General features: G+C 37.6%; 60 protein-coding genes and 2 tRNA genes (2 of these 62 only partly in view). 10 read left to right on the top strand and 52 right to left on the bottom strand.

Going from position 1 to position 57671, the window contains the following annotated elements; genetic code table 11:
- Positions 1-227 carry the final stretch of a transglycosylase domain-containing protein gene (locus tag BCR25_RS01670; protein ID WP_083242555.1) on the top strand. It extends 2251 nt beyond the left edge of the window, so 227 of the gene's 2478 nt are visible here — the last part of the coding sequence; its start codon lies beyond the left edge, outside the window; it ends in the stop codon at positions 225-227.
- A gap of 211 nt (positions 228-438) precedes the next feature.
- Here BCR25_RS01670 and ccpA read toward each other — a convergent pair whose 3' ends face one another.
- Complete coding sequence (gene ccpA / locus BCR25_RS01665) at positions 439-1440, bottom strand: catabolite control protein A (RefSeq protein WP_069661862.1); 1002 nt, start codon at positions 1438-1440, stop codon at positions 439-441.
- Between the two features lie 212 nt (positions 1441-1652).
- Here ccpA and BCR25_RS01660 point away from each other — a divergent pair, with 212 nt between their 5' ends.
- Positions 1653-2753 (top strand): aminopeptidase P family protein, encoded by a 1101-nt coding sequence (locus BCR25_RS01660; protein ID WP_069661861.1) that lies wholly within the window; start codon positions 1653-1655, stop codon positions 2751-2753.
- 100 nt (positions 2754-2853) lie between these two features.
- On the opposite strand, the gene BCR25_RS01655 is transcribed toward BCR25_RS01660, so the two are convergent.
- The 6 genes from BCR25_RS01655 to hprK all read right to left on the bottom strand — a co-directional run bounded on the left by BCR25_RS01655 (position 2854) and on the right by hprK (position 8296).
- Positions 2854-3441 carry a YtxH domain-containing protein gene (locus tag BCR25_RS01655; protein ID WP_069661860.1) on the bottom strand — a complete coding sequence of 196 codons (588 nt, stop codon included), beginning with the start codon at positions 3439-3441 and terminating at the stop codon, positions 2854-2856.
- Between the two features lie 21 nt (positions 3442-3462).
- Positions 3463-3903, bottom strand: coding sequence for a DUF948 domain-containing protein (locus tag BCR25_RS01650; protein ID WP_069661859.1), 441 nt, complete (start codon positions 3901-3903; stop codon positions 3463-3465).
- A gap of 197 nt (positions 3904-4100) precedes the next feature.
- Positions 4101-4997, bottom strand: a complete 897-nt coding sequence (galU, locus tag BCR25_RS01645) for a UTP--glucose-1-phosphate uridylyltransferase GalU (protein ID WP_069661858.1) — start codon at positions 4995-4997, stop codon at positions 4101-4103.
- A 19-nt stretch (positions 4998-5016) separates the two neighbouring features.
- The gene (locus BCR25_RS01640; protein ID WP_069661857.1) at positions 5017-6033 is read right to left on the bottom strand and encodes an NAD(P)H-dependent glycerol-3-phosphate dehydrogenase; all 1017 of its coding nucleotides are present in this window, start codon (positions 6031-6033) and stop codon (positions 5017-5019) included.
- A 365-nt stretch (positions 6034-6398) separates the two neighbouring features.
- Positions 6399-7229, bottom strand: a complete 831-nt coding sequence (lgt, locus tag BCR25_RS01635; RefSeq protein WP_069661856.1) for a prolipoprotein diacylglyceryl transferase — start codon at positions 7227-7229, stop codon at positions 6399-6401.
- A gap of 128 nt (positions 7230-7357) precedes the next feature.
- Entirely contained in the window at positions 7358-8296 is a 939-nt protein-coding gene (hprK, locus tag BCR25_RS01630; protein WP_069661855.1) for an HPr(Ser) kinase/phosphatase, read from the bottom strand.
- Between the two features lie 197 nt (positions 8297-8493).
- Here hprK and BCR25_RS01625 point away from each other — a divergent pair, with 197 nt between their 5' ends.
- Positions 8494-9462 (top strand): GIY-YIG nuclease family protein, encoded by a 969-nt coding sequence (locus tag BCR25_RS01625; protein WP_069661854.1) that lies wholly within the window; start codon positions 8494-8496, stop codon positions 9460-9462.
- A 34-nt stretch (positions 9463-9496) separates the two neighbouring features.
- Here the strand turns inward: BCR25_RS01625 and BCR25_RS01620 are convergent, their stop codons facing one another.
- From BCR25_RS01620 to BCR25_RS01505, 24 genes are all read right to left on the bottom strand, one after another.
- Positions 9497-9862, bottom strand: a complete 366-nt coding sequence (locus BCR25_RS01620) for a phage holin family protein (RefSeq protein ID WP_069661853.1) — start codon at positions 9860-9862, stop codon at positions 9497-9499.
- Positions 9862-10185 carry a PspC domain-containing protein gene (locus BCR25_RS01615; protein ID WP_069661852.1) on the bottom strand — a complete coding sequence of 108 codons (324 nt, stop codon included), beginning with the start codon at positions 10183-10185 and terminating at the stop codon, positions 9862-9864. Before BCR25_RS01615 ends, BCR25_RS01620 begins: the two co-directional genes overlap by 1 nt.
- Positions 10186-10346: 161 nt before the next feature.
- Positions 10347-11945 carry a daptomycin-sensing surface protein LiaX gene (liaX, locus tag BCR25_RS01610; RefSeq protein ID WP_069661851.1) on the bottom strand — a complete coding sequence of 533 codons (1599 nt, stop codon included), beginning with the start codon at positions 11943-11945 and terminating at the stop codon, positions 10347-10349.
- Between the two features lie 277 nt (positions 11946-12222).
- Positions 12223-13524, bottom strand: coding sequence for a pyrimidine-nucleoside phosphorylase (locus tag BCR25_RS01605; protein WP_069661850.1), 1302 nt, complete (start codon positions 13522-13524; stop codon positions 12223-12225).
- 35 nt (positions 13525-13559) lie between these two features.
- Positions 13560-14231 (bottom strand): deoxyribose-phosphate aldolase, encoded by a 672-nt coding sequence (deoC, locus tag BCR25_RS01600; RefSeq protein ID WP_069661849.1) that lies wholly within the window; start codon positions 14229-14231, stop codon positions 13560-13562.
- Positions 14232-14333: 102 nt separating this feature from the next.
- Positions 14334-15272: a DNA-binding transcriptional repressor DeoR gene (deoR, locus tag BCR25_RS01595; RefSeq protein WP_069662121.1), complete on the bottom strand. Its 939-nt coding sequence runs from the start codon at positions 15270-15272 to the stop codon at positions 14334-14336.
- Between the two features lie 70 nt (positions 15273-15342).
- Positions 15343-16104: a tyrosine-protein phosphatase gene (locus tag BCR25_RS01590; RefSeq protein ID WP_069661848.1), complete on the bottom strand. Its 762-nt coding sequence runs from the start codon at positions 16102-16104 to the stop codon at positions 15343-15345.
- 15 nt (positions 16105-16119) lie between these two features.
- Positions 16120-17499 (bottom strand): hexose-6-phosphate:phosphate antiporter UhpT, encoded by a 1380-nt coding sequence (gene uhpT / locus BCR25_RS01585; RefSeq protein WP_069661847.1) that lies wholly within the window; start codon positions 17497-17499, stop codon positions 16120-16122.
- Between the two features lie 323 nt (positions 17500-17822).
- Complete coding sequence (gene phoU / locus BCR25_RS01580; RefSeq protein WP_069661846.1) at positions 17823-18494, bottom strand: phosphate signaling complex protein PhoU; 672 nt, start codon at positions 18492-18494, stop codon at positions 17823-17825.
- A 19-nt stretch (positions 18495-18513) separates the two neighbouring features.
- Positions 18514-19272 (bottom strand): phosphate ABC transporter ATP-binding protein PstB, encoded by a 759-nt coding sequence (gene pstB / locus BCR25_RS01575; RefSeq protein ID WP_069661845.1) that lies wholly within the window; start codon positions 19270-19272, stop codon positions 18514-18516.
- Between the two features lie 10 nt (positions 19273-19282).
- Positions 19283-20083: a phosphate ABC transporter ATP-binding protein PstB gene (gene pstB / locus BCR25_RS01570; protein ID WP_069661844.1), complete on the bottom strand. Its 801-nt coding sequence runs from the start codon at positions 20081-20083 to the stop codon at positions 19283-19285.
- A gap of 16 nt (positions 20084-20099) precedes the next feature.
- Positions 20100-20984 carry a phosphate ABC transporter permease PstA gene (gene pstA / locus BCR25_RS01565; RefSeq protein WP_069661843.1) on the bottom strand — a complete coding sequence of 295 codons (885 nt, stop codon included), beginning with the start codon at positions 20982-20984 and terminating at the stop codon, positions 20100-20102.
- Positions 20984-21904 carry a phosphate ABC transporter permease subunit PstC gene (gene pstC, locus BCR25_RS01560; RefSeq protein ID WP_069661842.1) on the bottom strand — a complete coding sequence of 307 codons (921 nt, stop codon included), beginning with the start codon at positions 21902-21904 and terminating at the stop codon, positions 20984-20986. Before pstC ends, pstA begins: the two co-directional genes overlap by 1 nt.
- Positions 21905-22351: 447 nt before the next feature.
- Positions 22352-23206, bottom strand: coding sequence for a phosphate ABC transporter substrate-binding protein PstS (locus BCR25_RS01555; RefSeq protein ID WP_069661841.1), 855 nt, complete (start codon positions 23204-23206; stop codon positions 22352-22354).
- A gap of 164 nt (positions 23207-23370) precedes the next feature.
- Positions 23371-24819: a cardiolipin synthase gene (gene cls, locus BCR25_RS01550; RefSeq protein ID WP_069661840.1), complete on the bottom strand. Its 1449-nt coding sequence runs from the start codon at positions 24817-24819 to the stop codon at positions 23371-23373.
- A 105-nt stretch (positions 24820-24924) separates the two neighbouring features.
- Positions 24925-25809, bottom strand: a complete 885-nt coding sequence (gene ftsX / locus BCR25_RS01545; RefSeq protein WP_069661839.1) for a permease-like cell division protein FtsX — start codon at positions 25807-25809, stop codon at positions 24925-24927.
- Positions 25802-26488 carry a cell division ATP-binding protein FtsE gene (gene ftsE, locus BCR25_RS01540; protein WP_069661838.1) on the bottom strand — a complete coding sequence of 229 codons (687 nt, stop codon included), beginning with the start codon at positions 26486-26488 and terminating at the stop codon, positions 25802-25804. Before ftsE ends, ftsX begins: the two co-directional genes overlap by 8 nt.
- Positions 26489-26595: 107 nt before the next feature.
- Positions 26596-27697 (bottom strand): peptide chain release factor 2 gene (gene prfB, locus BCR25_RS01535; protein ID WP_139124499.1). Its coding sequence is split into 2 segments (ribosomal slippage): positions 26596-27624 and positions 27626-27697, totalling 1101 coding nucleotides; the frame shifts between segments, so codons are not numbered across the junction.
- A 76-nt stretch (positions 27698-27773) separates the two neighbouring features.
- A complete protein-coding gene (secA, locus tag BCR25_RS01530) occupies positions 27774-30305 on the bottom strand; it encodes a preprotein translocase subunit SecA (protein WP_069661837.1) in 2532 nt (843 codons plus the stop codon).
- Positions 30306-30572: 267 nt separating this feature from the next.
- On the bottom strand, positions 30573-31124 hold the full coding sequence (hpf, locus tag BCR25_RS01525) for a ribosome hibernation-promoting factor, HPF/YfiA family (RefSeq protein WP_069661836.1): 552 nt from the start codon (positions 31122-31124) through the stop codon (positions 30573-30575).
- Positions 31125-31261: 137 nt separating this feature from the next.
- Positions 31262-31948 carry a ComF family protein gene (locus tag BCR25_RS01520; RefSeq protein ID WP_069661835.1) on the bottom strand — a complete coding sequence of 229 codons (687 nt, stop codon included), beginning with the start codon at positions 31946-31948 and terminating at the stop codon, positions 31262-31264.
- Complete coding sequence (locus BCR25_RS01515) at positions 31938-33266, bottom strand: ATP-dependent helicase ComFA (RefSeq protein WP_069661834.1); 1329 nt, start codon at positions 33264-33266, stop codon at positions 31938-31940. Before BCR25_RS01515 ends, BCR25_RS01520 begins: the two co-directional genes overlap by 11 nt.
- 187 nt (positions 33267-33453) lie before the next feature.
- Positions 33454-33777: a PTS sugar transporter subunit IIB gene (locus BCR25_RS01510; protein ID WP_069661833.1), complete on the bottom strand. Its 324-nt coding sequence runs from the start codon at positions 33775-33777 to the stop codon at positions 33454-33456.
- A gap of 107 nt (positions 33778-33884) precedes the next feature.
- Positions 33885-34175 carry a DUF7662 domain-containing protein gene (locus BCR25_RS01505; RefSeq protein WP_069661832.1) on the bottom strand — a complete coding sequence of 97 codons (291 nt, stop codon included), beginning with the start codon at positions 34173-34175 and terminating at the stop codon, positions 33885-33887.
- A 172-nt stretch (positions 34176-34347) separates the two neighbouring features.
- Here BCR25_RS01505 and BCR25_RS01500 point away from each other — a divergent pair, with 172 nt between their 5' ends.
- The 4 genes from BCR25_RS01500 (at position 34348) to BCR25_RS01485 (ending at position 36752) form a co-directional block, all read left to right on the top strand.
- The gene (locus tag BCR25_RS01500) at positions 34348-35007 is read left to right on the top strand and encodes a YigZ family protein (RefSeq protein ID WP_069661831.1); all 660 of its coding nucleotides are present in this window, start codon (positions 34348-34350) and stop codon (positions 35005-35007) included.
- Positions 34997-35233, top strand: coding sequence for a DUF2829 domain-containing protein (locus tag BCR25_RS01495; protein WP_069661830.1), 237 nt, complete (start codon positions 34997-34999; stop codon positions 35231-35233). The genes BCR25_RS01500 and BCR25_RS01495 overlap by 11 nt, the downstream gene beginning before the upstream one ends.
- A gap of 71 nt (positions 35234-35304) precedes the next feature.
- The gene (locus BCR25_RS01490; RefSeq protein ID WP_069661829.1) at positions 35305-36069 is read left to right on the top strand and encodes a 3-oxoacyl-ACP reductase; all 765 of its coding nucleotides are present in this window, start codon (positions 35305-35307) and stop codon (positions 36067-36069) included.
- 176 nt (positions 36070-36245) lie between these two features.
- On the top strand, positions 36246-36752 hold the full coding sequence (locus BCR25_RS01485) for a QueT transporter family protein (protein ID WP_069661828.1): 507 nt from the start codon (positions 36246-36248) through the stop codon (positions 36750-36752).
- 59 nt (positions 36753-36811) lie between these two features.
- Here BCR25_RS01485 and BCR25_RS01480 read toward each other — a convergent pair whose 3' ends face one another.
- Both BCR25_RS01480 and BCR25_RS01475 read right to left on the bottom strand, forming a co-directional pair.
- Positions 36812-37519 carry a GntR family transcriptional regulator gene (locus tag BCR25_RS01480; protein WP_069661827.1) on the bottom strand — a complete coding sequence of 236 codons (708 nt, stop codon included), beginning with the start codon at positions 37517-37519 and terminating at the stop codon, positions 36812-36814.
- Between the two features lie 323 nt (positions 37520-37842).
- Positions 37843-42090: a 2-hydroxyacyl-CoA dehydratase gene (locus BCR25_RS01475; protein WP_069661826.1), complete on the bottom strand. Its 4248-nt coding sequence runs from the start codon at positions 42088-42090 to the stop codon at positions 37843-37845.
- Positions 42091-42283: 193 nt separating this feature from the next.
- Between BCR25_RS01475 and BCR25_RS01470 the strand changes: the two genes are divergently transcribed.
- Positions 42284-42892, top strand: a complete 609-nt coding sequence (locus tag BCR25_RS01470) for a TetR/AcrR family transcriptional regulator (RefSeq protein WP_069661825.1) — start codon at positions 42284-42286, stop codon at positions 42890-42892.
- A gap of 167 nt (positions 42893-43059) precedes the next feature.
- On the opposite strand, the gene BCR25_RS01465 is transcribed toward BCR25_RS01470, so the two are convergent.
- The 15 genes from BCR25_RS01465 to yidD all read right to left on the bottom strand — a co-directional run bounded on the left by BCR25_RS01465 (position 43060) and on the right by yidD (position 53091).
- Positions 43060-43245, bottom strand: coding sequence for a hypothetical protein (locus BCR25_RS01465; RefSeq protein WP_069661824.1), 186 nt, complete (start codon positions 43243-43245; stop codon positions 43060-43062).
- A 115-nt stretch (positions 43246-43360) separates the two neighbouring features.
- Positions 43361-43432 (bottom strand) — tRNA-Gln (locus tag BCR25_RS01460).
- A gap of 9 nt (positions 43433-43441) precedes the next feature.
- Positions 43442-43522, bottom strand: a tRNA-Tyr gene (locus BCR25_RS01455).
- 90 nt (positions 43523-43612) lie between these two features.
- Positions 43613-43846, bottom strand: coding sequence for a DUF2969 domain-containing protein (locus BCR25_RS01450; protein ID WP_069661823.1), 234 nt, complete (start codon positions 43844-43846; stop codon positions 43613-43615).
- An 85-nt stretch (positions 43847-43931) separates the two neighbouring features.
- On the bottom strand, positions 43932-44786 hold the full coding sequence (locus tag BCR25_RS01445; protein ID WP_069661822.1) for a hypothetical protein: 855 nt from the start codon (positions 44784-44786) through the stop codon (positions 43932-43934).
- A gap of 18 nt (positions 44787-44804) precedes the next feature.
- Complete coding sequence (locus BCR25_RS01440; protein ID WP_069661821.1) at positions 44805-45542, bottom strand: class D sortase; 738 nt, start codon at positions 45540-45542, stop codon at positions 44805-44807.
- A 1-nt stretch (position 45543) separates the two neighbouring features.
- Positions 45544-46122, bottom strand: coding sequence for a hypothetical protein (locus BCR25_RS01435; RefSeq protein WP_069661820.1), 579 nt, complete (start codon positions 46120-46122; stop codon positions 45544-45546).
- 229 nt (positions 46123-46351) lie between these two features.
- Complete coding sequence (locus BCR25_RS01430; RefSeq protein WP_069661819.1) at positions 46352-47005, bottom strand: CBS and ACT domain-containing protein; 654 nt, start codon at positions 47003-47005, stop codon at positions 46352-46354.
- 5 nt (positions 47006-47010) lie between these two features.
- Entirely contained in the window at positions 47011-47712 is a 702-nt protein-coding gene (locus tag BCR25_RS01425; protein ID WP_069661818.1) for an ABC transporter ATP-binding protein, read from the bottom strand.
- Entirely contained in the window at positions 47712-48488 is a 777-nt protein-coding gene (locus BCR25_RS01420; RefSeq protein ID WP_069661817.1) for an ABC transporter ATP-binding protein, read from the bottom strand. Before BCR25_RS01420 ends, BCR25_RS01425 begins: the two co-directional genes overlap by 1 nt.
- A complete protein-coding gene (locus tag BCR25_RS01415; RefSeq protein WP_069661816.1) occupies positions 48469-49437 on the bottom strand; it encodes a branched-chain amino acid ABC transporter permease in 969 nt (322 codons plus the stop codon). The genes BCR25_RS01420 and BCR25_RS01415 overlap by 20 nt, the downstream gene beginning before the upstream one ends.
- 10 nt (positions 49438-49447) lie before the next feature.
- Positions 49448-50326 (bottom strand): branched-chain amino acid ABC transporter permease, encoded by an 879-nt coding sequence (locus BCR25_RS01410; RefSeq protein WP_069661815.1) that lies wholly within the window; start codon positions 50324-50326, stop codon positions 49448-49450.
- A gap of 112 nt (positions 50327-50438) precedes the next feature.
- A complete protein-coding gene (locus tag BCR25_RS01405; protein ID WP_069661814.1) occupies positions 50439-51605 on the bottom strand; it encodes an ABC transporter substrate-binding protein in 1167 nt (388 codons plus the stop codon).
- 300 nt (positions 51606-51905) lie between these two features.
- Positions 51906-52784 carry an ROK family protein gene (locus tag BCR25_RS01400; protein WP_069661813.1) on the bottom strand — a complete coding sequence of 293 codons (879 nt, stop codon included), beginning with the start codon at positions 52782-52784 and terminating at the stop codon, positions 51906-51908.
- Between the two features lie 19 nt (positions 52785-52803).
- Positions 52804-53091 (bottom strand): membrane protein insertion efficiency factor YidD, encoded by a 288-nt coding sequence (gene yidD, locus BCR25_RS01395; protein WP_069661812.1) that lies wholly within the window; start codon positions 53089-53091, stop codon positions 52804-52806.
- 189 nt (positions 53092-53280) lie between these two features.
- On the opposite strand from yidD, the gene BCR25_RS20270 reads away from it, so the two are divergent.
- Complete coding sequence (locus tag BCR25_RS20270) at positions 53281-53430, top strand: SPJ_0845 family protein (RefSeq protein WP_169818972.1); 150 nt, start codon at positions 53281-53283, stop codon at positions 53428-53430.
- 39 nt (positions 53431-53469) lie between these two features.
- Here BCR25_RS20270 and yihA read toward each other — a convergent pair whose 3' ends face one another.
- Both yihA and clpX read right to left on the bottom strand, forming a co-directional pair.
- Complete coding sequence (gene yihA, locus BCR25_RS01390; RefSeq protein WP_069661811.1) at positions 53470-54051, bottom strand: ribosome biogenesis GTP-binding protein YihA/YsxC; 582 nt, start codon at positions 54049-54051, stop codon at positions 53470-53472.
- 117 nt (positions 54052-54168) lie between these two features.
- Positions 54169-55419, bottom strand: a complete 1251-nt coding sequence (gene clpX / locus BCR25_RS01385) for an ATP-dependent Clp protease ATP-binding subunit ClpX (protein WP_069661810.1) — start codon at positions 55417-55419, stop codon at positions 54169-54171.
- Between the two features lie 189 nt (positions 55420-55608).
- Between clpX and BCR25_RS01380 the strand changes: the two genes are divergently transcribed.
- A complete protein-coding gene (locus BCR25_RS01380) occupies positions 55609-56637 on the top strand; it encodes a lactonase family protein (protein WP_069661809.1) in 1029 nt (342 codons plus the stop codon).
- A gap of 60 nt (positions 56638-56697) precedes the next feature.
- On the opposite strand, the gene BCR25_RS01375 is transcribed toward BCR25_RS01380, so the two are convergent.
- Together BCR25_RS01375 and anmK are read right to left on the bottom strand one after the other, a co-directional pair.
- Positions 56698-57549, bottom strand: coding sequence for a MurR/RpiR family transcriptional regulator (locus tag BCR25_RS01375; protein ID WP_069661808.1), 852 nt, complete (start codon positions 57547-57549; stop codon positions 56698-56700).
- A 59-nt stretch (positions 57550-57608) separates the two neighbouring features.
- Positions 57609-57671 carry the end of an anhydro-N-acetylmuramic acid kinase AnmK gene (anmK, locus tag BCR25_RS01370; RefSeq protein ID WP_069661807.1) on the bottom strand. Its footprint extends 1065 nt past the window's final position, so 63 of the gene's 1128 nt are visible here — the last part of the coding sequence; its start codon lies off the right edge, out of view; the stop codon is at positions 57609-57611.

The raw sequence follows: 57671 nt of genomic DNA, 5'->3' as shown, positions 1-57671 counted from the left end.
TCTATGCCAAAGATGGTGCTCCAAAGAGCCAATATAAATTCGGTTATGGCGGTACTGATGCTAATTACAGTGCGTACTGGGGACGTTATGCAACATCTAATTCTAGCAACTCCAGAACAACGACTCCATCCTCATCAAATTCAAACACAACAACTACACCTTCCTCTTCTGAAAAGAAGGAAGACGATAAAAAAGAAGATGAGAAAAAAGAAAACGACAATAACTAAAAAAGATGAGATAGAAGAATTTTCTTCTGTCCCTCTTTTTTTGTTATTGCCAAATTAAAGCAATGATGAAGATTAGAGGATACGACAAAATTTAGTATATCTACCAAAATTTATTTCTATAGAAAACAATAAGTTTTTGAAAGAGCATAAAAAAAGACCAATTTTGATCTTACTCATCAAAATTGGTCTCTTTTTATAGATTGTCCTACACTTATTTAGTGGATCCTTTTTGATCCATACCATAAGGTAAAATGACTGTTTTATCTTCGATTTCTTCTTTATTCATCAACTTCGTTAATAAACGCATAGAAACAGCACCGATGTCATAAAGCGGTTGTGTCACACTTGATAGACGCGGGCGAGAAACTTCCGTCAATAATGAATTGTTGCTCGTAATGATTTCAAATTCTTCTGGTACTTTGATTCCTGCATCGATCATACCATCTAATAAACCGATCGCTAACTCATCATCAGTAACATAGGCAGCAGTTGCACCACTATTACGAACACGCTCTGCTAAAGCAATTCCGTCTTTGAACTTATATTCAGATTCAAAAATCAAGCCTTCACTATAAGTCAAACCATTATCAGCTAATGCTTGTTTGTATCCCTTGATACGGTTTTGTCCATTGATTGGATCGATCAGCGCGCCGCTGACAAAAGCAATTTTTTTATTGCCGTTTTTAGCTAACATCGTTGTTGCATCTTTTGTTGCTTCTGTATAATCAATGTTGACACTGCCAACTTGTTCATCTGGATCGATTGAACCAGCTAAAACAACTGGTGTTTTAGAGCGTGAAAATTCACCGCGGATTTCATCAGTAATATGATGACCCATGAAAATAATCCCGTCTACTTGTTTTGCTAAAAGATTGTTTAACACATTGACTTCTTTTTGGTCATTGCCGTCAGAATTCGCCAAGATAATATTATATTTATACATTGTTGCTACATCATCGATTCCTCTAGCTAAAGAAGCAAAAAAGATATTGCTTACATCGGGAATAATAACACCAACAGTTGTGGTCTTTTTACTTGCTAAACCACGAGCAACTGCATTGGGACGGTAGTCTAAGCGGTCAATGACTTCCAAAACTTTTTTCCGAGTAGCAGGCTTGACGTTGGGATTTCCATTCACAACACGCGATACAGTGGCCATGGATACATTGGCTTCACGAGCAACATCATAAATTGTAATTGTTTGTTTTTCCATGATTCTTCTCCTAAATAGTTATGATTTTTTCATTTTCTGAAAACGCTGTTTACATTTCTTACTAAGAATAGCAGACTTTTTTTGTTTTTGCAACCGTTTTAATCTCATTTTCATGAAAATTTACTATATATTTCAAAAAGCGCTTTACGCCATTTCATGGTATGATAAAGATACAATTTCTCCTCATCACTTTTGAAGAAAGAAGGATATTTATGAATCAAGAAAAAATCACCGAACTAAAAAAATGGATGGCCAGCGAACAGATCGATCTTGCTTATATCAGCGATCCGGGGCATATCGCCTATTTTTCTGGCTATAAGAGTGATCCTCATGAACGAGTTTTAGCATTATTTATTTCATTAAATAATGACTCATTTTTATTTACACCTGCTTTAGAGGTTGAAGATGCAGAAAATAGTTCATGGACAGAACCTGTTTATGGCTACCTTGATAGCGAAGATCCCTGGGAAAAGATTGCTCAGTTAATCAAAAAAAATGGTATACCTGCTAAGATTGCTACAGAAAAAGAAGCATTGAGCGTTGCTCGTTTTGAACGATTGAATCATGCTTTCCCATCAAGTGATTTTTCAGCGAGCATTACCCCTATCATCGAAAAGTTACAGTTGCTTAAAACACCTGATGAAGTGACTAAACTTATGGAAGCTGGAGACTGGGCGGATGTTGCTTTAGAAATTGGTTTTAAAGCAATCACTGAAGGAGCTAAGGAACAAGAAATCCTTGCAGAAATTGAATATCAATTAAAACGACAAGGTATTCGTTCGATGAGCTTTGATACATTAGTTTTAACTGGAAAAAATGCAGCAAGTCCTCATGGAAATCCAGGAAGTACGGCTGTTGCTAAACATGAGCTAGTTCTTTTTGATTTAGGGGTTGTTCATAACGGCTATTGCAGTGACGTTACAAGAACTGTAGCTTATAAGGAACCCACAGATTTCCAAAAAGAAATCTACTCAATCGTTTTAGAAGCACAATTAAAAGCGATGGATGCAGTAAAACCAGGAATCACAGCGGGAGAATTAGATGAAGTTGCTCGTGGCGTTATTAGCAGCTATGGGTATGGCGAATATTTCAATCACCGTCTAGGACATGGTATTGGAACAACGGTCCATGAATATCCTTCGTTAGTGACTGGTAATGACCTAGTGATCGAAGAAGGCATGTGTTTTTCAATTGAACCCGGCATCTACATTCCAGGAAAAGTTGGCGTTCGTATCGAAGATTGCCTACATGTAACAAAAACTGGCTGCGAAGCCTTTACTAAAACAACAAAAGAATTACAAATTATTGAGTAATGAGAGGATATTCATATAGGTAGCTGTTTTTTCTACCTCTGCTATCTATGAAAAAGTATCTGAGAGAAACCACATCATGGTTTCCCTCAGATACTTTTTATTATTTTTTGATATCGTCAGCTACTTCTTTCGCAGCTTTTTTCGTATCGTGTTTTGCTTCTGCTACTTTTTCAGGAACATCTTTTGTTGCAACTTTTGCCTCAGTTACGCCTTCTGAAACAGTTTCTTTGGCTTTTTTGGCTGATTCTTTGACATCGATAAAGATATCATCTGAAGCATCTCCTGCGATATCACCTAGTTCATCTACAGAGTCATTAACGTCCTGAGCGGTTTTCTTGAAGCGGTCAGATAATTCACCTGTTTGCTTTTTAAATGACTCCAACACATTATCTGATACGTCTTGTGCCTTATCAAGAGAATCTTTTGTTTTAAGCTTGACGTTACCAGCTAAATCGCCAGCTTGATCACCTAAAATGCTCGCTTTGTCTTTCGCAATAGAAGACAGTTCTGATCCTTTTTGTACTGCATAATCTGTATAATCTGTTGCTTTATCTTTTAAATCATCCGCTTGATTTGCTAAATCTTCACGTAATTCTTTTCCAGATTTTGGTGCTAATAAAAGTGCTGCCACTGCTGCAGCAGTTCCACCAATAATTGCTCCTAAGAAAAATCCGCCTTTTTTTGCCATCGTTATTCCTCCATTATTTTTTTATTTTGTTGTTTCATTTTTCGGTGTTTTTTTAGGACGAAACGCTTTGAACGCTGCTCCTCCTACTTTACTAACAACACCAGCTTTTGCTGTTGTTTTACCAACTGAGCCTACTTTTCCTAATAAATTTCTACTAGAATAGTTCAACTCAGTAACACTTTCGCTTAAATCAGCTACCGCTGTAAACAACGGATCGATCGTTGCCACCTTTTTATTGACATCTTCAATCAACTCGTTACTTTTTACTAAAAGTCCCTCGACTTGTCTTGATAAAATATCAACATCTTTTGTCACAACTTCGATTGTTTTATTTGCTTCATCAACTGTAGTAGAAACCTTCTCTACAGTTTTTCCGATTTTTATTAATACTAAAACAATAAAAACGACTAATACAGCAAACGCTACAGCAGCGATTATAGCTGCCACCTCTCCACCTGTCATACTTCTGCTCCTTTCTGCAATTATTCTATAGATTTAGAATAACACCAACTGATGTATTTCTCAAATTATTCAGTTGCTTTTACTTCCTCAATTATAACAATTTAAAGAGAAACTCTCCATAACACATGTTCATTTCTATTACATAGTCAAAAAAAACAGAACAACTCTGCTCTGTTTTTTTGATTAGATCATTCATTCTATTTCTTTTTTGATGCTTGCTCTTTTGAAAGCTCTTCACCTAATTCAATGATATACTCACGCAAATTATCTTTCACTTCTGGGTGAACTAATCCGTATTCGATGCTTGTTTTCATAAAGCCAAATTTGTCGCCAACATCATAACGTTTACCTGTAAACTCTCTGGCAAAGACACGTTGTGTCTTGTTCAACGTATCGATAGCATCTGTTAATTGAATCTCACCGCCTGCTCCAGGCGCTTGCGTCTCTAGTACATGGAAAATCTCAGGTGTCAGTAGATAACGTCCAATAATCGCTAAATCACTTGGTGCTTCTTCTGGCGTTGGTTTTTCAACAAAGCTGTTAACATTGTATAAACCTTTAGAAACTTCTGCCTCTGGATTGATGATGCCATATTTTGACGTTTCTTCATGCGGAACTTTCATTACTGCGATAGTTGATGCATGGGTTGAATCGTAGTCGTTCATCAATTGTTTAGATAATGGGATCTTATCTTCCATAATATCATCACCAAGCATAACAACAAATGGTTCGTTACCAACAAAAGCTTTTGCTTGTAAAACAGCATGGCCCAAGCCTTTAGGATGAGACTGACGAATAAAATGAAGATTAACATCCGTTGTCTCTTCCACTAATTTTAACAATTCAGTCTTATTCTTTTCACGAAGATTACTTTCCAATTCAAAGTTAGCGTCAAAATGATCTTCGATCGGCCGTTTTGCCTTTCCAGTCACAATCAAAATATCTTCTATACCGGAAGCTAACGCTTCTTCTACGATAAACTGGATCGTAGGTTTATCAACGATCGGCAACATTTCTTTTGCCATTGCTTTTGTTGCTGGTAAAAATCGTGTGCCAAGACCAGCTGCTGGAATAACCGCTTTTCTTACTTTCATTTCATTACTCCTCCTAAAATTATATAGAAAACTCATTTTCTGTTTTACCATCACGCAGCATAATTTCTTTTGCCGCTTGCTTGACTTCTTCACCTTCGTAAAGAACCTTGTAAATCGCTTCTGTAATCGGCATCTCAACATTTAGTTGCTGAGAAAGCTCATACGCTGCTTTGGTCGTAGAAACTCCTTCAACGATCATTCCCATGTTCTCAAGCACCTCATCCAAGCTATGACCTTTGCCAAGAAGATTTCCTGCACGCCAGTTACGAGAATGTACACTTGTACAAGTTACGATCAAATCACCTACACCACTTAGCCCGATAAACGTCAATGGATTGGCTCCCATTGCAACGCCTAAACGGCTGATTTCTGCTAACCCACGAGTCATGATCGCAGCTTTAGCATTATCGCCAAAACCTAAGCCGTGAATTGCACCCGCACCTAATGCGATAATGTTTTTCAAAGCAGCGCCTGTTTCTACGCCAATCACATCGTCATTCGTATAAATTCTAAAATAATCGTTCATAAATAATTGCTGTACATAACTTGCCTGAGCCAAATCCTCACCTGCAGCAGTAATGGTCGTAATATCATGTACAGCCACTTCTTCTGCATGACTTGGTCCAGATAGAACCACAACACCGCGACGCTTTTCAGTCGGAATTTCTTCCATTAAAACTTCAGAAATTCGTTTATGGCTGCCTTGCTCCAATCCTTTACTAGCATGTATGATCAATGGTTGGTTTTTACATTTCGCCGTAAATTCCTGTGCGACTGAGCGAATTGCTTTTGTCGGAACTACGAATAAAACAGCATCAGCCTCTTCGATACATTCTTCTAGTGAAAGTTTTCCTTGAATTGATTCGGGAATAACTAAATCCGGTAAATAATGCTGATTTGTATGGTGAGTATTGATTTCATCAATTTGTTCCTTATTGTTTCCCCAGATACGAACCTCATGGCCGTTCTCTGCTAAAACTTGTGCCAATGCGGTCCCCCACGAACCAGGACCTAAGACAGCAACTTTTTGTTTCATTGGTGAAAATCTCCTTTCAGAATAAGAAAAGCTGGTTGAGCTCATTTAGCTCTGAATGAAAGATAGGGAAAATCAATTGAGTCGTTCTTTGACTCTTTTTATTTTCATCTTCTTTCCGAAGAACTAGCTCAAAAAACTGGATCATTGAAAAGCTGATCAAATCGAATGCTTCCTCGGAAAAGCCAGGAAAAACAATTGAATTATTCTTCGATTCATTTATTTTGTCTTTTTTCCGAGAATTAGATTAAAGAAGCTAGACACCCTTCCTCAGCTTACATTTATTTCAATATACTAACTAAACTACTAATTTTTTTACGTTCATATCCTAGCTATATTTTAACATACAGTAAGCAGAATAGGCAGTTCTAGCCAGCTTTTTTAGCGGTTCCTTTTTCTCGATCATAAAAAGAAAGATTACCTTTTTTACGACGGAATATCACTAATCCGATAGCACCGAAAAATAGAACAAGTGATAATAGCTGCGAAACACGAATACTGCCAAAAGCGTACAAACTATCTGTCCGCATTCCTTCAATAAAGAATCGACCAAATGAATACCAGATAATATACCCTAAAAAGACTTCTCCCTCTTTTAAGAAATGTTTCTTTCTTCTTAAAAGAACTAATACAACAAAACCTAAAACGTTCCAAACTGATTCATATAAAAACGTTGGTTGACGATAGGCACCATCAATATTCATGTTATCGATAATGAATTTAGGTAAATGTAACCCTTCTAAAAAACCACGTGTTGTTTCTGGTCCAAAAGCTTCATGATTCATGAAATTTCCCCAGCGACCGATCGCCTGAGCTAAAATCACACTCGGCGCAGCAATATCTAAAAACGTCCAAGTCGAAATAAACCGATGTCTGGAGAAAAAGAATAATGCCAAACCGCCACCGATCAAGCCACCATAGATCGCTAAACCGCCGTTTCTTGTCCAAAGAATATCTAGCGGATTAGCCACGTAATCTTGCCACTCAAAAATCACAAAATATAAACGGGCACCCACAATCGCACTCGGTAATCCCCATAACATAAAATCAACAACATCATCTTCTTTTAATCCTACTCGAACTGCTTCTTTACTACTTAGCCAAACAGCTAGCACTATTCCTGATACTATAATAACTGCATACCAGTAAACTGCGATCCCAAAAAGATTGAACGCAACTGGATTTACTTGTCCTAACATTCGGCTGCCTCCTCGATATAAATGCCTAACAGACTTGTTAAGCTCTGACAGAAAAAGAAGAAAAAGAATTATGCTGTTTTTTGACCGCCTCTCTTTTTTTCTTTTTTCTGAAAAGCTAGTCTGTGAAATTAACTATTTCCTGAATTTTCTTCAATTAATCGTGTTAAACGTTCTTCAAATGCTTTTGTCGCATCGTAGCCCATTGTTTTGGCGCGGAAATTCATTGCTGCGACTTCAATGATGATCGCTACATTTCGACCTGTTTTTACAGGAATACGAATTTGTGGAACATCCACATTGGCGATTTCGATCATTGCATCGTCTGAACCTAAACGATCATATTTTTTATCTTTTTCCCATGCTTCTAAATAAACAACAAGCTGAACCTGCATAAATCCGCGAACGGCGCTTGCACCAAATAGATTCATTACATCGATGATCCCAATTCCACGGATCTCAATCAAATGCTGTAAAATTTTAGGCGGTTCACCGATCACTGTCAGCTCATCCTGCTGATAGACATCCACTCGATCATCTGCAATCAAACGATGTCCACGCTTGATCAGTTCTAAGGCTGTTTCGCTTTTTCCGATACCACTGTCGCCTTGGATCAATACACCTAACCCATAAACATCGACCAATACACCGTGAATACTACTTCTCACTGCTAAACGGCCATCCAAGTAACTAGAGATTTCGCCTAACAAACGAGAAGTTGAAATAGGTGAACGTAATACCGCTAAGCCTTTCTCCTGCGCAGCCTGGACCATTTCCTTCGGCGCTTCCAGTCCTCTAGATATAATAAAAGCTGGCGTATCCTTTTCACATAAACGACGCATCACCATCAAGCGCTCTTCCGGCATCATTCGCTCAGCGAAGGTAATTTCCTTACTGCCAAACAATTGCAGGCGATTATGCGGATAATAGTTAAAGTACCCCGTTAATTCTAAACCAGGACGTGAAATGTCTCCAGTTGTGATTTCTCTATTTAAACTTTCTTCATTGCCGTAAACGACTTCTAAAGAAAGTTTTTCTACCAGTTGATGAATTTTTACAACTTCTTCCATCTTTGTCATTCCTTCCTATTCTCTACTCGTTCCATTTTATCATTTCAGGTAGGAAGTTTCTAGCTATTAAGAAGATTCTCACCTTTTTGTTTATTGTTTATAAAAACTAGTTTTCATTCACCATTGACTATCAGTGAGAAATTTGTATACTTAATGTGTATTTCCTCAACTAGTTAAACATATGGGATGTGACAGATATGAATACTAACTTAAAAAAACAAGCTAAAGCACTCCCTCTTACACCTGGTGTTTATTTAATGCTAGATAAAAATGAGGAGATCATTTATGTTGGTAAAGCAAAAAAATTGCGTGAACGCGTGAGCAGCTATTTCACCAAAAATAAACAGCACTCACGAAAAACACTTCGCATGATCCAGCAATTAGCTGATTTTCGTACAATTGATGTCCCAACAGAACTTGATGCCCTTTTATTAGAATGCCAACTGATTCAAACACATCGTCCTATCTATAATCGGCAGATGAACTCCTTTGAAAAATATAAATATATCGAAATCAATACCGACAACCAGGAGGTCCAAATCAATATTCTCAGCGTGCCCACAGAAAAAAACTGCTTTGGTCCTTTTTCTATCCAGCGCAAACTCAATTTAGTAAAACAAATTTTAGAAGAGCTTTATGGTCTGAATAAAAATAATTATTGGCGTCAAACCTTTATGGAACAATCTATAGATTCGCTAGATCGTACCCTTATTATAAACGAACTACTAGGTGCATTTCGCTTAAACAACGAGCGACCTCAAGAACGACTTGAAGCCAAAATGCTTTTAGCTTCTGAAAATTTTTCATTTGAAAAAGCGGGAAAATTGCATGAAGAATGGCAATTTCTTACCCATTTTTTTAACCAAAACAAAAAATTAATATTAGCTAGTCAAACTGACTGGCAGTTCCTTTGGTTCCCTTTTCACTCAAAAATAAGCTATTATTTGATCTACCAAGGACAGATTATTAACAGTCGTATGTGTACCAAACAAACATTTAGCAAATATACTGCTGATGAATTAGCTAAAAAAATTCTGCCAAAGATAAAACCAACACCCATCAAGCAATTCTCAAAAAAACAAATCGATTTCGTCAATATTCTCTACAGCTATGTCAATCAGCACAAAGAATGTCATTTGATTGAACTGGATGATCCATTTACATAAAAAAAGGATAAAACTAAACGAAGTCGTTTATGTCTTATCCTTTTTCATTATATTTAGCTAAGTTGCGTTCACTAACGATTGCATTGACTAATGACATGATAACTGCCATTAAAATCGCTGCACCAAAACTTGAAAATCCAAAATTTGATTCTCCTACAAAAGAAGAAGTCATTTTTAAAATTGCCGCATTTACGACAAAACTGAACAAACCGAATGTAAGTAAAGTAAACGGCAGCGACAAAATCGTCAACACAGGCTTTACCAGCATATTCAAGATTGAAAGCACGAAAGCCGCGATAATGGCCATGCCGATACTTCTTACGAAAATCATATTCGGAAACATTACTGAGAGCGACACAAAGGTCAACGTGTTAACAACTAAACGTTGAAAATATGTCATTAGAAGTCACTCCAGTCGTCATCGTTTACTTTTTCAGCTTGTTTTCTTGGTTTTTGACCGTTTGCATACGGATTTGGATTGCGCGTATTTCGGTTATAAGAGTTTTGATGTCCATAACCGCTTTGGTCTTTACGTCTTCCAGATGGAAGCAATACTGCTAATGCGATATAAAGTAAAAAGCCTGGAAATCCTGCTGAGAATAAAGAAAGCACAACATAAATCACACGTACGATTGTGGGATCCACACCGATCCATTCAGCAATCCCTGCTAAGCTCCCTGTTAATACTACGTTATTAGAAGATTTCGTCAATCGTCTTTTCATTTTTTTCACCTCTCATCTTTATGATTTTACAATAGAATGGATGAAGAATCATCCTTTTTTTCTTTTTTTTGAATAATGGCTGAGAGGATTTATGCTTAATCCACGTCGACCCTCTCACCCTTATTCAAAATCATTATCACCATGATCAGTGTTCTACATATTTATTTGTCAGTATCCTTTAAATAAATATTTCCTGTTGTTGTAGATGCATTGATCTGTGCCATATCTTCGTCATTCAAACGTCTGAACTGTAACAATTGATTGGTTCTTTCTTTTTTCTCACGTACAACATCGTACTCACTCATACGGCTATTAATACTACCTAAGCTTGTTTTCACTGTTCCTTCTACGCCAAGCTCATTTGGTAAAGCAATCTTGACGTTGCCGTTTACAGAACTTGCTTCGACTTTGCGTAGTGTTTTTTCTTTAGCAGTGATACGAACGTCACCATTGATCAGTGAAACACCGATTGTTTGTGGTGTTGCAGTAATAGTTACTGTTCCATTAACTGTTTCGATGATATTGTCTAAAATTTCTCCACTCAAGACTTTGATATCACCATTCACACCTTCCACTTCAAGCATTGTCGCATCAATTTGATTAAATGTGATTGAACCGTTTGTTGATTTTGCGTACACATCTTTTGCTTTCAAAGATTCTACTAAAACGTTGCCGTTCAATAGCTTGATAGACACGTGATCGAATGTGCGCTCTGGTAAGTAAAAGACGAGATCTGCACGTACACGTTTATTCGGGATTTGGAAGGAAATCACTTCATCATCCACATCGATTTGGCTTCTTTCTAAGAAAGCTTCAAGCGGTGTTTCTGCATCCATTTTACCGTATAGTTTGATTTTTCCTTCTACTTTAACATCTGGTTGGTCCCATGTTTTGAAAACAATGTTTCCGTTTGCCACTTTCACATCGATTAGGCTTGCAAGTGGTGCTGGATAGTTGAACTCATGATCAAATTTTGTTGTTGCAACACCTGGAACTTTGAAACTAACATCTTTCCATTCCATGTTGTCATTCATTGTTTCTGTAAATGTATTGAAGGTCTTTTTAAGGAATGAACCTAGTTGAGAACCAGCTTCACTCATTTTTTCACCAACTTGATTGATTGTATCTGTTGCTTGTTCTTTCCAATCATCAGGAATATCGAATTTTGAAGTCACTCGATCTTTGGTTTCTGTCCATTGTTCTTTACGAATATTTTTTAATTCTGCTTCTAACGCAATTTTTTCTTGATTTCTTTCATCTAAAGAATCTTCTAGCGCTTTGATATCCGCTTCTAATGATGCTCTTAAAGCTAAATCTTCATCCGTTAATTCACTTAATTCTTCTTTTGTATTTAGTTCCATCAATTTTTCTTGCGCTTCTTTGATTTCTTCTTTGACACCAGAAATCTCAGCATTGATTTCATCTAATTCTACAGATGCTCGATTTGCTTCAGTTGCAAGATCATCAAGAATTTTTTCCAAACGCTCGCGATCCTCTGCTTCTTTTGCTTCTACATCTTCATCAGAAACTTCTGGTTCGATTGAAGCTTCTTCTTTCTTTTCTAACTTATCTACTAAATCTACGACTTTATCATTTTCTTTTGTATCAACAGTTGCACTAGTTACGTTTACTTGATCGGCAGCTTTTTTGATTTGTTTTTCATCTTTTTCAGTTGCCATATTTTCTAATAAGACTAAAGCTTCTTCTGAAGACAGGATGCCTTTTTTAACTAAGTCTAATACTCTTTCTCTTTCTTTCATGGAAATTGCCTCCTTAGCAAATTTTTCACCCGAGGGTGTTTTCCTTATGTACCTATTATGCCTTCTTTTTCATTATTTGTCATAGGACTTAAGAATGAATTTTCGATAGTCCTCAAGTGCAACCAATCAGAGTCATTTATCCGAATCTAACGTATTGTTGCATTATATAGGAAGAAAGTATGCTCAACTAAAAAAATAGAGCCTCATTCAAAAGTAAAAATACTTCTGATTCAGACTCTATTTCTTTAATTCATATATGCGTATTTTGTATGTCCGACTATGAATGGATTTCTCTATAAATCAATTTCGTTTCGGACACCTCTTCACCAATCAGAATATTTTCTTTGATCATCGCCTCAACATCTGTGACTTCTTTTTGATTAGCAAAAATCGTCACTAAAGAATCACCTTTCTTAACAGGATCTCCGACCTTTTTACGTAAAACTAACCCAACCGCCAAGTCGATATCATCTTCTTTTGTTTCTCGACCTGCACCAAGCTTCATGGCAGCAACACCAATATTATCGGCGATAATTTCTGAAACAAAACCGTCAGAATCAGCAAGCACTTCGATTTCATATTTGGCTTGCGGCAATAAACTTGGATCATCTACCCAATTAGGATTTCCACCTTGGTTTTTGATGAATTGTTTGAATTTTGCTAGTGCTGAACCATCTTTGATGACACTTAATAGAAGTTCTCTAGCTTCCGTTAGTGAATCAGTTTTTCCTGCAAGAACGACCATTTGGCTTCCTAATGTCAATACTAATTCAGTCAGATCTGCTGGTCCGTTTCCTTGAAGGGTATCGATTGCTTCTTGGACTTCTAATGAGTTGCCGATAGCATTCCCTAATGGTTGTGACATATCAGAAATGATTGCCATGGTATTTCTGCCGACTAGATTACCGATTCGAACCATTGCTGAGGCAAGTTCTGCAGCATCTTCTTCTGTTTTCATGAAAGCACCAGCACCAGTTTTAACATCCAAGACAATCGCATCCGCACCAGCCGCAATTTTTTTACTCATGATCGAACTTGCGATTAATGGAATCGAACTGACCGTTGCAGTCACGTCTCTCAACGCGTATAATTTTTTATCGGCTGGCGTTAGATTTCCAGATTGACCAATCACAGAAATTTTATCGCGATTGACCATTTCAGTAAATTCTTCATCTGTTAGCTCAACATGAAACCCATCAAACGCTTCTAATTTATCGATTGTACCGCCAGTATGTCCTAATCCGCGCCCCGACATTTTTGCAAACGGGATATCTAAGGCAGCAATTAGCGGTGCCAACACTAAAGTCGTCGTATCTCCGACTCCGCCTGTTGAGTGTTTATCCACTTTGATTCCATCAATCTTAGATAAGTCGATCACATCACCCGATTCGACCATAGCCAATGTTAAGTTGGCCCGCTCTTCATCTGACATATCTTGAAAATAAATCGCCATCAAAAAAGCACTTGCTTGGTAATCTGGAATCATGCCATTTGTATAACCATTTACAAAAAATTGAATTTCTTCTTTGCTCAATTCCTTGCCATTTCGTTTCTTTTCGATGATATCAACCATTCTCATATTGTCTTTCTCGCTTTCTTACGTATTTTTTTAGTTTAGTAACCGTCTGTTGTATTTTCAACCGTCGCATCAACGATCGCAACACTCGAACTAGCACCGATTCTTGAAGCACCTGCATGGATCATTGCTTTTGTATCTTCTGCTGTTCTCACACCACCAGAAGCTTTAACACCGATATCTGGTCCCACTGTTTTACGCATTAAAGCAATATCTTTAACGGTAGCTCCGCCAGTTGAAAAACCGGTAGATGTTTTAACAAAATCAGCACCTGCTTGAACAGCCAATTTTGAAGCTTTTACTATTTCTCGGTCGGTTAATAAACAAGTTTCCAAAATTACTTTGACCAAGGCTCTTCCTTTAGCAGCAAGAACAACACCTTCGATATCTTTTAAAACAGTCTCCTCGTCACCAGACTTCAAGGCACCAACATTGATGACCATATCGACTTCTGTGGCACCATTTTTGATTGCATCGTCTGTTTCGAATGCTTTAACAGCAGTTGTATTAGCCCCTAAAGGAAAACCGATAACTGTACATATTTCAACGCCTGTTCCTACTAATTCTTTACTTGCTAATGCTACCCAATATGGATTGACACAGACTGAAGCAAATTTATAGCTTTTAGCTTCTTCAATAATTTTAAGCAACGCTTCTTCGTTTGCCTCGGGTTTTAATAATGTGTGATCAATCATTTTGTTTACGTTCATCGTCTTCTCCTATCAGAAATTCCGTTCTAACCTAACGAAATTTCGTTCACCTTTAAAATTTATAAAAGAGCAGAAATTTAGGCTTCTACTCACTTATCTTGCTTAATAATTCAACAATTTCATCGCTGTAAATTTATCTATCAAAAGAACATTTGCATATCCGCCAACTAATGCTCCATGGATTGCTTTCACTTTTCGATCTCCACCAGCGATCAAAATCGATTTTTCTTTCTTTTTCAACTCTTCAAGTTCGATACCGATCGTTCGTCCATTGATTTCTTCATCACTAATTTGACCATTCTCATCAAAAAATCTAGAACAAATATCTCCTACAGCATTTGTTTTCAAGGTTTTTTCTTCGGTTTCCGTAAAATAACCCAAACGGAAATGCAGTGATTCACTTTGAACTGTTCCTACTGTAAATACAGCAATATTCGCCTGCTTCCCTAGACTGATGACTTTACTGATATGTCGATCTTCGACAACTAGATCCTTAGCAATTTTACTATCTAAAATTACCGGCAAAGGAAATGTCTTTGCTTTTGTATTCAACTTTTCAGCAAATAGTGTTAGTGTTTCAAAAGCATAGTTATTGACATCAAAATAAGCAATACCGCCCTTTAGTTGGACAACTTCTACGCCTTTTACATCTAAATGATTCATTTTTGATACTGTTTTATGCATCGTCGTTCCCCAACTGATGCCGATAATATCTCCGCTTTTGATGATTCCCTCTAAATACTCTGCTGCATATGAGGACAAGTATTCAGAAATGGAATTGTACTCTGGATCTGGTGAAAAAGCGACGTGCACATCCATCAACTGATATTTTTCCTTTAACTTTTGCTCGATCCCAAATAAATCTGAAAAAGGATCGAAAATCGTAATTTGAACGTAGCCTTTTTCTTTTGCATAATTTAATAATCTTGAAATCGTCGGACGTGAAACATTCAATTTTTCTGCTATTTCCTGCTGACTAAGTGAAGATTGATAGTATAGTCTCGCAACTTCAATACTAAGTTGTTGTTTTTCTTTATCCATACCCATTGTCCGTTCCTTATTATTTGTTTCTTAATTATATCAAGAACAAACTTGGAAGACAAATGACGATTTAATCCGTCAAATAAATAGCTCTCAACTCACTTAATTTCTCCGGTCCAAAGTTTAAACATTCTGCAGCATAATGTTCAGCAGAGCCAAATTCTTTCTCAATCAAATGAAAGGCATGATCCAGATACTCTTTTTTCACATAAAGCGCAGTCGCTAAAGATGCCAGTTGCTCTTCATCAAACCCTTGCTCTCTATATTGTTGAATCAATTCATCGTTTGCTTGTTTTCTTTCTGTGTTTGTAATCAGAAAATCATTGTATATTTCTTCTTTTTCTATATCTAACAATAATAATAATAGTGCTGAAGCATAACCTGTTCGATCTTTACCGGCAAAGCAGTGGAAAATCGTTGCCCCTGTTTTATTGTCTAAGATATAATCCATAAATTCCGTGAAGCCTTCTTGTGCTCCTTTATTCAAAATCAAATCTTCATAGACGCCTAACATATGCTTATCGACTGCTTCAATTGATTTTAATTGAGCAAAATCTGCTAGACTTGAGCTTTTAGCGTTCATTTTGCCAAGTAAATCCAAATTGATATACTCAACATCTTCGATTGGTGTATCTGGTGATTCATTGATTTCAAAATCGCGTCTGAAATCAATGATTCTCGTCAAGTTAAAGTGATCAACCAAGGTCGTCTGCGTTTTTGGATCTAGTTTTACCAAATGACCAGAGCGTAATAATCTTTTGGCTTTGACTTTTTTCCCAGATTTATTTTTAATACCGCCTAGATCTCTAAAATTTGTGATTTGAACATTCATTCGTTTATTCCACCTTTATACGTTTACTTTTTTTCTTCTTTTTTCTTCAGCAAATGCAACGATCCCCAAAAGTACTGCAATGATCACGATCGAGATGTAAAAAATGATAAACGTGTCATTCCAGCCATGTAAAACATGACCAAAGAAATTCACTCCATTTTTAGCCGGATCAGAGATTTTAGCTAACAAGATCTTTGCCATCGAATCACCAAAGAGATACGCAAAAGCACCAAGCAGTCCTCCCGATACAACCGTAGCTTTTTTAGGCACAAAGCCTAACATAGATAAATTGATCAATAATTGCGGACCAAAAATCATCATCCCTAAAATAAATAATGCTGCATTGATTACTAGTTCAGTCGTACCGACTTGATAAGCAATAATACCAACAGGCAATAAAATAGTACTGATTGTTGCAACTAATGCTGGTCGCCCCTTCAGTAAATCTGAAATATAGCCCCAACCTAAACAACCAATCAATGCACCCATTTCAAAATAAAAGATGGTTTGTGCAGCTGCCTCTTGTGAAAAATTCAAATGCTCAGTCACATATAGTGGCGCCCAATTATCGATTCCGATACGTACGATATACACAAATACATTCGCCACACACAGTACCCAAATGTACGGGTTGGTCAGCAGATATTTTTTAAAGATCTCCCATTTCGTCAAATTTTCAGCATCAACATTGGCTTCTTCAACTGGCTCGCCAAAAATTTCCTCACTTGAGTTCCAGCCTAGATCTTCTGGTTTGTTTTTACCGATAAAAAAAGTAATAACAGCGACAACAGCGGCTACGATCGCTGGAATAATAAACATCCCTGCAACTTGACCTTTGAAAAAGGTTTGTGCACACCAAACAGCAAAAATCCCTGCAAAACCTCCACCAATATTGTGCGATGCATTCCATAATCCGATATATCTGCCACGATTACTTCGTGTTGTCCATTGCGTAATAACAGAAGCACAGCTTGGACCGCCTACACATTGAAAGAGTCCATTCAGCGACCACAAAACAACGATCCAGCCCATTGGAACATTATTCATAGTAAACAGAATCCCCATACAAAGGACTGTGATCGATGATAGTAAAAGTAAAATAGATAAAATCTTCTTCGTATTTTTTCCGTCCACAATATAACCAACGATAAATTTTCCAAAACCATAAACGATTGAAAAGACAAAACCGATATACCCTAGATCTGTCGTAGTAAGTCCTAATTGACTTTTCAATAACGGCTGTGCTGCTTTAAAATTATTTCGAATCATGTACATTGTGATGTAGATGACCACAACGACCAAAAACGGTTTCATAAATTCTTTAAACCATTGTTTTCTCTGCTCAGTCAGAGTCAACTGACTCTTTTTATCAACAACTGTATTCGTTTCTTGCAAATTATCTCACCCCAAAAATTTGATTATAATGGTTAGCGCTTTCCAATATAGTTGTATCATACACAATGTAAGAACAAATGTAAACACCCTTTTGAAATTTTGTTCATAAATTATTTTTAAAAAAAGAGTACGTCTCAAAACGTATTACTTGGTCTTGAGACGTACTCTTTTTCTTTCGTAAATGACACAAAAAAGCAGTCATTCCTTTGATCAACTCAATTTGCTAAATACTGAAAATACCTGGCAGTTGATCAACATATTTTTTTTTCTAAGAACGAAACATTCTTGTTTCAGACTTTAGTCGTTTAAATTAGCACTGCGGTTTATTCATCGTGATTGCTGTTTAGTTCCGTGATTTTTCCAGTTGCCAAGTATACGATCCACTCACAAATATTTGTCACATAATCACCGATACGTTCCAAATAAGTAGCGACGTGCAAATAATCCGTTCCACTGATTACTGTTTCAGGATTCGCCTGCATTGCTTTGATTGAGTGTCTGTAAATACTATCAAAATATTCATTCACTCGAGTATCCATTTTCGCAATCATGCGAGCATCTTTTTGGTCTGTTTTAACATAAGCAATCAATACGTTATCAACCATTTTTTTCACATAATCAGACATGTCGGAAATTTCTTTTTCGATTTCTGGAATTCGTGTTTCACCTTTCAGGCGGATCGTTGATTTAGCGATCGATACGGCATGGTCTGCCATTCTTTCAAGGTCAGAACTTGCTTTCATTACTGTGATGATCATTCTTAAATCAGTTGTTACTGGCTGTTGTAAGGCAATCATCTCGAAACTTTTCTTTTCAAGTTTGACTTCCATATCATTGATTTCCACATCATAATCGATGACTTCGTTAGCTATTTTTTTATCATGGTTGATGTACGCTCGTACCGATTTATGTACAACATTACTAACCATCATACCCATTTCATAAAATTGATTATGCAAGTTTAATAGTTCTTCTTCAAATTGACTACGCAACATGTGCTTTCCTCCTTTTGGTTTATCCAAATTTTCCAGAAATATAATCTTCTGTTTGTTGTTCTTTTGGATTTAAGAATATTTTCTTTGTATCATTAAATTCTATCAATTCGCCTTGTAAAAAGAAAGCGGTTTTGTCAGAAATTCGAGAAGCTTGAGACATGTTATGTGTCACCATGATCATTGTGTATTTTTCTTTTAGGGTCAATAACATGTTTTCGATCTTACCACTTGAGACTGGATCCAATGCACTCGTAGGTTCATCGAGTAGAATGATTTCAGGATCTACGGCTAAGACACGAGCAATACACACGCGCTGTTGCTGACCTCCTGATAATGATAGAGCACTTTTATGCAGTTTGTCTTTAACGTCATCCCAGACCGCTGCAGCTTTTAGACTTGTTTCTACCGCTTCATCCAGCACCTGTTTGTCTTTTTCACCTTTTAAACGTAACCCGTAAATAACATTTTCGTAAACTGAAAATGGAAATGGATTAGGTTGTTGAAAAACCATACCGATTTCTTTACGTAAATCAACAGTATCTGTCTTAGGGCCATAGATATCTTTGCCTTTATAGACTACGCTACCAGTGATCGTTACGCCAGGAATTAAATCGTTCATTCGATTCAATGAACGAAGATAGGTCGATTTCCCACAACCGGAAGGTCCGATCATTGCTGTTATTTCTCCTTGATTGATACTTAAATCAATCCCTTTGAGCGCTTCTTTTTTCCCATAATATAAATGCAAATCTTTTGATGAAATGATCTCTTTTGTCATCTTGCTCCTCCTAACCAAAATGTCCAGAAACGTAGTCTTCTGTTGCTTGAATTTTTGGTCGTGTAAAGATTTTTCTTGTTTCATCGTACTCGATTACTTTACCTAAATAGAAGAAGGCAGTGTAATCACTGATACGAGCAGCTTGCTGCATGTTATGTGTTACGATAATAATCGTATAATCATCCTTCAGATTGACTAATGTTTCCTCTACTTTACCTGTAGAAATCGGATCTAAAGCACTCGCTGGTTCATCTAAAAGTAAGATATCCGGCTTCATAGCAATCGCTCTGGCAATACATAAGCGTTGTTGCTGACCACCTGATAAAGCTAATGCGCTTTTCCCAAGGTTGTCTTTCACTTGATCCCATAAAGCGGCTTGTTTTAAGCTAGTTTCGACAATTTCGTCTAGTTTTTTCTTATCTTTTTCACCATGCTGTTTTAGAGCAAAAGTGATGTTTTCATAGATCGATTTACTAAATGGATTAGGGCGTTGAAAAACCATACCGATTCGTTTACGCATTTCATAAACATCAACTTCTTTTGTGTTGACGTTTACGCCTTTATACATGATATTTCCCGTAACTTTAGTATTCGCGATCCCATCGTTCATACGGTTCAGCGAGCGGAGATACGTAGATTTTCCACAACCAGATGGTCCAATGAGCGCTGTGATTTTATTTTTTTCAAAAGCCAGATCAACGCCTTTTATCGCTTCGTTATCTCCATACCAAACATGTAGGTCATCGGTATGCAACGCGACAGGTTCCGGCACTTTTATGATATTTGTATCATTCAAATTATATTCTTTCATTCTGATTCCCCTAACATTAGGCTGATGTCATTTTCTTATACAATCTGTTTCCGATAAAGCGTGCACCGAAGTTAAACAGTAAAACGACTAAGATCAGAACTGCTGATGCTCCAGCAGAAACAGCCGCACCATCCGGCATCGTGCCTTCTGTATTGATTTTCCAAATATGAACAGCTAAGGTTTCAGCTTGACGGAAAATACTGATCGGACTGGATACGCTCAATGGGTTCCAGTTGGTAAAATCTAACGCTGGAGCACTTTGTCCAGCTGTATAGATCAACGCTGCCGCCTCACCGAAGATTCTCCCAGAGCTTAATATCACACCAGTTAAAATGCCGGGCAAAGCTTCTGGAACCACCACTTTCGTAACGGTTTCCCATCTTGATAAACCTAGCGACAATCCTGCTTCACGTTGGGTATAGTGCACAGCTTTTAAAGATTCTTCTACATTTCTAGTTAATAATGGCAAGTTAAAGAAGGTCAACGCCAATGCGCCAGAGATGATAGAAAACCCATACCCCATTTGCACAACAAAGATCAAGAAGCCGAATAAACCAACGACAACAGAAGGCAATGAGCTTAAGATTTCAATCGATGTACGAATCACATCAGTCAGCCAATTTTTCTTGGCATATTCAGATAAATAAATCCCTGCTCCTAAAGAAATCGGAAAGCTGATCAACATCGTGATCAACAATAAATACAATGAGTTGAAGAGCTGAATACCAATACCGCCGCCTGCTTGATAGGCCTTAGATGGTTTTGTCAAAAAGTCCCAAGAAATATGAGGAATCCCTCTGACTAAAATATATAGCAACAACGCTGCCAAGATCAATACGATGATCCCTGAAATAACATACAGGACACCTGTTGCAACTTTATCTGCTTTTTTTGCGTTCATTATTTCAAGGCTCCTTTCCTACCGATGATCCGAATAATAATATTGAAGAATAAAGACATTAATAATAAGATCAGCGCAAGTGACCAAAGTACATTATTTTCTACTGTACCCATGATCGTATTTCCTATTCCCATCGTTAAAATACTAGTCAGTGTGGATGCTGGTGTCGTTAAGCTGGACGGCATGATCGCAGCATTCCCGATAACCATTTGAATAGCTAGGGCTTCACCAAAGGCACGAGCCATACCAAAGACAACGGCTGTTAAAATCCCCGGTACAGCTGCTCGTAAAACTACTTTATAAATCGTTTGCCAGCGGGTCGCACCAAGCGCTAAAGAAGCTTCCCGATAATGACGAGGAACAGATTTCAGTGCATCGACTGTCATTGTCGTTACAGTTGGTAAAATCATAACAAAGAGTACAAACGTCCCAGCTAAAATACCAAACCCAGTACCACCGAAAATTGAACGAATAAACGGTACGATTACGGATAAACCGATAAATCCATATACAACTGAAGGAATTCCAACCAGTAATTCAATCACCGGCTGCAAAATTTTTGATCCTTTTTTAGGTGAGATTTCTGTCATAAAAACGGCTGCGCCAATCGCAAAAGGTGTTGCAATAATCGCAGACATGAAGGTTACGATAAATGATCCTGTGATCATTGGTAACGCACCTACCATTGGTTTGCCATTCGTACCGGTCTCACTGGGATTCCATTCTTTCCCAAACAGGAAGTCTGTCACACTGATTTTATTTGTAAAAAAAGTTGCCAACCCTTTACTTGCAACAAAATAAAAGATCGATAAAACAACCAAAACAATCAAAGCAATACAAAGGAAACTAATAAATTTCCCACGCTGCTCCATCTTGGCCCGCTTCGATTTTGTCAACAATGTTTTCTGCACATCTTCCAAAAAAATTCCTCCTTAAATTGAAAACTGAACAGGCTCGTCCTGCTCTGACTGGAAATTAGGAAAAAATGATTGAGGTGTTTTTTGCCTCATTCAATTTTTATCTTTTTCCCAAAGAACTAGCTTGTGAAGCTAGATAAAATCAATGATCAACATCAGCTATCGGACCAAACGGAAGTACCGTTCCTTTCAGTCACCTTGTACCAATCAATAGCAACTCATCACTTCGTTGTATTTCTTGGCATGTTTCTCAGCCTAAACTGGCTTGTTTGGTTTCTACTGAAAATAAGAGCACTGCATGTTCCCATGATCAAATTATTTCAAGGGAGCTACTCCCCGTTGTTTGCCAGATACGTTGCGTAACAAAATAAGTGTATCTTTTCAACATCAATTTGTGTTTAATAACATGTAAATCTTATGTTAAGTTTGTAAATTTTGTGTAAAGGCACTTTATTTGATCAGATTTCCTTGCCAATCACGCTCAACTTCCATCTTAGAAACTGGAATATAACCTAATTGTCCAATGATTTTTTCCTGTACGTCATCCGATAGCATAAAAGCTAAAAATTCTTCTGTCAGTTGCTTAGGTTTTCCCAAAGTATACATATGTTCATAAGACCAAATGATCCATTTATTTGTTGTAACATTCTCATCAGTGGGCTTTACACCATCGATACTCAATGTGTTTACTTCATCGTTGACATATGAAAAAGCAGTATAGCTGATTGCTCCTGGTGTATCTGCTACGATTGAACGAACCATCCCGCTTGAATCTTGTTCCTGTGCCTGAATCGCAGTTTTACCGTCTAATACCCATTTTTCAAAAGTCGCTCTTGTACCACTTCCCGCTGCACGATTAAGCATAACGATTGGAATATCTTTTCCTCCAAGCTCTTTCCAGTTTTTGATTTCGCCTAAAAAGATTTTTCTAAGATTCTCTAATGAGATATCGGATACGCCAACATTTTTGTTCACGATCGGTGTAATTCCTACAACTGCTACTTTATGATCTGTTAATTTCGCAGCATCAATCCCATTTTTTTCTTCTGCAAATAAATCAGAGTTTCCAATGTCAACCGCTCCAGACTGAACTTGGCTCAAACCAGTACCACTACCGCCACCCTGCACATTAATAAAACGTCCGGGGTTTTGACTTTGATATTCTTCAGCTGCCGTCTCTACTAAAGGCTGCAGTGCTGATGAGCCAACTGCTGTGATCGATTCTCCACGATCGATCCATTTAGCACAACCCGACAATGTTAGTAATCCAATTAAACTAAAAAATAATAGCATTTTCTTTTTCATTTACCTTACAATCCTCCAAACTCAATTCAATCAATTTATTTTAACATTAACTTTTTAAGTTGAAAATTATAAGTTTTCAAATTAGGCATTTTTCAAAATTAAATAACACTACATACGAAAAAAACTCGAAAAAACAGACTTGTTTTTTCGAGTTAATCGCTTTTTTACAGGAGTGGCGAAATCAAACGTGCTAATCCTTCTTTGAGTTTAATAATCACACCACGATTGCGATATTTTTCTTCTGTTAAAAGCTCTGATACTTTGGAGTCTTCATAAAATGCGGTTCTTACTTCTTCTGAAAATGTTTGATCATAAATAATTGTGTTTACTTCAAAATCTAACCGGAAAGAGCGCACATCGATATTAGCTGATCCCACAGAAACAATACCGCCATCAATGATCATTGTTTTGGCATGGATGAATCCATGCTCATAGGTTTCAATGATTGCACCATATTCCAATAATTCAGCAGAAAACGAGTATGTTGCCCAATAGACTAACATATGATCCGGTTTATTCGGAATCTGAATACGAACCTTTACACCAGATAATAAGGCCAATTTCAGCGCTTCATGAATCGAAGCATCCGGAATATAATACGGCGTCTGAATCAAAATTTCTTTTTTAGCAATTGAAATCATTTTCAAGTACGTCATTTTGATTTGCTCATGTTCTGAATCTGGACCACTGGTTACAACTTGAACAGCTTTCTTACCTTCCGCGTAAATAGGCGGGAAAAAAGCTGGATCATAACTCAATTCTTTTCTGTGCTGAGAATTCCAGTCCATCAAAAAACGATTTTGCAAGCTATACACTGCATCTCCGTGAATTCGCAAGTGATTATCTCGCCAATAACCAAACTTTTTGACAGTTCCTAAGTATTCATCCCCAACATTGAATCCTCCTGTATAACCGATTTTACCGTCAATCACAACGATTTTTCGATGGTTACGATAATTGATCCGCGGATTTAAATAAGGTACAAATAATGGAAAAAAGAACGCAACTTCTCCACCTAGATTACGCAGCTCCTCAAAGAATTTCATGTTTACTTGAGTTGAGCCCCAAGCATCCAGAAGTAATCTGACCTTAACCCCTCTATTGACTGCATTAACTAGCTCTTGACGAAGCTCTTTTCCTAATGTATCTCCTCGGTAAATATAGTATTCCATATGAATATGATGGGTCGCCTGTTGAATATCTTCAATCAGTCCATCAAATTTTTCTCTGCCATCTGTATAAAGACGAAGTTCATTATTCGTTGTATATAGTGAACTTTCAAAAACGGTTAACATATAAATCAACTGCTTTGGATCGACTTCTCCTGTTGCTGGATGCGGAAACAATCCTCTCAATAACGATTGCTTTTCTGATTCTATTTCAGCATTCATCCCAATTTTAGCTTGCATTTTCATATCAAATATCTTATCTTTAGAAATTCCTCGACCTAAAAATATATACAGAACAAATCCTACTACCGGAATAAACATTAATACTAACAGCCAAGACCATGTTTGGGCCGTTTGTTTTCTTTCTCGAAATACAATAATCAAGGATAAAAGCATGTTGGCAATAAAAATAATAACAAATAAATTTTCGTATAAAAATCTCATCTATTCACCCCAATCGACTAACTCATTGATCCCCCTTGTAAAGCATAACGAACTTATGAAAATAAGTAAAGAAAAAGCAGACAAAAGACTGTCTGCTTTTTGGGTTTAAATTTTTAAGAATCGTCTCATTGAAATAATCGAACCTAATGATCCAATCGTCATCCCAATGACAACCATCAATAGATCTAATTGCCAAACAAATGATTCAGGTTTTAGTAATGAATAATTTGAACGTAATAGTTGAGGGTTGAATAAATTATAAAATTGTTGATAACCAAACGTTAACAGCAAGATTGGAATAATCGCACCAATCAAGCCGATCCAGGCTCCTTCAATGAAGAACGGCCAGCGAATGTAACCATTTTTAGCACCAACCAGTCGCATGATTTGAATCTCTCTTTGACGAGAAAGAATCGTAATACGAATCGTGTTTGAAATCAAGAATACAGCCACAAATAATAGTAAAATAGCTGCTCCTAAGCCCCAAGTTCTTACTTTTCCAGCAATATTGAAAATCTTGTCAGAAGATACACCACCATAATCTGCTTTAAATACATTTGGTAGTTTTGCTGCTTTTTGTGAGATCTTTTTCGTATCTGATGGTTCTTTGGCACTTACATAATATACATCGTATAACGGATTACTGTCTCCTTCGAATAAGTTCCATGCTTCACCCATTTGTTGCTGGATTTTTTTTAATTGTTGGTCCTTATTTGAATAAGAGATGGTTTCAACATTATCGATTTTATTTAATTCTTTTTCTAATTTTTGCATTTCTGCTGGTGTTGTACCAATGTCAACAAACACAGATACTGTAACGTTTTCTTCGATATCTTTTGCTAATTTTGTCGCATTAAAAATAACTGCCATAAAAATCCCAACAAGGACTAAAGTAATTGTAACGGCACTGGCAGAAGCTACTGTCATCCAGCCATTACGTTTTAAACTTTTTATACTTTCCAGGACGTGAGTAAAGAACGTTCTAATCATCGTAACCATAGTCTCCTTCCGCTTGATCTCGAATAATACGACCATTTTCAATAGCGATTACCCGATGACGGATTGTATTTACAATTGTGCTGTTATGTGTTGCCATTACAACTGTTGTTCCTTGCGCATTGATCCGATCCAATAATTTCATGATTTCCCATGAATTTTCTGGATCCAGATTTCCTGTTGGTTCATCCGCAATTAGAACTTTTGGTGTATTTACGATTGCTCGGGCAATTGATACACGTTGTTGTTCTCCACCTGATAATTCACTTGGAAAAACACGAACTTTATGTTTTAGACCTACCAAATCAAGAACTTCCATTACTCGTTTCTTGATATCTCTTGGCTTACGTCCAATAACCTGCATCGCATATGCTACATTTTCATAGACTGTTTTTTTCGTCAATAATTTATAATCCTGAAAGACAATCCCGATTTCTCTTCTAAGGTAAGGAACTTCTGAATTTTTTATTTTCATTAAATCATGACTAGCAACTTTTAAGCGGCCCTTCGTCGCTTTTTCTTCACGATACATCAACTTGATAAAAGTAGATTTACCTGCACCAGAAGGTCCCACTACATAAACGAATTCACCTTGCTTTATTTCTACTGAAATATTTCGGATAGCTGTCGTACCATTCGAATATTTTTTCATTACATCTTTCATTTCAATCATGGCGTATTCTCTCCATCTCTGTTTTCTAGACTATCAATCATTATAACACGTCTTTGTTTCAAGGCCCTTTCAAGAGTTTACAATTTTGTTTCATTTCTATGAACTACCTAATTTAATTGCTGTTTTAAATAGGCATCAATGAAACCATCTAACTCTCCATCCATTACCGCCTGTACATTCCCAGTCTCATAATTCGTTCGATGATCCTTGACCATTGAATAAGGGTGGAAAACGTAAGAACGAATTTGGGAACCCCAGCCGATCTCCAACTGCTCACCACGTAAGGCAGCTGCTTCTTGCGCTTTTTTATCCATCTCAAGTTGGTAAAGTTTCGCTTTCAGCATTCCCATGGCTTGTTCACGGTTTTTTAATTGTGAACGTTGCGCTTGACTAGCCACAACTGTCCCAGTAGGAATATGAGTAATACGAACAGCGGATTCAGTTTTATTGATATGTTGTCCACCCGCTCCACTCGCACGATACGTATCGATCTTTAAGTCATCCGTATTGATATCGATCTCAACGTTTTCATCTAGTTCAGGCATGATGTCGACAGAGCAAAAGGAAGTATGACGCCGTTTGGCAGAATCAAAGGGTGAGATCCGAACTAAACGATGGACGCCTTTTTCAGATTTTAAATAGCCATAAGCATTATACCCTTTGATTAAAAGAGTCACACTTTTGATTCCAGCTTCGTCTCCCGCTTGATAATCAAGGGTCTCCACCTGAAATCCGTGGCTTTCAGCCCAGCGTGTATACATTCTGAGCAGCATACTGCCCCAATCTTGTGATTCTGTTCCTCCAGCACCTGGATGAAGTTCCATAATAACATTATTTTTGTCATATGGCTCGTTTAACAAAAGAGAAAGTTCGTAGACACTTAATTTTTCTTTCAATGCCAGCAAACGTTCTTCTAGTTCTTTTTGGGTCTCTGAATCATATTCTTCCTGCTGCATCTCACTCATCAATTCCAACTCTTCCAACTCATCTGCAAACTGATGAAATTGTTGAAATTTTTCTTTATGAACATTCGTTTCGTTGATTAGTCGTTGGGCTGTTTCAGTATCATCCCAAAATCCTGGTTCTGCCATTCTATTCTCTGCTTCAGCAATATCTTCTTCCAACTGATCTAAGTCAAAGAGACCCCCTAAAGCTAGTGATTGATTGATTCATTTCGTCTAAAAGTGCTCGAATTTCAGCATTTTCCATGATATCTTCTTCCTTTCGAAATAGGCTCAATAACATAAGAAACGAAGGTGAGGAAAAGCCCCACCTTCATCGATTATTACATATCTTTGCCGTGGCAATTTTTGTATTTTTTACCGCTGCCGCACGGACAAGGATCATTACGTCCGATTTTTTCATCAACATGAACAGGCTTTTTCTTTGCATTTGTATTGCTTTGTGGTTCTTCTTCGTCATTCGGATGACTTGCTTCACCTTGTGCTACTTGCTCACGTTGAACATTTTGACGGATTTCTGATTTCATGAATAGACGCGTTACTTCGTATTCAATTGCGCCGATCATTTCTTCAAACATATTGTATCCTTCTGTTTGGTATTCAACTAATGGATTGTTTTGCCCATAAGCACGTAGCCCAACAGATTGACGCAATTGATCCATCGCATCGATATGATCCGTCCATTTTGTATCTACAACACGTAAGATAACAACTTTTTGGAACTCAAGAATTTGTTCTGGTCCATTTAATTGTTCTACTTTCGTGTCATAAACTTCTTGTGCACGTTTCACTAAATACGCTTTGATTTCTTCTGGTGATTTTCCTTCTATATCTGTTTTTGAAATAGAATCTTCATGAACAAGTGTTGAAGAAGCAAAATCAACGATTCCATCTAAGTTCCAGTTTTCTTTTTCAAGTTGTGTATGGCTCTCTACCACGCGTGTGATTGTACGTTTAACCATATTCAACAATGTTTCTGTCAATTCAGTTTCTTCCATGATCACTTCTTGACGTTGAGCGTAGATGACTTCACGCTGTTCACGCATCACATCATCATACTGTAAAACGTTTTTACGTGTATCGTAGTTATTTCCTTCCACACGTTTTTGTGCTGATTCTACTTGTTTACTCAACATTCTACTTTGGATCACTGCATCTGATTCTTCGATATTCATACGGTCTAAGAAAGCTTTGATTCTTTCAGAACCGAAACGTTTCATCAAATCATCTTCAAGAGATAGATAGAATTGAGAAACCCCAGGATCTCCTTGACGACCAGCACGTCCACGTAATTGGTTATCAATACGACGAGATTCGTGACGTTCAGTGCCGATTACAGCCAAACCGCCAAGCTCGATAACACCTAAGCCAAGCTTGATATCCGTTCCACGACCAGCCATGTTGGTAGCGATCGTTACAGCACCTTTTTGACCAGCGTTCATGATGATTTCTGCTTCTTTAAAGTGATTTTTCGCATTTAAAACTTCATGAGGTACTTTTTCTTTGTTTAGTAATTCTGATAATAATTCAGATGTTTCAACTGCAACCGTACCAACCAAGACAGGCTGACCGTTATGGTAACGTTCTTTGATATCTTGAACAACGGCTTTGAACTTACTTTCTAATGTTGGATAAAGTAGATCTGCACGGTCATCACGAATGATCGGACGGTTCGTAGGAATTTGGAAAACTTGAATATTATAGATTTCACGGAATTCTTCTTCTTCTGTTTTCGCTGTTCCTGTCATCCCTGCAAGTTTTTTATACATACGGAAATAGTTCTGGAACGTGATTGTTGCCATTGTTTTTGTTTCATCTTCGATCTCTACGCCTTCTTTGGCTTCGATTGCTTGGTGTAAACCGTCAGAATAACGACGACCGTCCATAATACGACCAGTAAACTGGTCAACGATCAAGACTTTACCTTCTTGAACAACATAATCGATATCGCGCAGCATGATGTAATTTGCACGCAACGCTTGATCCATATGATGAGTCAACGCAGTATTTTCGATATCATATAAGTTTTCTAATCCAAAGTTTTCTTCCGCTTTTTCAATTCCAGCTTCAGTTAAACCAATTGTTTTAGACTGTACATCGATTTTGTAATCTTCTTCTTCTTTTAGACGCTTTACAAAATTATCTGTACGTGTATAAAGCGCTGTTGATTTTTCAGCTTGACCAGAAATGATCAACGGTGTACGAGCTTCATCGATCAAAATTGAATCCACTTCATCCACAATCGCATAGTTTAAAGGACGTTGAACCATTTGGTTACGGTAAACAACCATATTATCACGCAAATAGTCAAAACCTAATTCATTATTTGTACTGTAAGTGATGTCACAATTGTATGCATCCCGTTTTTCTTCTGATGTTTTTGAGTTGATATTTAGACCAACTGTCAAACCTAAGAAGTTGTATAATTCACCCATCTCATCAGAGTCACGTGTGGCCAAATATTCATTGACAGTTACAACGTGGACCCCTTCACCCGTCAAGGCATTAAGATACACAGGCATTGTAGCGGTCAAGGTTTTCCCTTCACCAGTTCTCATCTCAGGAATATTCCCATCATGAAGTACGATCCCCCCCATTAATTGAACAGGGTATGGATATAAGCCTAATACACGCTTAGCAGCTTCACGGACAACCGCAAATGCTTCCGGTAATAATTGATCTAATGTTTCACCTTTTTGGTAGCGTGCTTTGAATTCATCAGTTTTGCCTTTTAATTCTTCGTCGCTCAATGCACCAATAGCAGAAGAGAAACTTTCGATCTGGTTTGCAATACCTTCTAGTCGTTTCAATTCTTTTTTATCATTTTCGATTATCTTTTTTAAAAAATTTGCCATGTTTTTAAGTGTTCCTTTCAATAAACTCTATTTATTTTTGCACAAAATGCACAATCATCCTTTCCATTTTATCACTAGTTGAGCAGAAAGGAAATAACTTGTGCCAATATTAACAATTTATTATAGCATTTTTATTATGTAAGTAGTACTCAAAAGTAAAAAGAGACTAAGACAAAACATAATTCGTCTTGTCTCAGTCTCTTAAAATATCAAAAACTTGAAAAGTAATTATTATTTCTAATAATAATCAAGCATTATCTTTTCCGACTAATCAGTTTCAATCAAGCCATATTTGCCATCTTTGCGTCGGTAAACGATGCTTGTTCCATTTGTTTCTGAATCTTCAAAGATGAAAAAGTTATGCCCTAGCATGTTCATTTGTAAAACAGCTTCTTCGCTATCCATCGGTTTTAATGAAAGACGTTTTGTACGAACAATATCTAATTCTGGTGTTTCATCTTGTGTTTCTTCACCGTTAAGGAAAATTGCTGCTTTTGCAGTGTTCATTCCTGTTTCGCGAGATTTACGATTGATTTTTGTTTTAAATTTACGGATTTGCCGTTCTAATTTGTCTACAACCAAATCAACACTTGCATATAAATCAGGTGATGTTTCTTCGGCACGTAAAACTAAATACGGTAAAGGAATCGTAACCTCAACTTTCGCAGTTTTTTCAGTATATACTTTTAAGTTTACATGAACAGTTGCTTCAGGTGAATCACTGAAGTAGCGTTCCAATTTCCCTACTTTTTTCTCTACATAGTCTCGGATAGCTTCAGTAACTTCGATGTTTTCTCCACGCACATTGTATCTAAACATAACAATTACCCCTTTCATCTGACACTAAAGAAGGAATAAAAGGACCACTCTGTTATCCTTCTTCTTAATTCCATTATAACGAACTATCCTTCTTTTGCCAACAAAATTGCGATCGATTTTTTATTTTAATTTGTCTATCACCGCGCAAGAGAAAACGTATGCAATTTTTTAGGCTTTTTTTCTAAAATAACTTGCGCTGCATGGAAAATCGTGCGTCCTGTTGTATATATATCATCAACTAGAATGATTTCTTTATTAGTGATCGACTGCGCACCTTTTTTGGTTAATTGGAAGGGCTGCTCCAGCTCTAAGCGTTCTTTCCTGTTTTTTCGAACTTGAGAAAGTCCATCAGAAAATCGGACTAAATAAGATTCGTGATTGATACCTGCCGCATCTAATAGGCCTGCCACTTGATTAAACCCCCGATCTTTCAAGCGTTCTTTAGAAACTGGGATCGGGATCACGAGAAACCGAGATTTCTTTTTAAAATAAGTCTGTAAATAGGAAACAAAACTATAACGAAGTTGATAATTTCCTTTGAACTTATATTCTTCAAACCATTCCTGCATTGCCTGATTGTACGAAAATAGCGCCTCATGTTGAAAGTCATAGTCTGGAAATAACGATTGCCATTTTATACAATCTCTACAATAACCTTGCACATTTTGTCTTTGACAGCCGCCGCAGCAATTTTTATTCGTTAATAATTGAAATTGTTCACTACACTGTACACACAGTTCTTCTGTCAATATCCGCTTAGGTAAAAAAATCTCTGCTAGTGTCAAATTTCCACTCACTTGCTTTCTACAATAATTACATTTCATCGATCAAACCACGCTCTCTTCCGATACGATTCATCGTTTTAATTTGCTGAAGCGCCTCTTTGATTATTTGGGTACAGCCATCATGCAAAAACCAGACTTCGCCAGCTGTATAAACCATCCTCCGATCAACACGACCAGCGATTTGAATCAATGCGGCTGTTGTAAACACAGGATGATTGGCTCCTAAAACAATGACAGAAACACCCTCAAAGGTCACGCCTCTTTCTAAAATCGTAGATGTGAGCAATATCCGATAGTTTTTTTTCCGCATATTCATTACTTTTTCCAATCGTTCTGGATCCTGTGAATGTACACACGTTAAAGGTGTTTCAGGAAAATCTGCTTTAAGAATCGTTTCCAGGCATTCCATTAATGATATGCTGGGACAAAATATCAACAGATCATTAGTACTCACTAATCGACGGATCAGTTTCGTCAATACTCTTGGATGTTTGCCTTGAGCGATTTTCTGTTGCCAGTGATAACACCACTTTATTTTTGGAACAGGCAAGCTTCTTCGATGGTAACGAGCAGGCAGAATACTTAGTTCGAGCTTTTTCTGTGCTGTTTTTTTCATCAAGTCTTTCGTCGGTGTAGCAGTTAAATAAAAGAGAGAGCTGTTTTCTTTGACTGCTTGCTCTACGCTATATTGTAACAAAGGGTTACCTACGAAAGGAAAGGCATCGACTTCATCGATGATCAATAAATCAAATGCACGAAAAAAGCGCAATAATTGATGCGTCGTGCAAACCAAAAGCTTTGTATATCGATACGTCTCTGTCATCGCTCCATGTAAAACTACCACATCTTCTTTTGGGAAAACTGCCTGTATTCTAGGAAAAAGTTCCAAACAAACATCGACGCGTGGTGAAGCAATCGCCACTCGCTTCCCTTCCTTTAAGCAATAATGGATTGATTTAAACAACATCTCTGTCTTCCCAGCTCCCGTCACTGCCCAGACCATCCTGGATTCAGCCTTTTTTACAGAATCCACTAAGCTATCTGATACTACCTGCTGGCCTTTAGTCAATTCTCCTTCCCAGAAAAAGCAAACGTTTCTAGCTATCGGCTCTGGTTCTGGTAAATGATAAAATTGTTGATCAGTGTCTACTCGTCCTAATTGAATGCAGGCAGGACAAAAATAGCGCTCGCTATATAGTTCCACGTTTTTTTTATCATGAAGCTGCCCACATCGCAGACACTGGACTGTTTTTGCATCTACCTCTTTCATTGCAGGCATCTTCAGACTAACTTCGTCTACGGATTTTTCCTCATTCATCTCTTTCAGTAAAACTTTTCTGCCCCATAATTCTTTCATTTTCTCCCTCCACTAATAAACTACGCAAATTTGTTTGATTTTTTTTAATAAAAAAATAGAGGCTGGAGTACAACTCATTGAGTTGTATTCCAACCTCTATTGATTTGAGTAATTAACAGGAGAAAACGCAACGATAGAACAATCACGCGTTGAGTCGTTTCTTCCAAACATTAGCTAGTTGCGTTCATTACTTGTTCCCAATCAAATTCAGCGCTTGCTGAAGTACTTTTTCACCATTCATCATGCCGTAATCCGCCATATTAATGATGTCTAAAGGAATTCCTTTTGGTTCAAGACGTTTTTCAAAATCACCTTTCATAAAACGAACTTGTGGTCCAAGTAATAATACATCAACAGGTTTACTTTCTAAATTGTTATCCGCTTCAGAAGCTGATACTGCAAAAATATCTGCTTCTACTCCTTGAGCATCTGCTGCTTTTTGCATCTTTGTCACAAGCAAGCTTGTACTCATCCCCGCAGAACAAACTAACATAATTGTCTTTTTAGCCATAATTTCTCATCCTTCCCACGATTGACTGTCACATTTTTTCTTTAAATCTATTATAGTAAAGCAGTTTATTTTGTCAACGCTTTCCACTTCTCTCAGATGTATAACACTTATTCGAAAATCCAATTAGCCTTTAGCAATTTATTGAACACAACGTATTCTTTTACTATGTTTACCTGCACGACCTGATAGCCCGCGTTCAGCCAACCATAAGCCCCTTTTTCAGGATGCTTATGATCATTTGCCCACCAATCGATGTCTGTCCGTGCAGTTTTTGGAAGTCCAGAATGAGGGAAAAGCAGCTCATCAAATTGAGTAAACGTTAATGTAACTTGTGATCCGCCGTTGTTTAATAAATAATGGGTAACGCTATCATATTTCTTTTGCCGTTCTTTAGCCAAATTCTTCACTCCTTCGTTAGGTTGCCTTTACCGCTCTTCTTTTAATCATTATCTCATAAATACCCTCTAAAGCAAACGAAGGTCCTTTCATTTCAAGCTTTTTTTCTAGAGTGTTGCTTCTCTTTCTTATTTTTTTTATACTTAAGTTATTATTTAGTAAAGGAATGAGAAAATGCTTGAACGTTATTTTACCATTCACTCAGACGGACAAAGTGAAATTGAAATCAAAAAATCACGGTTTATTTGTTCGCTAAAACGTGTATACTCAGAAGAAGAGGCCAAAGCCTTTATCGCTGAAAAGAAAAAAGAGCATTGGAAAGCCAATCATAATTGCAGTGCATTTGTAATCGGTGAAAACAATGAGATCCAAAGAAGCAGTGATGACGGAGAGCCGAGCGGAACAGCAGGTGTTCCCATGCTGGAGGTCCTAAAAAAACAGGGACTAATCAACGTTGTTGCTGTAGTTACTCGCTATTTTGGCGGAACCAAACTAGGTTCAGGCGGTTTGATTCGGGCATATAGTCATGCTGTTTCTCATGCGTTGAACACTGTAGGTCTAGTAGAAGGTAAATTACAACAAGAAATCCGTCTGCAAATCAGCTACGCCAACTTAGGAAAAGTGCAAAATTTTATGGAGCATAGTCCTTACATCCTTCAGGAAACACGTTACGGGGAACAGGTTGAAGTAATTTGCCTCGTTGATGAACCACAAACGGAACAATTTGAAGCAGAAATCATTGAACAATTAAACGGACAGGTGATCATCGAAAAAGGAGCATGTTCTTACCATGAAATCCCTGTCGTAAAAAAGGAGCAGTCAGATGACATTTGAAGAGGTATTACCGCAGATAAAAAAAGGAGCTAAAGCTGTTAGAACTGGTTGGAGCGGATTTGAATTGTATATTGAATTACGAGATGAAATTGGAACTTCAGATGGAACATTTCTTCAAGTTACACCGTATTTTTTGATCAAGACATCGGATGAAGGGTATAGTATGTTCTCTCCTACTCCCTGTGATGTATTAGCAACTGACTGGAAAATCGTAACAACAGATTAACCATTTTGCTGGGACACTTGAAATAAGTTGCCTGGCTTTTTTATATAGTAAATAGAAAAGAGGAAACTTCAATGCATTTTGATGAATACAAGGGAAAAACGATTTTCGTTACAGGTGCTGCTTCTGGAATCGGTCAAGCACAAGCAGTTGCCTTTGCCGATCAAGGAGCTAACGTGGTAGGATTCGACCTTAACGCAAATGGATTAGCGGAAACGGCAAATAGAATGAGTGAATCAGCAGGTACATTCATTAGTTGCATTGGTACTGTTACAAAAGAGGCAGATATTCTTTCAGCAGTCCAAACAGCGAACAACGATTTTGGTCCGATCGATATTTTATTAAACACAGCCGGTATTCTTGATGACTATACTCCGAGTTTAGAGACAACTGAAGATCTATGGGATCAAGTGTTAACGATAAATTTAAAAGGTATGTTTCTTGTTACGAATCAGATTCTACCTCAAATGTTAAAACAACAGCGCGGCGTCATCGTCAATATGGCATCGATCGCAGGAATGGTGGCAGGTGGTGGCGGTGCAGCATACACTGCCTCAAAACACGCGATTATCGGTTACACCAAACAATTAGATTATGACTATGTAGCCAAAGGAATTCGTGCAAATGCCATTGCTCCTGGAGCTATTCAGACGCCTATGAACGCTGCTGACTTTGCTGGTGATGGTAAAATGGCTGCATGGGTTGCAAAAGAAACGCCTGCTGGACGCTGGGCAAAACCAGAAGAAGTCGCCTCATTAAGTCTGTTTTTAGCAAGCCAGCAAGCAGACTATATTCACGGAACTGTAATGACGATCGACGGAGGTTGGCTGGCAAAATAGTGTACTTCCTTAATTGAATTCTGTTTTCTCTTTACATTCATTATTTTATTCGGTACTATAAAAAACAGTGAAGCGATTCACACTATGACACTTCAGCTGGCAACAAATAGTTGTCACTTCCTTTGGTCATAGTTACTACTAAAGCAGTTACTTCTGCTTTACAAAGGAGAATACAAATGAATAAATCAAACACACAGACAACGCCATGGTCTGCCACCTCTTTAACAAAAATGGCCTTGATTACAGCATTGTATATCGTTGTAACAATCTTTCTTGCCCCTTTTAGTTTTGGTGCCATTCAGCTTCGTTTTTCTGAATTATTTAATTACCTGTCGCTATTCAACAAGCGTTATATCTTTGCGGTAACTTTGGGTGTAGGGATTGCCAACTTGGCTTCTCCATTAGGGCTAGTAGATGTTCTTATTGGAAGCTTATCGACCTTTATTGTGTTAGTTTTCTCTTGCTATGTAAGTAAACATGTTACAGGCCTTATCAAAAAGCTAACAATAACAGCCCTCATTTTCTCTTTTTCCATGTTTACTGTGGCTGGTCAGCTCGCTTATTTTTATCAGCTGCCTTTTTTCTATACTTGGCTAACGGTTGCTTTAGGCGAACTTTTATCCATGACCGTAGGCGGTATTTTAATTTACTGGATTCATAAAAAAATAGATTTAACTAAATAAAAAGCGGGATAGAAATCTTTGATACCTTCACAAGGAAAGTTCAATGACTTCTATCTCGCTTATTTTTCTAAATAAAATTCAAAACGATTGCCGACGTATTGTGTTCGTACATATTCAAATGGGGTGCCGTCTTCAAAATAAGAGATCTGACGTAAACGTAAAATAGCATCACCACGTTTGATTTTTAAGTAGTCTGCAATTTGTTCAGAGGCTTGCATTGCTGAGATCGTTTGGTTCGCATGTCCAATTTTATTGCCGCCTTTTTCTTCTAGTGTCTTATAAAAAGAATTTGTGATCTCTGTCTTACTATAGCGATCAACTAAAGAATAAGGCACGCTTGCGACTTCAAAACAAATAGGTAAATCATCGGCAAAACGAACCCGCTCCATCCGAACGATTTGTTCATTTTCAGTGAGGTTCAATTTTTCCATCTCACTGGAACTTGGTTTGGCTACATAATAAGAAATCGTGCGGCTGGAAGGCACTCGATTTTGTGAAAGCATGATATCTGTGAAACTTGTAGTTCCAGTCATTTTTTCCTGAACTTTTTTGCGGGCAACATATGTACCTGACCCGATTTTCCGTTCCAAGATTCCTTCATCTGCCAGCGTTTGAATGGCTTGTCTCAAAGTCATTCTGCTTACTCCAAATTGTGTTGCCAATTCACGCTCTGATGGAAGCCTGTCCCCTATCTTCCAAACACCGTGTTCTATGTCATTTTTAATTTTGTCGTGGATTTGAATATAAACTGGTAAACTCGACACCATCTGATTTTCCTCCTCATTCGCTTCTTCCAATCTATTATAACTGGTATATACCTTACAAACAACTAAAAGTTCTAAAATAAGGTCGTTCGACGGTTCTCACCAAACATTTGGTATGCTTTGTCCTTTCAATCCCAGACAAAATGACCAAAAAGAATTGAATGATACGATGCTTAATGTTAATCCAGCTAAAAAATGAGAAAGGTGACAGGATATAGCTCATAATGCTATGTCTCTGCCACCTAGAATAAGAAGTCTTTATGCTTCATCATACCTAACTTCATTTGTCTTCAAATATATAATAATAAAAATACGTGTCTTCCCTTTTATGAACGTACTTTTTCTTCGTCCATCATCTTGTGTGCGGTAGCCATCATCAGTCTAATTCGGTTTAGCTGATTGACCAGTGAAACACCCGGATCATAGTCAATTGGCGCTATATTGGCTTTGGGATACTGACGTCGTAATTCTTTCGTTACACCCTTACCAACCACGTGATTAGGCAAGCATCCAAAAGGCTGCATACAGACAATATTATTTACATCTGATTTCAACAGCTCGATCATTTCTCCTGTTAAAAACCAACCTTCTCCTGTATGATTTCCGATGGAAAGAATCTTTCCAGCATCTTCCGCCAATTCATGGATAGAACTAAGTCCTTCAAAACGTTTTGAGTTTCTCAAAGCTTTATCCATTGGTTTTTCGACATATTCAATCATTCGAATCGCAAATTGAGCGAGGTTTTTACTTTGTTTTGACATGCCGAGATTTTCATATTTCCAGATTTGATTGTATAAAGAATAGTTCATAAAACCAACAATATCCGGAACAACGGCTTCAGCGCCTTCTGCTTCTAACAAACGGACAATGTCATTATTGGCAGTTGGTGAATATTTAACTAGAATCTCACCGACTACGCCTACTTTGGGCTTTTGAATATCCTTTAACGGAACCTCATCAAAGGCTTTGATGATTTTCTTCATGTTGCGGTTAAATAAAGTCAACGAGCCATTGCGAACATTTTTCGCCACTTGTTTCAACCATTTATCATGAAGAGCATCGATCATGCCAGGTTCAGTCTCATATGGACGTGTTCGGTAAACCACGCGTTCAAATAAATCTCCATATAAAAATGCGACAGCCACACGCTTCAACATCGGTAAGGTAAACTTAAATCCAGGATTTGATTCTACACCTTTATTGCCCATTGAAACAGAGACAACTGGTACTTGAGGGAAGCCTGCATCATTCAATGCTTTTCTAAGCAGCGGAATATAGTTTGTTGCCCGACAACCGCCACCAGTTTGCGTCATCATCACACTGACATGATCCAGATCGTATTCTCCGCTTTCCAATGCTTCGACTAATTGACCGATCGAAATGATTGCTGGATAACACGCATCATTATTGACATACTTCAAACCGACATTCACAGCTTCACGGTCATCTGCTGGTAAACACACCACATTATAGCCTGATGCTTTTAAGGCTTCATCAACTAAGCCTGATTGATGAATGGGGCTTAGCATTGGTAAAAGTAACGTATGTGTTCGTTTCATTTCTTTAGTAAAGACGATTTTCTCTGGTTCTTCATGTTGCAATTTAGGTTCAAAATTCATTTTTTCTCTTTCACCAACAGCAGCTTTTAGGGAACGCAGACGAATCCTGATCGCCCCTAAGTTAGAACCTTCGTCAATTTTCAAAACTGTGTAGATTTTGCCATATTGCTCCATGATTTCTTCCACTTGATCAGTCGTCACAGCATCTAGTCCACAGCCAAATGAATTGAGCTGAACCAATTCAAGGTTTTTGGATTTTGCAACAACACGAGCTGCAGCATATAAACGAGAATGATAGACCCACTGATTGACCACACGCAAATTTCCTACATCACTTAGATGAGAAATACTATCTTCTGTCAATACATGGAATCCTTCTTGAGTAATCACATCAGCGATTCCGTGGTTGATTTCTGGATCTAAATGATACGGACGACCAGATAAAACGATGCCTTTCTCGCCTTTTTGGTTCAGCATAACTAACGTTTCTTCCCCTTTAGCTCGAATCGCTTCTTTAAAAGCATCTAACTCTTCATAAGCATGGTGCAATGCTTTGGTAACTTCTTCTCCTGAAATCCCTAAATCAGCAAATGTTTCACTCAAAACTTTTGCAACAGACGCTTCATCTGCTAAATTAATAAAAGGGTTTCGATAATCAACCTTCCCCTCTCTGATATCGTCAACATTATTTCGAATCACATCCGGATAACTTTGAACAATAGGACAGTTAAAATGATTGTCTGCTTCAGCCGATTCCTGCCGTTCAAAAACGACACCAGGGTAAAAAATCATCGGTACTTGTGCATCGATCAATGCTTGAATATGTCCATGAGCGATTTTAGCTGGGTAACATGCCGTATCACTCGGAATCGTCTCCATTCCTTGCTCGTATAGTTCTTTATTTGAACGTGGCGATAATTCTACCCGAAAACCTAAATCCGTGAAAAATGTATGCCAGAGCGGATAATTTTCATACATATTCAATACTCTTGGAATACCAATACGCCCATGCTTGGCTTCTTTTTCTTTCAATGGACGATATTTGAACAATTTACGATACTTATAATCCACTAAATTAACTCTGCGGTCTTCTCTTTTAACCTTGATTCTTGCGCCTCTTTCACAGCGATTCCCTGTCACGAACTGACGACCATCTGAAAAAATCGTGACCGTCATCATACAGTTATTTTCACACAAGCCACAATGAGTAAATTCTTTATCTGCGGTAAATGTGTTTAACTCTTCTAAGCCAAGAAGTGTTGTTTCTTGACCTAATTCGTAATTTTCTAGAGCAATCAACGCTGCACCGTATGCGCCCATCAAGCCAGCAATCGATGGTCGAACAACTTCTCTTTCACTAATCATTTCAAAAGCACGTAAAACAGCTTCATTGTAAAAAGTACCACCCTGACACACGATTTTCTTGCCTAGTTCCTCTGGGCGGCGAACTTTAATTACTTTATAAATTGCATTTTTGATTACTGAATAAGACAAGCCTGCTGAAATATCTCCAACAGATGCGCCTTCTTTTTGAACTTGTTTTACTTTTGAATTCATAAATACCGTACAACGTGAACCAAGATCTACTGGTGCTTTAGAGCTCAAAGCTTCAATCGCAAAATCTTTGACATCATAGTTTAGAGACTTGGCAAACGTTTCGATAAATGAGCCACAGCCAGACGAACATGCTTCATTCAGTTGGATCGAAGATAAAACACCATCCTTGATCGTCATGGCTTTCATATCCTGACCACCGATATCCAAAATGAAATCAACACCTGGTTGAAAATGATCAGCAGCTTTGTAATGTGCCATCGTTTCGACTTCACCAATATCGACTTTTAGTGCATTTTTGATCAAATGCTCACCATAACCGGTCACTGCAGCTTTCCCGATATAAACATCCTCCGGCATTTGCTGATACAGCTCTTTTAATACTTCCATCGTCGTTTCTAAGGGCTGACCTTGGTTATTGCCATAAAATGAAAATAAAAGCTTGCCATCTTCATCGATCAAGGTGACTTTGGTTGTCGTAGATCCTGCGTCGATCCCTAAAAAGGCAACACCGTGATGATCTGATAACTGTTTTTCTTCTGCCTTCGCTTGACCATGACGGGTTCTAAATGTTTCAAGTTCTGTTTCATTTTGAAATAATGGCTCCAGTGTATCCGTCGGTTTTAATTGTTCTTGGTCTCCCTTAGTCAATCGATGGATCAATTCGGCTAGGCTCGTGGGCTTTGCTCCTTCTGAATAAATAGCGGCTCCCATCGCTACAAATAATTGTGGATTCTCAGGGAAAATGACATCTTCCGGCTGAACGTCCAACGTTTCAATAAATCGTTTTCTAAGCTCTGACATAAAGAAAAGCGGCCCGCCTAGAAAAGCAATTTTTCCTTTGATTTTTCTTCCAGCAGCTAATCCTGCAATCGTTTGATTCACTACTGCCTGAAAAATACTCGCAGCAATATCCTCTTTGGCTGCTCCTTCGTTGATCAACGGCTGAACGTCCGTCTTTGCAAACACACCGCATCTTGAAGCAATAGGATAAATCGTTTGATAGTTTTTAGCTAATTCGTTGACTCCATTTGCATCTGTTTTCAACAAGACTGCCATTTGATCAATAAATGCGCCTGTTCCACCTGCACAGCTGCCATTCATCCGCTGTTCCAATGCGCCATCAAAGAAGGTGATCTTTGCATCTTCTCCGCCTAGCTCAATGGCAACGTCTGTTTCTGGAATGATTTCTTCTACCGTTCTTGTGCAGGCAATGACTTCTTGAACAAAAGAGATATTCAAAACATCCGCAAGACCCATTCCTCCGGAACCAGTAATCGTCATAGTAATCGGCGTTTGTTCACCCAGTTCATCCATTGCCTCTGTCAAAACTTTTTCAGTTGCGGCTTTTACGTCAGAGTAGTGGCGTTCATATTTCGCAAATTTTGTCTGATTTTTTTCATCGATAATTACTAATTTCACAGTTGTTGAACCAACGTCTATTCCTGCTCTTATTGTCATTTGTTTTGTCCCCTTATTCTCCGTACCTTTTTATTTCCCAACACTTTGTTGATTATCCTACAAGGTGTCTGATATAATACTTATGTACATTTTAGAAAGATTCTAATTTATTTGCAACAAGCAAAACACCTCAATTTGTGAGATAAGCAACAAACTTCCCAAAACTGTTGATTATTTTGAAAGGAATTTTTTTATGTCGAAGAAGACTGACCTTCGGGTAAAGCGAACACACAAAATGATAATTGATGCATTCTTTCATTTAGTAGATGAAAAAGGCTATGATTGTATCACGATTCAGGATATTGCAGATGAAGCAATGATCAACCGTGCAACCTTCTATGCCCATTTTAAAGACAAACAAGACCTTTATGAACAAATTTTCGATTTTGCCATCAATGCGTTCACTTCTGTTATAGACACTGAACAAATCATTGTCAGTAACCGTATCAAGGTGAAACAAATTGAATTTCTTCTTACGCATATTTATGTAAATATTCAAGAGAACAAAAACTTTTTCCTTACAATCATGGACGGCAGTTCCAATGAACTATTGCGAAAAAAATTAGCAGAGATCATTTATGAAAAATATGCGGATATCTTTTCTAAATTGAAAATCACTGAAAATGATATCGAAGTTCCAATTGATTTTATCATCGAGTATATGACTTCAATCTTTATAGGAACGCTACATTGGTGGATCACAAGTGACACAGACATGTCGCCAAACCATTTGGCAAGGCTTGTTATTAAATTAGTTGGTAATGGACATTTGACTGTACTCGGTATCGAAATTGAAAAATAGCAGGGAATAAAAGAACTCTGCCTCCAACCGAAACAGCCGTTTGGGACAAAAATCGAACTCTAAATAAACTTGGAAACAGCAAAAAATCCACGAAAATTTGAAAAACAAATTTCGTGGATTTTTATTGTTTCTCGGAGCTAAATGCTTTTTATCTTGGCTAACTTCGATTAGCGATTTTTCGAACGCCATTTTTTTGTATGGGCAGTATCTCTTGCCGATACAACTTTGATTCCAGCAGGTTTTTCACCTTTTTTTCTTTTTGAGAAGAGATTTACTTTTACGTCGTATTTCCCTTCACTAGCTAGGTCATAAATCTTTTCAGCTGTTTCAGTTATTTTCTCTTTGATATTCACTAGATTCACTCCTCATATGTTTCTTTCACTTTATCATATATTTCTAAAAAAGAGAACAAATGTCTCTGGTATTTTTTATAAAAAAAAACAACTCCATCGAGTTGTTGAGCTAAGACTGGGGTAGCTGGATTCGAACCAACGCATGACAGAGTCAAAGTCTGTTGCCTTACCGCTTGGCGATACCCCAATAATAAAATGGAGGAAAGTGGATTCGAACCACTGAACCCTAAGGAACGGATTTACAGTCCGTCGCGTTTAGCCACTTCGCTATTCCTCCAAAAGGTTTTAGTAAAAAACCTGACTTAGTTATAATACAAAATTTCCGAGAAAATTGCAAGCATATTTTGAAAAAAAGTTGTTATTTATTTTAGTCGTTCAAATTCCATTGACGAATGATGTATTCAATTGCTTCATCTAGCGTTTTTACAGTCGCTTCATTCCGACCATCAATAACTACAGCAAACTTTTTTGATGCTTGAGATACTACTTGACCGATTTCTTTTTTACCGATCATTAAAGTATTGATCGTAGCGAGCTCTCCATTGATCTTTTTTTGACTTTCTTCTATACGTACTTCTATATCTTTATTCTTTTTAGACATTGTCATCCCTCCAAGCCTCTATGTTATCACGTTACGCAAAAAAAAGCACCTACCATTTATGATAGATGCACAATATTTTTTATCATTAGGCGCTAAATAATTGTTTTCGTTTGGTTTCACTCAAAAGCCCAAAAACAATTCCAGCGACGATCGAAACAATTCCAATGGTGATAAACAGCCATAAAAAGCTGGATAAGTATGTTTGGATAAAATCATACATGGCTTTTGACTGAATACCTAATTTTTTCAAGAATCCTTGGATTAATATCGCCACAGGAACGACGACCATCATCAATCCACTGCCAATACATATATGTGACCAATACCTTAACATTCGATGTAAATAACCTCGCAATGATGAATACAAAGACAGACTCAACAAGCCCCATAAAACACCGCAAATGACCATAAAAATCACTAATGTTGATTTATAGTTCATCACTTTTCGTCCATAAGAGACTAAAAACGGCAATTCAATATAGCCTTTATAAATCGTCACAGCATTCTCTGCTAAGTCGTTCACTGCTTGTTCTGATTCTGGTGTTATCTCTAAATTCTTTTCTTCCATATATGCAGAAATCGCTTTGGATACAGAATCATGGATTTCTTTTTCATTAGAAATTGAGTATTTTGTTCCGGTATGATACATTGCCTTGAAATAAGCATCTACATCTTTTTGGACGAGTTCTTTGCTTATTGATCGATCTAACACGCCTTCTGGAACATTACTTCCTAATGCGCTATTTTCGATTTGCCGATTGATTTCTTTCGTTAATTCTGTATAGTAATCTGCTTTAGCAGCTTGTTTTGCTATATAATTTTCACTAAAAAGAGTCAATCTCAACGTTAATAAAATCAAAAAAGCAAATAAGAAGACAGAAGATAAAAAAGCAATAAAAAAGCGCGAAAGCACCTTCATCAAATGACCACGATTTTTCATTTAATTGATTCTCCTTCTTTATGATTTCTCATCAATGATTGGACCAGATACATAATCTGCCGAAACAAATACACGCTCTGGTGTTAGCCCAATCGCATCCAGTGGATAACAGGTATATAGAATCAATGATCGTTTCGAACGGTCACCTAGCTTCGTATTGATCGATGGATCTTTGTAATTTGCAACTTTTACTTCTGTTACTTGATACGTATAATCACCATAATGCGTATGGATCTTCACTTCGTCTCCCGGCTCTAAGTAATAAATTTTACCAAAAGAAGGTAAATTATGCCCACCAATCAAGGTAGTCCCTAGATCCCCCGGAATCATGCTGCCGATATATTGACCTGCGCCTAAACGTAAAATTTCTTCACTATCTCCATAATACAATGGTTCATTAATCCCAACTTTATCAATGACCACTTCACCAAACTGATCTCCTCCGATAGGGTAGACTAAATCTGAAGAAGCTACCACATCTTTTTCAGAAGCTTGTGTCGTATTTGTTTTATTAGATTGTTGATCAGTTTCTGCGTGCTCAGATTCTGCCGTCTGATTTTTTTCTTGGCTTCTTTTGGCAAAGAGATTATTTCCCTTTTGTTCAAAAGATGGAGCGTCATTCAATGAAATCAACTCGACTGCAGAAGAAGCAAAATTAATGACAGGTGCACCAATGATATAAATGATAAGATAGCCAAAAAACATAAAGAGAAGAGGCACATAAAAAAATGCCCCTACTCTTTTCAATTTTTTCATATTAAGCTAGTTTGTTCTTTCTGCTCACAAATACTGCACCTGCTGCAGCAACAATTAATGAGACAAAAGTAATTCCGCTAAGCGCATAATTTGAACCTGTATTTTTTACTGGTGTTCCAGTGCTATAAACAGGTGCACCTTGAGTATCAGTGATCGTTACTGCAGAGTAACTTCCACCTGCACCAAATGTGATTTTCACGCCTACTGCATTTCCAGCTGCAACAACATAACTTTGCAACTGAGAAATTACATTTGCTGGCAATAATCTAAGTGCATCTCCCAATGTGTTTGCGCCAGATGAATCAACAGAAACACCTTCAACTAATGCACGAGCTGCTTGAATATTTTTAATAGCTTCATCAGCTTGAGCTTGAGTTAAGTCAACGCGTTTCAAATGATTCTCCGCAGCATTAATTTCAGCTGCACCAAAAGCGAATTTTTTCCCGCCGATTGTTGCGCCGGCATTCAATTCGTTAAGGATTGGCTGTTCTACTGCAGAAATCGCACCATCGGCTGCTGCAGGCAATGCAAAGCCTAGTACACAGATGATAGTAGCGACAAATCCGATAACTTTTTTCATTTTCATTCCTCCTATCTTATAAATTTATAATCAATTACAGTAATCTGTAATAATTATACTTCCAACAACACCTTATTATGAGGCAATAGAAAAATATTACTATCCAAAATAGAATAAATATACTATTTTTAAATAGAATCTTTACTATATAAAACTATCATACGCCTCTAAATTAGTCAATCTGTTTTCTCATAAATAAAGTTTATAGACACTCGACCTTGACGCTTTTTTATGACTTTTTAGATAATAAAACAGCTTCAAAAACATCATATCCTGCTTCTTTTAATACTTGTTCGATTTTAAGTGTTTCACGGCTTTCAATTTGAAGTTCAATGATCGTTTCCAACTCTTTACGATTTACCACAACAGTCAAAATACTAAAATCGCTATCGGCTAAAAGTTTTGTGATATTCGCTAGAATTCCTTTATGATCTTCTGGAATGCGAAGCTGAATTCTAGTTCCGCCGTCATTATAGCCTGTAATTTTTAAAAATGCATCAAAAATATCATTATTTGTAATAATGCCGACAAGCTGTTCATTGCTATCAACTACAGGCAACACGCCAATATGATTCTGTCGCATTTGATAAATACCGTCTTCTAATGACGCTTCTGGTTTAATCGTTTGTACTTTTTTTACCATAACATCAGCAACAGTCGTCTTGTTTAACAGATAATTTACTTCATACACACTAAGGCTAGTGGCTTTTGATGGCATTGCAGATTGAATCGTTCCCTCTGTAATTAATCCCACAAGATGCTCTTTTTCAACAACAGGTAAACGGTGGATATTATTTTTTTTCATTAAATCAACCGCATCGAAAATTTTCATTTCCGGTTGTGCGACAATCAAATTTTTTGTCATAAAATCGCTAACGCTCATCTTTTTTACCCTCCTAAATATGCTTTCTTGACTTCTTCACTTTCCAACAGTTCTTTTCCTGGACCACTTAAAACAACTTCTCCTGTTTCCAGCACATAGCCTCTATCTGCAATCGATAATGCCATTTTAGCATTTTGTTCAATCAGTAAGATCGTCGTTCCTTGCTTATTGATTTCTTGAATGATGTTAAAAATCTCTTGAATAAAAATAGGAGCTAATCCCATTGAAGGCTCATCTAAAAGTAATAACTTAGGTTTGGACATCAACGCTCTGCCCATCGCCAACATTTGTTGTTCACCACCCGACAACGTAGAAGCATCTTGATTTCTACGTTCCTTTAAAATCGGAAAGCGTTCAAAAATCATATCGTAGTCTTGCTTTAATTGCTTATCTTTTCTTAAAAAAGCACCCATTTCTAAATTTTCCTGAACAGTTAAGCCAGAAAAAACATGACGGCCTTCTGGAACTTGACACAAACCAGAAGCAACGATTTTTTGGGGAACTACTTTTTGAATTTCTTTTTCCTCAAACGTGATTGTGCCGTTAGATGGACGCGTTAAGCCAGAAATGGTTCTTAAAATGGTCGTCTTTCCTGCACCGTTGGCTCCAATCAAAGAGACGATTTCTCCTTGTTCCACATTAAAATTTACATCACGCACCGCTTGTATCACACCATAATGTACGGATAGATTTTTAATTGTTAACATTATAGTTCACCTCCAAGATACGCTTCGATCACTCGAGGATCATTTTTGATTTCTTCTGGATTTCCTTCTGCAATAATCCGTCCATATTCTAAAACATAGATTCGTTGACAAACATCCATTACTAAACTCATATCATGTTCGATCAATACAATCGTTAGTTGAAATTCTTTTTGAATTTTTCGAATCAGTTCAGTTAAATCTGCTGTTTCTTGTGGGTTCATTCCTGCTGCAGGCTCATCCAGAAACAATACCTTTGGCTGTGTCGCTAGCGCGCGAACGATTTCCAATCTTCTTTGTTCCCCATAAGGCAAATTTTTTGCTAAAGTCTGAACCTTATCTTCCAAGCCGAAAATAGCTAATAATTCTCGTACTTTTTTTTCCATGGTTTCTTCTTTTTTATAAAACGCCGGTAATCGTAAAATACTTGATAGAATGCCTTCTTTATTTTTGCTATTCATTGCAATCAATACGTTATCCAAAACTGTTAGATCTTTAAATAAGCGAATATTTTGAAACGTTCTGCTCAATCCCATATCAGCGATTTTGTATGGCTTCAAACCATTCAATCGTTCTTCTTTTCCCATCACATCAAGTGTTACCGAACCTTCACTTGGCTCATAAACACCTGTCAATAAGTTAAACAAAGTCGTTTTACCCGCACCATTAGGACCAATCAAACCAATCAGCTCATTGCTTTCCAATGTAAGGTTGACATTAGAAACCGCAGCAAGCCCGCCAAAGTTTTTAGTCAAATTACTAACGTTCAATAGAGGCATTTGACTTCTCCTCCTTTTGTTTGAATAATTTTTTAGCAGAAAATTCCCAAGTACCTAGAAGTCCGCCTGGTTTGAAAATCATAATAATAATCAATGCCAACGCATAAATAATCATTCGCAATGCTCCTGCATCTTGCAAGAACATATTCAAAATACCTAAAACGATTGCCGAAATAAATGTTCCAGTCACACTGCCGATTCCGCCAAATACAACAATGATCAAAATATCGATCGATTTCATGAAACCAAAATCTTTGGGTGCGATCGTTTGAACATAGCTGGAATAAATAGCGCCTGCTACACTAGCTGTCACAGCTCCAATAATGAAGGCTGCCACTTTATATTTTGTCGTGTTAACGCCCATCGATTCAGCAGCGATTTCATCTTCACGAATCGCCATCGTTGCCCGTCCAGGACCACTGTGAATAAAGTTAACGATAATCAAGGTAATGATCACAACAAAACCAAAAACCATTGGCCAACTGACCATTGGCGGGATCCCAAAAATACCAGCTGGTCCATTCGTTAGGTCATTCATGTTGATGATGATGATTCGGATAATCTCAGAAATCCCCAAGGTTGCAATAGCCAAATAATCGCCTTTCAATCTCAATGTTGGAATCCCAACAAGCAAAGCAACAATTCCTGATAGAAGGATACCTAATAAAATACCGCTAAAAAAACCGCCCATAGTTGGATACTTCACAGTCATAATCGCTGCACTATAAGCACCGATCGCCATAAAACCAGCATGACCTAAAGAAAATTGCCCAGAAAAGCCGATAATCAAGTTCAGTCCAAGCGCCAGCATGATATTAATGCCAATCATGATCAACGTATACTCAGTAAATGGTGTGATAACACCAGTGATATACAACACGTAAATAAAAGCATAAGCCACAGCAGCTATGAAAAGCCAGACAAGGTTATATTTTAAATTTTTTTTCATACTCGCTCACCTACACTTTCTCTTTGATGTTCTTGCCCAATATGCCGGCAGGACGAATCAGTAAAATAATGATCAACAATGCATAAACAACTGCATCTTTGTAATTAGAAAAGCCTAACGCAATCGTAACTGTTTCTAATAGTCCGATCACAAAGCCGCCTAGCGCAGCACCTGGAATGATACCAATTCCACCTAAAACTGCAGCAACAAATGATTTAAGTCCTGGTACCACACCCATCATTGGATCGATCGAATTATAATACAATCCGATCAGCATACCTGCTGCGGCTGCTAAAGCAGAACCTAAAGCAAAGGTAAATGAAATAGTCCGATTAACATTGATCCCCATTAACTGCGCTGCATCTGCATCAACGGAAACTGCCCGCATCGCTTTTCCCATTTTGGTTTTTTTAACAATTAGCTGCAATGCAATCATCAAGACTAAGGCAATCACTAAAATAAGAACTTGAATATTTGAAATTTGGATAAAGCCTAGCTGATAATTTTTAAATTCGATTGCTTGTGGAAAAGATTTTTTTTCTGGTCCCAACCAATAGATCATTCCGTTTTGCAGTAAGAATGAAACACCGATCGCCGTAATCAATGCGGCAATCCTCGTTGATTTTCTTAATGGACGATAGGCTAAGAACTCGATCACAACACCGATCACAGCGGCTCCTGCCATTGACAAAATCAATGCTGGGAAAAAGCCTAAGCCTAATTTATTAATAAAGAAATACCCCATAAATCCACCCAACATATAGATTTCTCCGTGGGCAAAGTTAATTAATTTAATAATACCGTAAACCATTGTATACCCTAAAGCTAATAGAGCATAAATACTTCCTAGAAAAAGCCCATTTACGAGTTGTTGGATCACTACTTCCATGTTGTTCACTTCCAATACTTTAGAATAGTTGTTTGTTCGATTAAAGAAAAAAGAGGATGGACAAAACGCAAAAACTTGTCTCACCCTCTTTGAATTTCGTATCACTATTTTTCTAAGGATTCACAGCTTCAGCAGATGTTTCTTTTCCTTCTGTCAAGCCTAATACTACTACTGATTTTTCTGGATTATGATCTTTGTCCATCGTCATTTTACCTGTAACTCCGACAAAATCTTTCAATGAAGCTAACCCTTCAGTAATATCTTTTGAATCAGCAGAATCTTTGTCTTCCATTGCTTGCTTCAACATATAAACTGAATCATAGCCTAATGCATTGAATGCTGATGGCTGTTTGCTGTATTTTTCTTTGAATGCTTTTACAAATGGTTCTACTTTGTCTGTTGCCGGTGCTTTTTCTGAGAAGTGACCTGTGTAGTACACATCAGAAACGTTTTTGGCTCCCGCGATCTCAACTAATTTTTCATCTCCGAAACCATCTGCTCCAAGAATCGGTTTGTCGATGCCCATTTCTCGTGCCTGCTTGATGATCAAGCCAGCTTCTGCATAGTAGCCTGGAATGTAGATTGCATCATAATCAAGGTCTTTGATTTTGGTTAGGATTGCTTGGAAGTCTTTGTCACCTGCAGTGAATGTTTCTTCTTTTGCGACATTTCCTTTATACGTATCTTTAAATGATTTTGTTAAGCCGATTGCATAATCACTTGAATTGTCGCCAATGATCACAACATTATCAGCTTTAAGATTATCTTGGGCAAATTTTGCTAAGATAACGCCTTGGAAGGTATCTTGGAAACACGCTCTAAAAATATATTCCTGTACTTTGTCATTTGCTACGGTGATGCTGTCATCCGTTCCTGACGGTGTAATGACTGGCACCGCTGCTTTGGTCATATTTGGAATTGTTGCTTTTGTTGCACCGGAAGTTGCTGGTCCAACGACTGCTACAACTTTATCTTTTGCTGTTAAATTGGCAGCAACAGATGTTGCTTCGCCGTTTTCAGATTTGTTGTCTTTTTCGATCAGTTCTAATTTCTTACCAAGAACACCACCGGATTCATTGATTTCTTCAACTGCCAATGTGATTCCTTCTTTTTCAGCATTCCCGTATGCTGAAACATCTCCAGAAAGCTCCATGTTCATCCCGATTTTGATCGTGTCACCTTCAACCTTATTTCCACCGCCGCTTGCGCCTCCGCCAGCTGCCGGTCCACATGCTGCTAATAAAAATAGACTAGCAAATAAAAAACTGAATTTTTTCATCTTATTTCCCCCTTGATTTTAAAAGCCATCCGAGCTTGTTCACTGTTTTAACCAAACAGTTTCTCGTAAAGCTGAGTCTATATTTCCTCTGAATAATTCTCCTTGCTTAAATAATTATTAAAGAGTATGTATACAAATATAATCAATAACAAAAGAAATGTCAATGAATTTTCAGAAAATTTCTATAATTCAAATTATTACGGTAATTTATTCATTTGCTTAATGGTTGATTTCACTTATTTTTAATAAAAAAAAGACAAAACAAGTAATCTGTTTTGCCTCCTTTTGATTCGATTCTCTCTATTGATTCTCCGTCTGATATGTCATGAAATTAGCAACTGCTCCGACTAAATTAGCATCATTGTTATACTTACAAGTTACGATGTTGGGAATAAAATCATTTAAGCCAAAGTGATCAAGTTTTTCTTTCATTCGCCGGTTGATTTCTTCCAGTAATCCTTCTTTGGCAGAAACACCTCCGCCCAGCACGATCATCTCTGGATCCATTGAAAACTGAATACTAAACAGACCTTGTGTCAAATACTCATAAAAATTATTGACCTCCTCAATAGCCAGTTCATCGCCTGCTTCTGCGAAATTAAATACTTCTTCTCCAGAAAATGTTTCTTTTGCAAGTCCTTTTCGTTTACAGTAACGCCAAGCCATCTGAACTGCTGTTCCTAAAGCACTAAATGTTTCTCCTTGATTCAAATACATCAACCCAAATTCGCCACCATAAAGATGAGCCCCTTTAGCAATCTGACCTTTATGGAAAATAGCGCCGCCAATCCCGGTACCAATCACAACAAACGCAACCTCTTGTTTGCCTTTGGCAGCTCCTTCAAAAATTTCAGCCAGCCCAGCACAATTTGCGTCATTTTCAATTGCTACAGGCACTTTGAATAGCTGTTTCAATTCGTCAAAGATATCAAATCCATGAATGTAAGGAATTGCTGAAATTCCGTTAATCATTTGCTTTTCAACATCAACTACTCCTGGGGCACTCACAGCGATACCATCCACTTGTGTTTTTGTCTCATTAAACACCGAAAATAAAGACGCTTTCATTTCTTCCCAGGTTTTTGGTGTGGTGAATTTTCCTTTGTTGATGATTTCTTGACCATTCCATATACCGTGTTTTACTGCTGAACCACCAAAATCAAATGCTAAAATTGCCATCTTCTACAACACCCCATATTTATTTTTTCTTGTTCCTTCTATAATTGTACGGACCATGATATTCTTGATCCGGATTTCTTTTTAAGCTAAACTTTAATGGTACGTAGTCAATGCCGCCTTTAGTCAACGGATGACAACGAAAAAATCGAGCTGTCCCCATCGTTACACCTTTAATTGTTCCATGCGTTTGGATCGCATCGATCATATATTGGGAACAAGTTGGATGATAACGACAGCTTGGCGGCAGCCCCGGTGAAATATATCGCTGATAAAAACGCACCATTCCTACAAAAACATTGCTTGCCATTGTGTCCCTCTTTTCTCTATCCGCAAAAACTATACCTTTTTTTGTCAGCGAATGCAAGTTTACTGGAATAAAATAAAAGCATTTTTAAACAACTTGTTTTTTGCTGAAAAAGAAAACTATTCAAACTATCAAAAGGGTGCTAAAATAAGAACACATAAGTTACTAACAATGAAATGGAGCGAATCAACTATGGGCTTAAAATTTGAACGTACAAACGATCTAGATAAATTATTCGATTCTTTTGCTGTGGATCCTAAAAAAATCGAAATGCCGAAAGAAGAATTAGAAAAACAAGCGGCAAAAGCTGAACAAAAAGAAGAAAAGAAAAAAGAGCAATAAAAAAACTTTGACTTCTCGAAAGAGTTGTCAAAGTTTTTTTTATAAATATTTTTCGATTGCCTGCCAAGCTTCTTCTTTTCCTTCTTTTGTTTGCGAAGAAAAAAGAATAAAATCATCAGACTTATCAAAATCCAGCGCCTTTTTGATGATGCTTTCATGTTTGTTCCATTTACCACGAGGGATTTTGTCTTTCTTTGTTGCAACGACAATTACAGGGATCTCGTAGTATTTTAAAAATTCATACATTTGAATATCTTCCTGTGTGGGCGCATGCCGTAAATCAACTAAAGAGACAACCGCTTTTAGTTGTTTTCTTGTTGTCATATATGTTTCGATCATTTCGCCCCATTTTGCCCGCTCAGTTTTAGATACTTTCGCGTAACCGTAACCAGGAACATCGACAAAGTGTAATGCATCTTCAATCAGATAAAAATTTAACGTCTGAGTTTTTCCTGGTTTTCCAGAAGTTCTAGCTAAATTTTTTCGATTGATCAAGGTATTGATGAATGATGATTTCCCCACATTTGAACGTCCCGCCAAAGCGATTTCCGGCAAGTCTGTTTCTGGGTATTGCTTTGGTGAAACAGCACTGATAATTATTTCTGCATTATGAACCTTCATTATATTGACCTCCTTACGTAAAGAGACTGAGACGGAAGTTTAGCTCCGAGGTTCTTCGAATGAGCTGCTTCCGTCTCGCCATATAAACACCGCTAACTGTTTTTGTCTATGACAGTATTAGCCTGCTTTTTTATCTTTTTTATCGTAAATGATCGCAGGTTTTCCTGTGCCATCTACTGCCATTTCTGTGATAATCACTTTTTCGATCGTATCATCAGACGGCACTTCAAACATCACATCCATCATGATCTCTTCAATGATCGAACGTAGGCCACGTGCTCCTGTATTACGTTCGATTGCTTTGTTTGCAATTGCACGTAAAGCCTCTGATTCAAATTCCAATTCGGTATCATCTAAAGATAATAATTTTTGGTATTGTTTGACTAATGCATTTTTTGGTTCTGTCAAAATACGTACCAAGTCATCGGTTGTTAGTTTTTCTAACGCTGCAGTAACTGGTAAACGTCCAATAAACTCAGGAATCAATCCGAATTTCAATAGATCTTCAGGAATGATTTGCTGCATGATGCTTTCGTTTTCGTTGACTTTGCTATTGTTTGTACCAAAACCAATCGTTTTTTCACCTAAACGGTTTTTAACGATATTTTCAATCCCATCGAAGGCTCCGCCCACGATAAACAACACGTTCGTCGTATCGATTTGGATAAACTCTTGATGTGGATGTTTGCGTCCTCCTTGAGGCGGTACACTAGCCACAGTTCCTTCCAAAATTTTAAGCAAGGCTTGTTGAACACCTTCACCAGAGACGTCTCGTGTAATCGAAACATTCTCACTCTTACGTGCGATTTTATCGATTTCATCGATATAGATGATTCCCTTTTCAGCACGTTCGACATTGAAGTCAGCAGATTGTAATAGTTTCAGTAGAATATTTTCTACGTCTTCTCCCACATATCCTGCTTCAGTCAAACTTGTTGCATCTGCAATCGCAAATGGTACATTTAATGTTCTAGCCAATGTTTGGGCTAAAAATGTTTTCCCAGAACCCGTTGGGCCAATTAAACAAATATTGCTCTTTTGTAATTCTACATCTTCAGAGCTTGAATTTTCTGATTGATTTACACGTTTATAGTGATTATAGACAGCAACTGCCAATGAACGCTTGGCCTGATCTTGTCCAATTACATATTCGTTTAAGACATCCAAAATTTCTTGAGGTTTTGGGACATCAGTTAATTCACGTACGGCTTCATCGTAAAATTCTTCATCAATAATCTCTTTACATAAGTCGATACATTCGTTACAAATATAAACACCCGGTCCAGCGACGATCTTTTTCACTTCTTCTTGTGTTTTACCACAGAAAGAACAGCGAACTGCACCATTGTTATTTGTGTTATCGTACATGCATGTCACCCCTCTAAATTAAAAATGACTGTCCATACAGTCTTAGAATATAATAGCACAAAACAAGTGAAAATGCGAACGTTGGATTTGTAAAGATTTTATAAATAAAGGAATTCTTATGTTATACTGAAATAGAAAAAATGATTCGCTGTTTCTTTGCTGAACAGCAGTAAAAATGGAGGGAATTTCATGCTGGAACACATTTTATTAGGGACATATACTCGCCGAGTGAGTAAGGGGATTTATCAAATCGCTCTGGATACTGAAAAAGAACAACTCTCTGAAGCTACTTTAGTAGTAGAAGAAACGAGTCCAACCTACTTGGCAGTCGACGAAAAAGGAGCTCTTTTCAATGTCACATCAGTTGATGGAGAGGGCGGAATGGCCGCTTACTCAGCAAAAGATGGACATTTTGACTTGATCAATAAAGTAACAGAAGCAGGCGCTCCTCCTTGTTATGTCGCAGTTGATGAAGAAAAACAATTAGTTTTTGGTGCAAACTACCATCAAGGAATCGTTCACGTTTACCGTATTTTAGCTGACGGCAGCTTAGTAGATGCAGATAAGATCGTTCATGACGAAGCAACAGGTCCTCATGAAAATCAAGACAATGCCCATGTTCATTACACTGATTTAACGCCTGATCGTCGTTTAGTCGTTTGTGATCTTGGAACAGACCGTGTTTATACGTATGATGTCAGCGCAGAAGGCAAATTATCAGAAATCGCCCAATATGTTGCAGAACCTGGAACCGGTCCTCGTCATCTAGTCTTCCATCCAAATAATCAAATTGCTTATCTTTTTGGTGAACTAGATAGTACAGTAACTGTTTTAGCGTACAACGCAGAAGATGGTTCTTTCGAACAAGTTCAAAAAGTATCCACATTGCCAGAGGGATTCAACGAGTTCAACGGTGGTGCAGCAATTCGTATTTCTGCTGATGGTCGCTTTGTTTATGCTTCCAATCGTGGCCATGATTCAATAGCTGTCTATGCTGTTGCAAAAGACGGCCGTAGTATTGAACGAGTGCAATTGATTTCAACAGAAGGTGAAATTCCTAGAGATTTTGATTTAGATCCTTCTGGTAAGTTTGTTGTAGCAGCAAATCAAAATACGGATAACTTAACACTTTACCGTCGTGATGAGGAAACAGGTCTTTTAGAAATGATTCAAAAAGATGTTTATGCACCTGAGTGTGTCTGTGTTTATTTTAAATAATAATAGTTGAGAAAAAAAGATGGACTAGAGCGTTGTGCGCTTTTGATCCATCTTTTTTCTTTATTGTTCATAGGTACGAACCTCTGCTTTAGATTCTTGAATCATCTCCAAGGTTCGGTCAAAATTACGTGAGGCGTATGCATAGAACAACACATCAACAACAATGAATTGATCATGCAGCGACGTAGTTGCAGCACTTCTAAGAACGGCTTCATTTGAACGTACTGTTTGTAGTGAATAGGCCACTTTGTTCGTCAAGGTATTATTGCCGAATTGAGAAAGACCGATCGTTTTTAACTGATGCTTTTGCGCCACATCGACTAAACGTAAAACTTCTTTCGTTTCTCCAGAATGAGAAATACAGAAAAAAAGGGCTTCTTTAGGCGCTGACACTAAAATAGTGACTAAAACATGTGAGTCTTGTACACAAACCACCGTTTTGCCAATACGATTCCATTTTTGTGCAATGTTTTCTGCTACCAAATATGAAGCGCCAATGCCAAAAACATAAATAATCGGAGCAGCGAGTAGTAGATCAACAATCGTTTCTACACGTTCTTCATTCAATAATGCAACTGTTTCCTGCATTGATTGATAGGCATTGCCTAATAATTTCGACTTGATCTCATCGACAGACTCATTTGCCGTAATATCAGAATAGCCTTCGTAAACAGGAACTTCGATTTCTGCTGACAAACGGACTTTTAATTGAGTAAAGCTCGGTACATCGATTTTCTTACAAAAACGAATAACTGTTGCCGGGCTCGTTCCAGCATGATTCGCTAATTCTGCGGCTGTCATATCAATGACCTTTGAAGGGTCTTGTAAGATCGTATTGCCAATTTTCTGCTCTGATTTTGGCAGCGTATCTAGTATGCTGATAATTCTACCTTGAATATTTTCACCACTCATTGGCTACCCTCCTTTTTATTATGTACATTAAGGCGAATTCATTAGATTCGCCCATATTTTTAATAGTAAGTAATACTTCCAAGCGGGACAGCTCTTTTTGCACCTGTTGCACTTGGTACATT

It is taken from the genome of Enterococcus termitis (assembly GCF_001730305.1).
Lineage (GTDB): Bacteria > Bacillota > Bacilli > Lactobacillales > Enterococcaceae > Enterococcus_L > Enterococcus_L termitis.
The sequence above is the reverse complement of the archived record's forward strand: the minus strand, read 5'-3'. Positions and strand labels throughout refer to the sequence as shown.

What these genes read in the sequence shown, in the direction of transcription:
- ccpA (WP_069661862.1), bottom strand. Translation starts at nt 1,440, where the DNA reads ATGGAAAAACAAACAATTACAATTTATGATGTTGCTCGTGAAGCCAAT.
- BCR25_RS01660 (WP_069661861.1), top strand. Translation starts at nt 1,653, where the DNA reads ATGAATCAAGAAAAAATCACCGAACTAAAAAAATGGATGGCCAGCGAA.
- BCR25_RS01655 (WP_069661860.1), bottom strand. Translation starts at nt 3,441, where the DNA reads ATGGCAAAAAAAGGCGGATTTTTCTTAGGAGCAATTATTGGTGGAACT.
- BCR25_RS01650 (WP_069661859.1), bottom strand. Translation starts at nt 3,903, where the DNA reads ATGACAGGTGGAGAGGTGGCAGCTATAATCGCTGCTGTAGCGTTTGCT.
- galU (WP_069661858.1), bottom strand. Translation starts at nt 4,997, where the DNA reads ATGAAAGTAAGAAAAGCGGTTATTCCAGCAGCTGGTCTTGGCACACGA.
- BCR25_RS01640 (WP_069661857.1), bottom strand. Translation starts at nt 6,033, where the DNA reads ATGAAACAAAAAGTTGCTGTCTTAGGTCCTGGTTCGTGGGGGACCGCA.
- lgt (WP_069661856.1), bottom strand. Translation starts at nt 7,229, where the DNA reads ATGTTAGGACAAGTAAATCCAGTTGCGTTCAATCTTTTTGGGATCGCA.
- hprK (WP_069661855.1), bottom strand. Translation starts at nt 8,296, where the DNA reads ATGGAAGAAGTTGTAAAAATTCATCAACTGGTAGAAAAACTTTCTTTA.
- BCR25_RS01625 (WP_069661854.1), top strand. Translation starts at nt 8,494, where the DNA reads ATGAATACTAACTTAAAAAAACAAGCTAAAGCACTCCCTCTTACACCT.
- BCR25_RS01620 (WP_069661853.1), bottom strand. Translation starts at nt 9,862, where the DNA reads ATGACATATTTTCAACGTTTAGTTGTTAACACGTTGACCTTTGTGTCG.
- BCR25_RS01615 (WP_069661852.1), bottom strand. Translation starts at nt 10,185, where the DNA reads ATGAAAAGACGATTGACGAAATCTTCTAATAACGTAGTATTAACAGGG.
- liaX (WP_069661851.1), bottom strand. Translation starts at nt 11,945, where the DNA reads ATGAAAGAAAGAGAAAGAGTATTAGACTTAGTTAAAAAAGGCATCCTG.
- BCR25_RS01605 (WP_069661850.1), bottom strand. Translation starts at nt 13,524, where the DNA reads ATGAGAATGGTTGATATCATCGAAAAGAAACGAAATGGCAAGGAATTG.
- deoC (WP_069661849.1), bottom strand. Translation starts at nt 14,231, where the DNA reads ATGAACGTAAACAAAATGATTGATCACACATTATTAAAACCCGAGGCA.
- deoR (WP_069662121.1), bottom strand. Translation starts at nt 15,272, where the DNA reads ATGGATAAAGAAAAACAACAACTTAGTATTGAAGTTGCGAGACTATAC.
- BCR25_RS01590 (WP_069661848.1), bottom strand. Translation starts at nt 16,104, where the DNA reads ATGAATGTTCAAATCACAAATTTTAGAGATCTAGGCGGTATTAAAAAT.
- phoU (WP_069661846.1), bottom strand. Translation starts at nt 18,494, where the DNA reads ATGTTGCGTAGTCAATTTGAAGAAGAACTATTAAACTTGCATAATCAA.
- pstB (WP_069661845.1), bottom strand. Translation starts at nt 19,272, where the DNA reads ATGACAAAAGAGATCATTTCATCAAAAGATTTGCATTTATATTATGGG.
- pstB (WP_069661844.1), bottom strand. Translation starts at nt 20,083, where the DNA reads ATGAAAGAATATAATTTGAATGATACAAATATCATAAAAGTGCCGGAA.
- pstA (WP_069661843.1), bottom strand. Translation starts at nt 20,984, where the DNA reads ATGAACGCAAAAAAAGCAGATAAAGTTGCAACAGGTGTCCTGTATGTT.
- BCR25_RS01555 (WP_069661841.1), bottom strand. Translation starts at nt 23,206, where the DNA reads ATGAAAAAGAAAATGCTATTATTTTTTAGTTTAATTGGATTACTAACA.
- cls (WP_069661840.1), bottom strand. Translation starts at nt 24,819, where the DNA reads ATGAGATTTTTATACGAAAATTTATTTGTTATTATTTTTATTGCCAAC.
- ftsX (WP_069661839.1), bottom strand. Translation starts at nt 25,809, where the DNA reads ATGATTAGAACGTTCTTTACTCACGTCCTGGAAAGTATAAAAAGTTTA.
- ftsE (WP_069661838.1), bottom strand. Translation starts at nt 26,488, where the DNA reads ATGATTGAAATGAAAGATGTAATGAAAAAATATTCGAATGGTACGACA.
- secA (WP_069661837.1), bottom strand. Translation starts at nt 30,305, where the DNA reads ATGGCAAATTTTTTAAAAAAGATAATCGAAAATGATAAAAAAGAATTG.
- hpf (WP_069661836.1), bottom strand. Translation starts at nt 31,124, where the DNA reads ATGTTTAGATACAATGTGCGTGGAGAAAACATCGAAGTTACTGAAGCT.
- BCR25_RS01520 (WP_069661835.1), bottom strand. Translation starts at nt 31,948, where the DNA reads ATGAAATGTAATTATTGTAGAAAGCAAGTGAGTGGAAATTTGACACTA.
- BCR25_RS01515 (WP_069661834.1), bottom strand. Translation starts at nt 33,266, where the DNA reads ATGAAAGAATTATGGGGCAGAAAAGTTTTACTGAAAGAGATGAATGAG.
- BCR25_RS01510 (WP_069661833.1), bottom strand. Translation starts at nt 33,777, where the DNA reads ATGGCTAAAAAGACAATTATGTTAGTTTGTTCTGCGGGGATGAGTACA.
- BCR25_RS01500 (WP_069661831.1), top strand. Translation starts at nt 34,348, where the DNA reads ATGCTTGAACGTTATTTTACCATTCACTCAGACGGACAAAGTGAAATT.
- BCR25_RS01495 (WP_069661830.1), top strand. Translation starts at nt 34,997, where the DNA reads ATGACATTTGAAGAGGTATTACCGCAGATAAAAAAAGGAGCTAAAGCT.
- BCR25_RS01490 (WP_069661829.1), top strand. Translation starts at nt 35,305, where the DNA reads ATGCATTTTGATGAATACAAGGGAAAAACGATTTTCGTTACAGGTGCT.
- BCR25_RS01485 (WP_069661828.1), top strand. Translation starts at nt 36,246, where the DNA reads ATGAATAAATCAAACACACAGACAACGCCATGGTCTGCCACCTCTTTA.
- BCR25_RS01480 (WP_069661827.1), bottom strand. Translation starts at nt 37,519, where the DNA reads ATGGTGTCGAGTTTACCAGTTTATATTCAAATCCACGACAAAATTAAA.
- BCR25_RS01475 (WP_069661826.1), bottom strand. Translation starts at nt 42,090, where the DNA reads ATGACAATAAGAGCAGGAATAGACGTTGGTTCAACAACTGTGAAATTA.
- BCR25_RS01470 (WP_069661825.1), top strand. Translation starts at nt 42,284, where the DNA reads ATGTCGAAGAAGACTGACCTTCGGGTAAAGCGAACACACAAAATGATA.
- BCR25_RS01450 (WP_069661823.1), bottom strand. Translation starts at nt 43,846, where the DNA reads ATGTCTAAAAAGAATAAAGATATAGAAGTACGTATAGAAGAAAGTCAA.
- BCR25_RS01445 (WP_069661822.1), bottom strand. Translation starts at nt 44,786, where the DNA reads ATGAAAAATCGTGGTCATTTGATGAAGGTGCTTTCGCGCTTTTTTATT.
- BCR25_RS01440 (WP_069661821.1), bottom strand. Translation starts at nt 45,542, where the DNA reads ATGAAAAAATTGAAAAGAGTAGGGGCATTTTTTTATGTGCCTCTTCTC.
- BCR25_RS01435 (WP_069661820.1), bottom strand. Translation starts at nt 46,122, where the DNA reads ATGAAAAAAGTTATCGGATTTGTCGCTACTATCATCTGTGTACTAGGC.
- BCR25_RS01430 (WP_069661819.1), bottom strand. Translation starts at nt 47,005, where the DNA reads ATGAGCGTTAGCGATTTTATGACAAAAAATTTGATTGTCGCACAACCG.
- BCR25_RS01425 (WP_069661818.1), bottom strand. Translation starts at nt 47,712, where the DNA reads ATGTTAACAATTAAAAATCTATCCGTACATTATGGTGTGATACAAGCG.
- BCR25_RS01420 (WP_069661817.1), bottom strand. Translation starts at nt 48,488, where the DNA reads ATGCCTCTATTGAACGTTAGTAATTTGACTAAAAACTTTGGCGGGCTT.
- BCR25_RS01415 (WP_069661816.1), bottom strand. Translation starts at nt 49,437, where the DNA reads ATGAAAAAAAATTTAAAATATAACCTTGTCTGGCTTTTCATAGCTGCT.
- BCR25_RS01410 (WP_069661815.1), bottom strand. Translation starts at nt 50,326, where the DNA reads ATGGAAGTAGTGATCCAACAACTCGTAAATGGGCTTTTTCTAGGAAGT.
- BCR25_RS01405 (WP_069661814.1), bottom strand. Translation starts at nt 51,605, where the DNA reads ATGAAAAAATTCAGTTTTTTATTTGCTAGTCTATTTTTATTAGCAGCA.
- BCR25_RS01400 (WP_069661813.1), bottom strand. Translation starts at nt 52,784, where the DNA reads ATGGCAATTTTAGCATTTGATTTTGGTGGTTCAGCAGTAAAACACGGT.
- yidD (WP_069661812.1), bottom strand. Translation starts at nt 53,091, where the DNA reads ATGGCAAGCAATGTTTTTGTAGGAATGGTGCGTTTTTATCAGCGATAT.
- BCR25_RS20270 (WP_169818972.1), top strand. Translation starts at nt 53,281, where the DNA reads ATGGGCTTAAAATTTGAACGTACAAACGATCTAGATAAATTATTCGAT.
- yihA (WP_069661811.1), bottom strand. Translation starts at nt 54,051, where the DNA reads ATGAAGGTTCATAATGCAGAAATAATTATCAGTGCTGTTTCACCAAAG.
- clpX (WP_069661810.1), bottom strand. Translation starts at nt 55,419, where the DNA reads ATGTACGATAACACAAATAACAATGGTGCAGTTCGCTGTTCTTTCTGT.
- BCR25_RS01380 (WP_069661809.1), top strand. Translation starts at nt 55,609, where the DNA reads ATGCTGGAACACATTTTATTAGGGACATATACTCGCCGAGTGAGTAAG.
- BCR25_RS01375 (WP_069661808.1), bottom strand. Translation starts at nt 57,549, where the DNA reads ATGAGTGGTGAAAATATTCAAGGTAGAATTATCAGCATACTAGATACG.